The following is a 57,671-nucleotide window of genomic DNA, read 5'->3' on the forward strand; positions in this document are numbered from 1 at the left end:
AGCAAATTAAAGAAAACCGTGGCTCATTTAATGAAGCGGGCACGCCTTCACCATATCGTGATGCCAGCGTCGAAGAAAATCTAGCGCTTTTCAATGATATGAAAGAAGGTAAATACGCTGAAGGTAAGGCTATTTTGCGCGCCAAGATTGATATGGCAAGTCCAAATATGAACTTGCGTGACCCTGTTATTTATCGCGTCATGCATCAATCCCATCATCAAACTGGTGACAAATGGTGTATCTATCCGATGTATGACTTTGCTCATCCGCTCTCTGATGCGCTTGAAGGTATTACTCATTCGTTGTGTACCCTTGAGTTTGAGGATCACCGTCCGTTCTACGACTGGGTCATCGAAAAAGTCGGCTTTGATGTGCCGCCGCACCAGTACGAATTTAGTCGCTTAAACGTTGATCACACATTGACCAGTAAGCGTAAGCTCAAGCAACTTGTTGATGAAGGCATCGTGAGCGGTTGGGACGATCCACGTATGCCGACCGTCGCTGGTATGCGCCGCCGTGGTTATACGCCAGAGGGCTTGCGTGATTTTTGTGAGCGTGTGGGTGTGACCAAAGCGGATAGTGTGGTTGACTTTCGTCTATTAGAGTTTAGCGTTCGTCAGTCATTAGAGACAATGACTGCGCGCGGTATGGCGGTGTTAAAGCCACTAAAAGTGACGATTACTAACTTTAGCGAAGCGGTCAGCAGCTGGGAGACACAAAAAGCCGATAGTGTGAACGCGCGTTTTGATGATGAGGCGCAGACGCTTTGGTTGACTCAGCCCAAACACCCTAACGTCGACATGGGTGAGCGCGAGATCCCATTTACCGAGACGCTATACATTGATCAAGGTGATTACGAGATTGAACCACCAGCAGGTTATAAGCGTCTCTCTCCAGAAAAGCCAGAGATTCGTTTGCGGAACACCTACGTGTTAGCCGTCACTGAGCATATCACTGACGAGAGTGGCAATGTCGTCGAGCTAAAAGCAACGATTGATCCTGCCACTCTTGGCAACAACCCTGAGGGTCGCAAGGTTAAAGGGGTGATTCACTGGGTATCTGCCAGTCAAGGCGTACCAGCAATCGTACGTATGTATGAGCAGCTATTTAGCGTTGAGGATCCAAGTAGCGTCGCTGACGTTCATCAGGCATTGAATGCTAACTCATTAACTGAGCTAAATGCTGTCGTTGAGCCATCTTTAGCCAGTGCTGATGCTGGCACGCGTTTCCAGTTTGAGCGCGAAGGGTATTTTATCTCTGATAGCGAAGATCACAGTACTGATAAGCCAGTATTTAACCAAATCGTTAGCTTACGCGACAGCTATAAGCCCGCTTAATCTGATACTGACTAAATCTATAAAAGGCATTACCACGGAAGCTGATGTGTTGAGATAATACTGAACAATAGTAGTTTGCAAGCAAGCCCATTTCTAGTACGCTAGGGATGGGCTTTTTTTGGACAATTATAAAGTTTTTGACAGTAATATTTGAGGAAATGAGCATGGCAAAATTTTTGAACAGCAGTGGGACGACCTATCATCTAGAAGAACTGATTAAAAACGCTTCTGATCGGTTGATTATTATTAGCCCATATTTGAAGCTTAATGAACGTATCAAAGAATTATTAGAAGACCGCAACCGTCTCAAGATCGACATTCGCATTGTTTATGGCAAGAATGATTTACATCCAGAGGAAATAAATTGGCTAAAAAACTTAACGTTTATTCGTACTAGCTTTTGCAAAAACTTGCATGCCAAATGCTACCTGAATGAAAACGAATGCATTATTACCAGTTTAAATCTTTATGAATTTAGCCAGGTCAATAATAATGAAATGGGCGTGCTGATTTATCGTAATGACGATGCCAAACTTTATGCCGATACTTACGAAGAAGCGCAGCGCATCATTCGTATCAGTGATGAGGTTAGAATGTCTCTTGAAAAGGTAAGTGAAACCCAAAGTCAGCCTGAACCTAATACCAAAACAGCAAGTACAGCATCTCAGACGCCAGTAACGTCGACTGCGCCAACGACAGATGCCACACCTAATTATTCTAAATTGACCACTGCCAAGCTTGCCAAAGAATTGGGCGTTAAGACACAGGAGCTTAATGAAAAATTGCTTGCAGCAGGTTACCTACAATCTCAAGAGGGTGAGCTTGTATTGACTGATGCTGGACGTGCTGCTGGTGGCACTAGTAAAAAGGGCAAGTTTGGTGAGTTTTGCTTGTGGGATGCAGGCATGGTTGTATAAGAAGCTGTGAGAATAGTTACTTGTTTGCTAAGTGGTAAATGGAATAACCGCATTACAATCCGTCACAAGACATTCATAACCAGTTTGTTACTATAAAGTCAGTTTTTAGGGATGTGCTTGGTTTTTACTACTCAGCACATCGAAGATAATAATAGAGCGCGAGACCGACGTGTCGATAACAGCGTTCATCAACATAGCTAAGGAATACAGCATGGCACATTTACGTTTAGGTGATACCGCACCCAATTTTGACGCGGCAACCACAGAGGGTGATATTAATTTTCATGAGTGGGCAGGTGACAACTGGGTCGTTTTTTTCTCGCATCCAGCAGATTTTACGCCAGTATGTACCACTGAGCTTGGGCGTGCAGCCGCATTGAACGGCGAGTTTCAAAAGCGCAATGTGAAGCCGATTTGTATTTCTGTCGATAGTCTAGAAGATCATAAGTCTTGGGCAAGTGATATCGGTGAGACGCAAGGGACAGATATGAACTTCCCAATCATCGCTGACCCTAATAAGGAAGTCGCTGAATTATATGACATGATGCATCCTAATGCAGACAGTACGCACACAGTACGTAGTGTGTTTATCATCGATCCGAACAAGAAGGTGCGCCTAACACTGACATATCCTGCGAGCTGTGGTCGTAACTTTGATGAAATCATCCGCGTTATTGATGCATTGCAATTGTCTGACGAATACAATATCGCCACGCCAGTAGATTGGAAAGAGGGTGATGACGTGATCATTCCACCAAGCGTCAAGAACGAAGATATTGCTGCCAACTATCCAAAAGGTCATAAAGAAATCAAGCCGTACTTGCGTACGACACCTGCACCAAACAAATAATTAGCTTGGTTGCATAGATATGATTAAATAGAGCCTCATGACTCAATGTCGTGGGGCTTTTTATATTTTGACTCATGAGCAATAAGCCTTTGCCATGAGGGTCAGAGTAGGCTATAACTGTGGTATAAAGCATCAATAGATTGGTACTCAGTACTACCACGATCATAATAAAGCGTATTAACGCTAAGCTGTTGTTCAATCATTATTACAAGGAATTTACTATGAAAAAACTATACGTTACTCGTACCGCACCCAATCCGCGCAAAGCACTTATTTTATTGGCTTCAAAAGGCATCGATGTCGATGATATGGATGACATTGATGTGATTGATATTGACTTTGCTGCAAACGAGCAGATGTCAGAAGCCTTTACTCAAATGAACCCAATGCAGACCGTACCCGTCTTAACACTAGATGACGGTACCGTGCTCAATGACTCACAGGCAGTTTGCGAGTATTTAGATCGCGTTTATGGAGAGCGTTCGGTCATGGGTAATGACGTGGTGCAGCGTGCCCAAGTGTGCTCTATGCGCCGTGTTGCTGAGTTCGAGGTGATGTACAATTTGATGCTAGCATTCCAGCACAGTCACCCGTCCAAAGCACAGCGTGTTGAACAGGTGCCAGAGTTCGTCGCGCCATCGATTGCTCGAGCTATCAAGGCAATGGGGTATTTTGAGACAATTTTGGAGGGTCGTGAGTATCTAGTAGGTGAGCAACTGAGCTTTGCAGATATCGTGCTTTATCTAAGCCTAGACTTTGGTAAAGTGCTTAAGATTAATCCTAATGAGCAAGGTGAAAACCTAGCACGCTTTTATCAAAAGATGAATGAGCGTTTTAGTATTAAAAATATAGCCAAAAACAAGTCTGCATGAACCAACGTTAAAATTTAGGTATTCAAAGATCTATTAGCCTGAGAACCAAATTTAACCTGAGAAACAAATGCATTTTAAGTAATATCAAGGATAGCTGATATTTATTGGCTGTCCTTTTTTTCGTAATACTTATGGCATCAAACAACAATAGATTTAAATAATAATAAAAATCAACATTTCATTACATAAGGCAATATCCCTCAGTCTATAGTGGTCAATCTAAATTGATTATAATAATCTCATTCCACATGATCATTTAATAAAAGCCAGTATGAAAACCAGACATAGAAAAAAGTGATACACGCTTACTACGAGGTATGAAATATGGTAGGTAGAGCAAAAAAACCAACAACGATAATATTTTTATTGCCTAGTGTGTTGGCAATAAGTTTGATGCTAAGTGCTTGTCAAAAAGAAACAACAACTAGCGAAGAGAGTGCATCAGATAGCACTGAAGTCAACGACGCATTAGATTCGGTAGCGAGCGAAAACCTGACGTCCAATGTGAGCCCTACATCAGACCCAGTCAGATCAACTATGTCTAATGCTGAAGCGCAGCTGATTGACACCTTATCTCGTCATCGTTGGACACTTGATAGTGTCACTGATGCGAACCATCAATCTGTGACCGAGTTTGCGAATATTAATAGCCAAGTTACCCTAGTGTTCAATGAGCATCAAGGACAGAACACGCTCAGTTATAGTGTTGGTTGCAATACAATTAGCGCCGCCTACCAACTACAAGGACATACGCTGACTATAGATGAAGGTATGAGCACCAAAATGTCTTGTAGCGAACTCGATAGCGCCGAAAATACTTTGAATACACTGATGCTAGGTAACAGTGAGTTAAAGGTGACTCAGAGCGATAGCCCAGTGTTGACACAGTTTACCAGTGATAATGCCACCTTGGTCTGGAGCGGTAGACTCACCCCTCAAGCGAAATACAACAGCAAGGGTGAGGCAGTGTTTTGGGCAGTAAATGCTAAAAAAGTAGACTGTGAAATGAATAATGATAAACAGTGTTTACAAATCAAGCCGGTCACCTACGATAACCAAGGCATAAAAACTCACGAAGGAAAGTGGAGAGTATTTTCTGGAGAGATTGATGGCTACCATCACGATGGCACGCATGAGGAGGTACTACGCTTACAGCGTTATCAGCTAGGTACCAGTGAGCTACTAATGAACGATGAGCCACTAGAGAGTGACACGAATGATGACGCCTATGCTTATGTGTTAGACGCTGTTATCGAAAGCTCAGTTGCAGAATAACTCAATACAATGTAATCCATTAACCCATCTGAACATTTCAAAACAAATAGGCATTTTAAACGTCGACAGCTATGAGATGTCGATAGCTATTAGATATCGAAAGTTAGGATGAAAATAGGCAATAAAAACACGCACCATTGGACGCGTGTTTTTATTGCCTATTTTATGCTTGAGTATCTATTTGTGTCAGTGTTTAATGACTTTAACAGCACTTATCTTAACAGCGCTTATCTGTTCTAACGTAAGTTACCCAAGTCTTCTTCGGTTAGACGCCAGCGCCCTTTTTTCTTAGAGCCGCCACGGCCTCTCATGGAGCTGTTTGATAGTATTTTATTCATAGAGTGACTTGAATGCGCATGACAAATAGCGCAGGCAAGACCGTCAGCAGCATCTTGTTGTGGTACCACCTCTAACTTCAGTATTCGGCAGACCATCTCTTGCACTTGCTCTTTTGCCGCCGCGCCATAGCCACATACCGATTGTTTGATCTGCCGAGCAGTATATTCTGATACTTCTAGATCCAGTGCGACCATCGCTGCAATCGCGGCACCTCGTGCTTGTCCCAGTTTGAGCGCAGAATCTGGGTTTTCTGCCATAAATACCTGTTCGATAGCGGTGTAAATGGGTTCGTCTGCATATTTCAAATGATGCTGTGTGATACGAGTCAATCCATTAAAAATACGTTTGAGACGCTCAGGCATCTCCTTAGTATCTGTGCGAATCGTACCTGCATCGATATAGGTGAGTTTATCACCCGTTTGCTGGACTATCCCATAACCGGTCATACGTGACCCTGGATCAATCCCAATAATAATTGCCATAGTATTCCGTCTTGCTTACATTTTGTTTTATGGCTTAAAAATGAGCCGTAAGTTTGATAGTATAGCAACCAATCCCCATATACATCATATGTTAGCCATTTTAATTTACATGGCACTCAATTTATTGGTTTTTATTTTATAGGACGACACTTTATGGGTCAGATAGTTGGTATAGCCATCGTTTGGTTTATTATCGAGATGCTACTGTGGTATTTGCTTGCTCAATTTATGAGCGGCTGGTGGGTGTTCATGTGGTTTATTGTTGCAGCGGTTATCGGTATTTCTCTTGTGCGTAAAGGTATGGCTTCTCTAAACCCAATGGCCCAGCAAATGAAAGCGGGTGGCATGATGAACCCTGCAATGCGTCCGCCAGAGTCTACGATGATCAAAAGTATTGCTATGGCAGCAGCGGGTATCTTATTGCTGATTCCAGGCGTATTAAGCGATTTGCTTGCGCTACTGGTTGTACTACCACCTGTACAAAAGAAGCTTAAAGACGTGGCTAACAACTATGTCATGAATAATCAGCAAAAAATGATGGAAATGATGGCAAAGCAGATGGGTGGTCAAATGGGCGGCGGACAAAACCCATTTGGCGGCATGGGTGGTCAAAACCCATTCGGTGGAGCAGGTGGTATGAACAATCAAAATCCATTTGGTCAGCAACAGCAAAACCCATTTGGTGATGTGTTCAAACAACATACAACGGTTGATGGCACTGCCAAGAATGTTCCTAAAGATGTGAAAAAAATCACTAAATCTGCTAATGATGAGTAACGGCTATCCAGTCATTCATCCAACATAAAAAAAGCCCCTTTCGCTAATGGCGAAAGGGGCTTTTTAGTGGCAGTAAAAACACCTAATATAATATAAAGGATGCGTTTACAGACCGAATGAAACAACCGAAGTGCCGCTGTAAGATGGTGACCCATGAACCGTGAAGTTCAGGGCGGATGCGTCATCATCTCTGCAGGTTTCCTGATACACCGCAAGCGGTGCAGGCATACACAATGAGACAATAGGTACCACATCCTGGTAAAGCATTATCGGCTCAGGGAATAAACATCTACTAGCCAACACTTCAGAATAGATTCATCTTAACTAATGAAATGAGTGATTGCAAGTGTGAGTTACAGATTGATACTCAGTATCGTTGGTTACATGACTGGTATGGGTTTGCTTACAAATATGATGGTATAAAAACGATACAAAACCATTCATTTATTAGTAAAAAATTGTCAGTTTTTCAGCTATTTTAAGATTTGTGTTAATATAGAGAGCTTTCAATACCTTAACACAGCATGATAGGCGTTCATTCACTCGAGGAGCGGTAATATATGACCAATACCCAGCAAGCATCAGAATCTATTGATGACAATCAGGCGCAGCTTAATAGTAAGCAAGATGGCGCACCGAATAAAAAAACGCCGCATGTTTTAATGATATTAGACGGCTTTGGTCATCGCGAAGACGATAAAGACAATGCCATTGCTGCGGCCAATATGCCAAATCTAGACAAAATATACCAACAGTATCCTCATGGACTCATCTCCGCTTCAGGAGAAGACGTAGGCTTACCAGATGGGCAATTTGGTAACTCAGAGGTTGGCCATATGAATCTGGGTGCTGGTCGTGTGCTTTATCAGGATTCAACACGTATCTCAAATGAACTTGCCAATCGTGAGTTTTACAAAAACGAAGCGCTCGTTAATGCAGTCAAAGCCGCCAACGAGCGCGGTGGCAATGTCCATATTATGGGCCTGCTTTCTGATGGCGGTGTTCACTCTCATCAGGATCATATCGAAGGCATGTGCCATTCGGCACTGGTTCACGGCGCCAAAAATGTCTTTATTCATTGCTTTTTAGATGGCCGTGATACGCCGCCTAAGTCTGCTGACAAGTATATCAATCGCTTGCGTGACTATATCAACAAGCTCAACGCCCACTATGAAGGTGGACATGTACAGATTGCTAGCATTATCGGTCGCTACTACGCAATGGACCGCGACAATCGCTGGGATCGCGTACAAAAAGCCTATGAGCTGATCACAGAAGGTAAAGCTGAGCGCCTATCGACCAGAGCAGATGGTGCTGTCCAAGCCGCCTATAAAGCGCGCGAGACTGATGAGTTCATTAGCCCCACGACGGTGATTGGACGTGACGAAGTGCCTTATACGGTCGAAGACAATGATGCACTAATCTTTATGAATTTCCGTGCTGACCGCGCTCGCGAACTTGCACAAGCGTTTGTTCTGCCAGATCACGAGTTTTCTGGATTTGCTCGTCAAAAACAACCGAAGCTTTCGGCATTTGTGATGCTAACGAAGTACTCAGATATTTTGGCCAATAATACAAAAACTAGTATTGCCTATTATCCAACATCTTTGGCCAATACATTGGGAGAGTACTTACAGGATCAAGAGAAGACGCAGCTACGTATTGCAGAAACTGAGAAGTACGCACACGTCACGTTTTTCTTTAGCGGTGGTCGCGAAGAAGAGTACGACGGTGAGACCCGTATTTTAGTACCGTCTCCCGATGTCGCGACTTATGATCTAAAGCCTGAGATGAGTGCGCCTGAAGTCACTGATAAGCTGGTAGAAGCGATTGAATCTGGCAAATACGATGTGCTAGTCGTGAATTATGCCAATGGTGACATGGTTGGGCACACTGGTATCTTCGATGCTGCGGTAAAAGCAGTAGAGGCATTAGATGTGTGTGTTGGACGTATTGAGTCAGCAGTGCGTGCGGCTGGTGGCGACATGCTTATCACTGCCGATCATGGCAACTGTGAGCAAATGCAAGACTACGAGAGTGGTCAAGTGCATACTCAGCATACGACAGAGCATGTACCACTGATCTACGTAGGCACACAAAAGCTGCAAGTACGCCATGGCGGTAAGCTTAGTGATGTGGCACCGACTATTTTGGCATTGATGAATGTCGATGCACCTGCTGAGATGACTGGTGAGAGTCTATTGGTTTCAGCATCGTAAGTCGGTTGCCTCAAGTTATCCGTACATTGGATAACTTGTAGAAAATAGTTAATTAGATTAATGATATAAACTAGAAAAGGGAAAGGTATTTATTATCTCTCCCTTTTTTTGTGACGTATTTTGTCCCATGATTTGCAAAACTGCTCTAGTCCGAGAGAGGCTTTTGGTGTTAACTTATACGGTAATACATAACAATAATGTCATACATTCTATTATTTAAATGAGTTTCTTATGCCTTCTATTTCTCTTATGCGTTCATCTTTGTCCAAACAATTGGGAAAAAAGGCGCTTAGATCATCAATCGCAAATAGTAATCTCAAGCCTAGTCACCTCAAACATAAATCTCTCAATTCTGTAGATCCTAAACGCTTATTAGTACTGGGTTTGCTAGGGTGGTGTGTTGCCAATACGAGTGCGCAAGCAGCAGACCCAACTGATGCATCCACCCCGAGTCCTACAGCGAGTCTACAACTGATCAGTTTGAATGCAGATACCGTAGCGTCTGAAGATGATATTGATATGTTAGCAGCTGCTGATGAGTCAGATGATTCGATAGACAGCGTCCCAGATGAAAGTGCGTTAATGGATGATACCGATAGCATTGACACAAGCATTCCACCAGAAGTCCAGCAAGTATCGTTAAATGCGATTTCTCCTGAGACGCTAAAAACCTTTGTGGCTGTCGTAGACTTGGTACGTCGTCAGTACATCGATGCGGTCAATGATGAGGAGCTATTCAACAACGCGATGAGCGGTATGTTGACCAAGCTTGATAGCCATGCTGAGTTTTTAGATGCTGAAGCCTACGAAAACTTACGTGCTTTTACAGAGGGTGACGTCGGCGATATTGGTATCAAAGTGACCTACCAAGCAGATGCAGGATACTGGGTTGTGACAGACGTTATCGATGACTCGCCTGCTGACAAAAAAGGAATCGCCGTTGGTGATTACCTGCATCAGATTGATGAGTTCAAGCTTGATGAGAATAGGAAAAGCAACGATATTGATCAGCTGCTAACAGGCATTGCTGGTACACAAGTAGATATCATTACGTCTAAGGCAGGTCGCCGCAAGCACACCACAACGTTACAGCGCAATAATAGCCACCCCCAAGTTATTCAAACAAAACTCGTCGACGGTATGGCAGTTATTAAACTGCCTGCCTTCCAAAACAATAGCCGTGAAAAGCTGTTGGAAGGTTTGATTGATTTGAACGCGCCTATCTCAGGAGTATTGTTGGATATGCGCGACAATCCAGGTGGGGTGCTCACATCAGCGGTGAGCGTTGCCAGTTTATTTATGAGTGATACTGATGTCGTACAAGTACAGGCACGCCAAGACCAATCACGCGTACTACCGACACAAGGGAATGCGTTACTCAAACCTTTGCCTATGGTTGTACTACAAAACCGCTACTCCGCATCCGCAGCTGAGGTATTAGCCAGTAGCTTACAGGCGCAAAAACGGGCGACTATCGTCGGTGAAGTAAGCTATGGTAAAGGGTCTGTACAATCTGTTATACCACTCAACGATGAGCAAGCAGTGAAATTAACGGTAGCTAACTATATGACAGCATCAGGCAGGCAAATAGATGGCATTGGAGTTGAGCCTGACGTTTCCCTATCAGGTAATGAGAGTACTTGGGAGCAGCAGGCACTAAGCTTGTTAAAAGCCCGTGCACTTGATTCTGGCATTCGTTTTGTTCGAAAGGCTACGATACAGTAGCCTTTCGTTGACTAGTAACTAAAAATTTAGCTGTTACCTAACAACATATCGTAATACAACGTGTCATTTTCAATAAAGCAACTTTAATACTTAGATAAACTAATCAGACTGGTCTTCTGCTATTTCTAGTTTTTTCATGCGATACCGCAATGAGCGAAAAGTGGTTCCTAACAGTTCTGCTGCTTGGGTTTTATTCCAACCAGTCTGCTTAAGTGCTGTGATAATCAACTGTCTTTCTTGCTCTTGTAGGTAATGCTCTAAGCCCTGAGGTGGCAACTGCCCATCAAGGGGTTCTTGAGCGCTTGTGTTACTGCTATTGTCTAGCTGGGTAGTATGCGTGAGCGATGCTGTCTTATTAATATCCGTTTGCTCATCCGTATCCGTTTGAGTGGCTGATGGTGCTACTTGGTTAGGTGTTGATTGTATCACCGACGAATAATGCTGAATATTAGTACGATAAGGATGTAGATTCGTTGTTTCTGGCTTGGTCTGTATAGCGGTTACCTCAACGCTAGACTGCGAGGTCCGCTCATGGTTTTCTGCTACTTGGGATATCGATTGAGCAGTTGGTTGCGACTTGCTTTGATCATCTACATGTTGGTAAGCGCTTTGATTGTCGTTCTGGTTGGTGTTTTCGCCGTGAGATTGTGTGTCTTCAAGGTTTTGCTCAAGCTCAGGAAGACCCAAGTGATAGGTGTCAATCTCTGAGGTCTCAGCCAAGGTCACTGCACGCTCAAGTAAGTTGCGAAGCTCACGAACGTTACCAGCAAAATCGTGACGTTGCAGACGCGCGCAAGCATCACGTGTCAGTGATGGCGGGGTATCTAGTTGCCATTCTTCAGAGATTAGTGCCAAAAAATGTTCTGCCAAAACAGGGATATCATCACGGCGAGCATTGAGCGTTGGTAGCTTGAGTTCGATCACATTGATACGATAGTATAAATCTTGTCGAAACGCGCCATCTGTCACCAACTGACTCAAATCTTTGTGAGTGGCGGACAATATACGGATATCAACAGGGACTTCTTTGGTATCACCAATGGCTCTGACCGTTTTCTCTTGAATAGCCCGCAGTAGTTTCACTTGCATGGCCAATGGTAAGTCTGCCACCTCATCTAAGAATAACGTGCCACCATTTGCTTGCTGAAACAGACCTTGTTTATCGGCAACTGCTCCTGTAAAGCTTCCTTTTTTGTGACCAAAAAACTCTGATTCCATTAGCTCAGAAGGAATAGCGCCGCAGTTCACTGGTACAAAGCTACCATCACGTCGTGGGCTTAAGTCATGAATCAGTCTAGCGACAACCTCTTTACCTGTACCTGACGCACCAGACAAAAATACGGGCGCCTGTGACCGTGCCAACTTTAAAATAGTATTTTTGAGAGGATGCATCACAGCAGAGTTGCCAATCAGCCTAGTGTCTAATAGTTTTTGTTCAGGCGAGCACTCAGGTGTGGTTTGTGCTTCATTATCTTGATGAATAACTTTCAGGGCATTTTCGACCAACTGACGTAGACGTGGCAGCTCAAGTGGCTTATTCACAAAATCAAAAGCACCGATTTTCAATGCTTCAATCGCTAGATCCATACTGCCATGAGCGGTAATCACCGCAATGGGAGTGTTGGAGCTATTGCTAACTTCTTTTACCAACTCTAATCCTGAGCCGTCAGGAAGCTTTAAATCAGTCAGACAAAAATCATAATCATTGTCCTGCCAGTAGGATCTTGCTTGCGCCAACGTATAAGCAACATCACTTTTGATGCCCATCTTGGTTAAAGTGATTTGCATTAATCGGCATAGATCCACTTCATCATCAACGACCAGCGCTTTTGTTGTCATACATTATCTCATTGTGTTTAATGGCTACAAAATATTAATAGCTAGGGCCAGATAGGGTAGCGCTTTTTGTAAAAGAGTATGTCAATCATACCTGGCTTCTATAATGATCAATATTGACTACTCAAGAATTACAAATAGACAAGGTTTTGATCTAAAGCGATGCTAATAGAGGTTTTCTTCAACAGCTTGAAAATTATGATCAGAGTCAATAGCGGGTATAATTAAACGAAAGCATGTTTTTTCGTGTTCAGCAATATATAGCAAGCGTGCCTGATTGGCCTCACAAAAAGCTTGTGACAAATACAATCCTAGACCAGTCCCTGTTTTGTCTGTTGTAAAAAATGGGTTAAACAAATGTTTTAGATCTTCATTGCTTACACCATTACCGTCATCTAATACATCGATTATAACATCGTTGTCGGCGTAGTAAATTTCAATTTCCACATAAGCATGAGGGTGGCTATAGCTACTATAACGTAAGCCATTATTGATCAAGTTTATCAATATTTGCTCTAATTGATGAGGATCAAATTGGATAGTAGGTTGGGTTTTTACCCGTAGAAAAATGTCGTGTCCTTTGAAGTAGTTTTCTAAAAATGCGGGCATCCATTCAGCCAATACAATTGATTGCTGAGAAGCGGCTTGTTGGCGCGACAGTTTTAAAATATCTTCGATGATACGGTTCACCCGTTTCGTTTGTGAAAATATCATTTTATAGAGCTCATGATTGCCCGCCATATCCACATTTGGTGCACTGGCCAATAGACTTTCATCTGTCTCAAACTCAGTAAAATCTTCCATTAAGAGCTGGCTGGCTTGTGAGATAGCAGCGAGAGGATTTCTGATCTCATGTGCGATACTGGCTGTCAGCTGACCCAATGATGCCAGTTTCAATTGCTGTGCGCTGGCTTGTTCACGGCGTAAGTCTTCTAAAATAATTAATTTACTGTCATCTTTTAGTGGAATGATTTGTACACGCAGCTTACCAAATATCGAAGCATTGGCTACCTCAGGCACATCATAAGTAAACGTACGCGATTGTCCTGTAGCCACTGATAAGCAGGCTTTGATTAGCTGAGTATGTTGTCTGCTCAGTTGCTGTTCAAAGTTGGACAAAACGGCATGGCTACGGTCATCTCCTGTAGCCATCAAGGTTTTATGTGCTTGTATTGAAGGGCTCTGTGCAATACTGAGCAATTGGTGAGCTGCAAGGTTTGCAAGGACAATATGCTGTCTGTCGATGACGATAACCCCGTTGACCATTTGCGTGATGACTTCTTGATTGATCACATTAAGTCGTTCGACTTCTTTGGCATGGGTTGCAGCTACTTTTTCAAGTTGCACCAAACGCTGAGAGATGGACCAACTCAAACCGCCCACTGCCAAAAAGCTGGCTGACATCAGTAACGCATCACCCAAGTTAGCTAAGCTCATACTATTGGCAATGGCATAGAAAAACTGTTGGTAAATGACAAAAATAATAGCCAGTAGGGTAATGACTAGGGCTTGAGAGCCGTGGAGTAGCATGAAACTGGCGGCAACGACGACCATGTATAGCATGGTCAGCTGTAAATCAGGCTCCCCTGCGGTATAGAGCAATAGACTCAATATAATAACGTCGAGCACCAGACCAAATGCGAGCTGCCGGCGCATCTGTTTGTTCACCACATAAAACAGGCCCAGCAAAATCAAACTCAGCATCACATAAAAACTCAATGCGGTTTGCTGCAAGAAGCTGGGGAGAGAGTCGTTGTTATCAGCTCGAGCAGCGATATATAGCATCAGCATAGAAAATATGCTGACGATAAAACGATAACTGCTATAAATGATGCCCAACCTACGCAATTGCGGCAGAGGAATCGTATCATCTTGATGGATGTAGCGTGTGATGGCAGAGACAAGTCTGGTAGCAGGTTTCATAAATTGACCATTACAAAAAAGAGGTGCTGAGTAGCTTAGGGTTGAATCAAACCATGGCGAATGGCAAGGTGGGTCAATTTCACATCACTATCAACCCCGACTTTCTCGTAGATACGGTAGCGATAAGTGTTGATGGTTTTGACACTGACAAATAATTGATCAGCAATTTGCTGAGGGCTTTGGCAATTGACGACCATCATGGCGACTTGTTTTTCTCTATCACTTAATAACTCAAAAGGTGAAGTAGCATTATCAGACAACAAAACATCGGCCAATTGCTCAGCAACATCTTGACTGAAATAACGACCCCCTTGATAGATTTTTTTGACAGCGCGTATCATCTCGTCAAGCGGAGTGCCTTTTGTGATATAACCATTTACGCCAGCTTTTATCAACATTGAAGGATAAGGCTGGGCTGACATGCTACTCACTGCCAAAATCTTAATACCCATATCGAGCTGAATAAGGCGTTTGGTGGCCTCAAGCCCGCCGATATTTGGCATATTGACATCTAGCAATACCACATCAGGACGTAGCTGCTTGGCCTGTTTTATCGCCATATCTCCGCTGTCTGCTTCACCCACTACTTCGATATCGGGGCTGTCTGATAACATGCGACTAATACCCATCCGCACCAAATCATGATCATCCACCACCAATACTTTAATCATAACCATACTCTTTGTTGTTTGTCAGAATGAATTTTTTATAAGAATGAGATCGTAGGAAAAACGAAACTGTTGTGAGGTATATTTTGTTTCCGAATATAAAAAACATTGATAATGCACCACGTAAATGTCAGTACTTAGTCCGTTTGAAAGTTATCAGTTAATATAGAAAGGTATCAAGAATCATAGCATTCTAAGTTAAGTTATATTTCTATATTGTGAATCAATGTTTCCACAATATAAACTGGTTGTGTCAAAGTTTGAATGGAGTCAAAAAAAACCACTAAATCAGTTTGATAGATTAAACTTAAATGTAAACCATGATACACTAAAAATACAAAAGCTCTATGTGAGTACTTACAAACACATCTACAAACGCTACGTACGTTTTTGGCGTCAGACAGTATGTAACTGGCGTGATAGCGACAGCAGGAGGCATAATGAAGCAACTACCATTAACCAAACAGCAATTGATCGCTGCTATGATTTCATTGAGTTTGGGCAGTGTTGCACAAGCCGCACTTACAATTAATGGTAGCACTGAGACGACCTCTAGTGCCCGTATGAGTTGGGGCGGTGCTGATAGCCTATCTGAAGCACGCAACATTATGTATAAGTCTAACAGCTCAGCCATCAAAAAAGTCGATAATGGTTATGGTACGACCAATATCACGAACACCAATAGCTTTGCGAGCAGTAGCAACACCAATGGCGCTCGTTACAATACAACTTACCGCGGTGCATTTGGTAGCAGCAACATGATCCCAATCAGTACTGACTCGCGCAGTGTTGCGGTAATTGATGCCGAAACTGGCGAATCTATCTACGAAAAAGATGCAGATATTGCGCGCCCTATGGCCAGTATTACAAAAGTAATGACAGCTATGGTAGTGCTAGATGCTGGTCTCGATATGCGCGAAGAGATCACACTTGATCCAGAGGATTTTGTTGGTCCCAAGCGTGCAAGCTCACGTCTAAAATCAGGTGACCGCATGAACCGTGCAGAGCTACTGTTGATGTCTTTGATGAAATCTGAGAACCCAGCGGCAAAAAGCCTAGCGCGTAATTATCCAGGTGGCTACAATTCTTTTATGCGTGCAATGAACCGAAAAGCACAAGATTTGGGTATGAGCACGGCATTTTTTGGGGATCCAACTGGACTTGATAAACGTAATGTTGCTTCCTCAAATGATTTGGTAAAAATGGTACGTGCGGCTGGCAATTACGATGTCATTCGTCGTTTTTCTACCACCAAGAGCTATGACTTCTTTGTCTCGAACTACTCAAGCGGTAACCGTACTTATAGTGCCAACAATACCAGCAGTTTAGTTCGTGCAGGTGATTATCCAATCGGTATTTCAAAAACAGGCTTCATCAATGAAGCTGGGCGCTGCGTTGTAATGGAAACACGTGTTAATAATCGTCCAGCGATTATCGTTATCTTAGGTGCAAACAGCTCAGCGACACGTTGGGGAGATGCCAAGAACATCCTAAATAGCTTAGCAACACGCCGTACGGTATAAAGCGTTTATTTTGAATACATAAAGGGCTGTTATTTTACATAACGGCCTTTTTATTGTGTTGTGTTTAAGAATAATAAATCAAGGATGTTTACTATGAGTCAATCACCATCATCTCAATCTATTATGCCACCGAAGCTCTACTTGCTGACCAATGATGATGAGTTTGGTCTGTTGTACCAAAAGCTAGAGGCAGCGCTATCGACAAATTTGATTGGGCTATTACAGATTCGCCGCAAGCAAATTGTCAGCTTACCAAATGGTGATGCGATGCTCTATGAGGAAGCGAAGCAAATTGTCGAGTTGGCTAACATATATGAGGTCCCAGTCGTCATTAATGATGACATTGAACTGGCAGTAAAGCTTGGCGTCGGTGTGCATCTGGGTCAAACAGATGGAAAGATTAGTGATGCCTTGCAAGTTCTAGCACCATCCCAAATCATTGGACGTACCTGCCACGGTGATATAGAACTCATCAAAAAAGCGAAAAAGAACGGAGCAAGCTATGCGGCAATGGGTGCGGTGTTTGCCTCTACCACTAAACCAAACGCGAACATTGTCTCACGTGAGCAGCTAATTGAAGGATGTCAGCAGGGCATACCGATATGTGTCATAGGTGGATTGACTGCAGAAAACATCTCAGAACTGGCAGATATACCTATTGCTCTTGTGGCAGTAGTGGACGATATCATGGGGTTACCAGTAGATAAGGTTGCCGAGCGTTGTTATGAATGGCAGCAGGCACTTTCTAAATAGAAAATACCTGCTTAGAAGGAAAACACCTACTTGATAAAATGCTTTAAAAAATAGATATAAAGAGCTGAGTAACTATTCGGCATGTTCCATACATAAAGTAGCGTAGGGCAGTGCTTCTAATCGTTGCTCTTCGATTTGCTCTCCGCACACTTCACATTCGCCATAAGTACCGTTTTCGATACGACTCAATGCATTTTCAACGTAAATGAGACTTTGGCGTGCTTCGCCCATTAGATTCTTGCGCATATCGTTCTGACGATATGAGATGGCTTGATCCTCCCAGTGCTCATTGAGATCATCTTGTGGGTTTTGGATATGATCTTCAATTTTGTCGATGCGAGACTCGTATTCATCTTTTAACTTTAATAAGTTTTGTTTTGCATTGTCTAAATCAATACTCATAATGCTCTCCTAAAAGGTTATTGTTATTGTCAACGCTCCTATCATAAAGACCCTGACTGCTGAGTACCACCACGAAATGTTACTGTTTATTGAATCGGCTCAACGCTAGTAGATGCAATCGATTCGTTGAAATAGACGTCTAAAAATAATAGCTCGCTATATCAACATTACGCAGGTTTTTGTAGCGTTGCTTGCGAGCCTATGATAGAAAACTGGTAGAATATATCGCCGCTGATTTCTATCTGCTTATCCAGTCCAATAAAATAAATGGGTAAACAGCCTGAGCGTTTAGCGATAAAGACATAAATAATAAGCATGCAAAGCGATAATCCAAATCGTTGAGTACATATAATGGCTCATAGTTAGAAAGACTATTGGTCTTATTAATAATGATAGCAGTCGTAAATTAACAAATATGTTGATATATAGGAGCAGGCAATGAATTTTTTGCGTATGAGTGAGCTGAACTTAACGGACAAAGTAGTACTGATCCGAGAGGATTTAAACGTCCCTATCAAAGACGGTAAGGTTACAAGTGATGCCCGCTTACAAGCAAGTTTACCCACTATCGAGATGGCGTTAGAGAAGGGCGCTGCTGTGATTGTATGCTCACATCTAGGACGTCCAACAGAAGGCAATCCTGAGACCATCTACTCATTGGCACCAGTTGCTGATTATTTGACAGACAAACTGGGCTCGAAAATATCGACGCCAGTACGCCTTAATAGTGACTACCTAATGCAAGGTACCGCAGCAAAACCTGGCGAAGTTGTACTACTAGAAAACGTACGCTTTAACGATGGTGAAAAGAAAAACGATACGACTTTAGCCAAGAAGTATGCTGATTTGTGCGATGTTTTTGTCATGGATGCCTTTGGTACCGCGCACCGTGCACAGGCATCAACAGAAGGGGTTACCCAAGCGATGCGTCAAGCAGGTAAAAGCGTTTGCGCAGGACCTTTGCTGGCAGCTGAATTAGACGCCTTAAGTCAAGCGCTTGAAACGCCAGCACAACCGATGCTTGCTATTGTTGGTGGATCAAAAGTGTCTACTAAACTAGAAGTACTACATAGCCTAGCTGAAGTGTGTTCGCAAATTATCGTTGGTGGCGGTATTGCCAATACTTTCTTGGCCGCTCAAGGACACAGTGTTGGCGCCTCACTGTACGAGGCAGATTTGCTCGATACTGCGCGTGACATTATGACCAAAACTGAGATCTTGCTACCGGAGCATGTCGTTGTTGCCGATAAAGGCGATATCGATTTTGCTGATTTTACAGGCTCTCTACAGAAAGCTGCAGCAACCATCAAGTCTGTTGATGCAATCGGCGACAATGACATGATATTGGATATCGCACCACAAAGTGCAGAGCAGCTTGCTGATGCCATTATTAATGCAAAGACAATCTTGTGGAATGGTCCGGTAGGTGTTTTTGAAGTCGATGCTTTTGGTCAAGGCACACAAATACTGGCAACTGCCGTAAGAGACAGCGACGGTTTCTCTATAGCTGGTGGCGGTGATACATTGGCGGCTATTGACAAGTACCAAGTTGCTGATGGTGTGAGTTATATGTCGACAGGTGGCGGTGCGTTTTTAGAGTTCGTCGAAGGGAAAGTGCTCCCGGCAGTTGCAGCGCTGCAAACTGATGCCTAAAAAGTTAACGTTACTCAGCAGTTTAGTAACATTAGACGTACAACTAATAGTAGGTATCTAAGGTAGTCTGTGAAAATAATATTTTGACTGTTGTTTTTCTTATTTTTATTTACATAAGTGAGAACGATAGTCATTCATTATCAAGCGGTAATTATTTGTTTATATACTGAAAATTATTATTGCATGTCTCATTCGCACTCTATAAAATAGCGCGACCATGTATCTTGACATGCATTATTTACGAGAGGTTTATTATGTTAAAACGTCATTTGTTACTTGCTAGCGTACTTGCTGGTACTTTCGCAGTTACTGCATGTAGCCAACAAACTGAAGAAAATACTGAAGCTGCTGTTGAGTCAGCTGGTGATGATGCTGCAATGAATGCTGAAGCTGCTGAAGCTGAAACAGACGCTGCTGCTGCCGAAGCCGAAGCTGCTGCACAAAACGCTGGTGATGAAGTTGCTGAAGGCGCTGAAACTGCGGGTGCTGCTGCAACAGACGCTCTAGAAAACACTGGTGATGCTATCGCTGAAGGTACTAACACAGCGGTCGAAAACACTGCTGAAGCTGTTGCTGATGGCGCTAACGCTGTTGCTGACGGTGCTAACGATGTTGCAGTTGATGCAGAACAGCAGTACTAAGCAAAGTAACAAGTACTTTGATGACTGTTTGGATATTATCAGTAACTGATAGATCATCCTTTTAATTAGTCATTGCTTTATAAGCCTCGAAATACTAGAAAAGCCTTGGTGATTGCCAAGGCTTTTTGCGTTGTGCGCTATTAGGATAATGGATAGCGTGACTTAACATATTTGATTTGGTATATGTCACTCAATCTATGCCACCAAGCCTATATGACTCAGAACAAGTATGATAGAAGTGGTTGGCGCAGATGCACTAATCAGACTGACAAATAGTCAGGTAACCGCTACGAAGACAGGACAATTTTTGCTATAATCACCGCGTGATGACCACGCCCAAAATTATTTAGGGTTTTATCATTCTGCATGTCGTCTTATAGGCAGTAGAGTGGTCGTCATTTCTAACATACTATTCAAAATCCAATCAGAGAGCGTCTTATGGCCCTAATATCCTTACGTCAACTTCTAGATCATGCCGCTGAACACAGCTATGGTGTTCCTGCTTTTAACGTTAATAACTTAGAGCAGATGCGTGCAATCATGATGGCTGCGGATGCTTGTGATTCACCTGTCATCGTTCAAGCCAGTGCAGGCGCACGTAACTATGCAGGGTCGGCATTTTTGCGTCATTTGATCATTGCTGCTATCGAAGAGTGGCCACATATCCCGGTGGTAATGCATCAAGACCACGGTATGTCACCAGCTATCTGCCAACGCTCAATTCAGCTTGGCTTCTCATCAGTCATGATGGATGGCTCGCTTGGTGAAGATGGCAAAACGCCAATGGATTACGATTATAATGCTAGCGTTACTCGCGAAGTTGTCAAAATGGCACATGCTTGTGGTGTCTCTGTAGAGGGCGAGATTGGTTGCCTAGGTAGTCTAGAGACTGGTATGGCTGGTGAAGAAGATGGTTCTGGTGCTGAAGGTGTATTAGATCACGAACAGCTATTGACTAGTGCTGACGAAGCTGAGCAGTTTGTAAAAGACACCAATGTCGATGCGTTAGCGATTGCTATCGGTACCAGCCATGGTGCTTACAAATTCACGCGTCCACCGACAGGCGATATTTTGTCTATTGAGCGTGTAAAAGAGATTCATGCGCGTATTCCTAATACTCACCTTGTCATGCATGGTTCTTCATCAGTGCCACAAGAATGGCTAAAAGTCATCAACGAAAACGGCGGTGATATCGGCGAAACTTATGGTGTGCCTGTTGAGCAGATCGTAGAAGCGATCAAACATGGTGTACGTAAAGTCAATATCGATACTGATTTACGTCTGGCATCAACCGGCGCTATCCGTGAGTTCCTTGCGAAAAATCCAAGTGAATTTGATCCACGTAAATATTTCAAAGCGTCTATGGTCGCGATGTCAGACATCTGTACCAATCGTTTTGAAGCGTTTGGTTCAGCAGGTCAAGCGCACAAGATCCGTCCAACTAGCCTTGAAGGTATGGTTGGTTTTTACCAGTAGTAGACTATACTGGTAAAAGGTACGTTTATACAATGAATGGCAGCTGATTTTTATAATCGCTCATACAAGAGGTCGTAAATAATGATTGGATTGATTACTGGACAGGTGCAGTACTTGATGGCGCCGACGGCTTGTATCATGACAACCTCTGGTGTGGGTTATGATATCGAGCTGCCATTGCCGTCGTTTTGTCAACTACAACTCAATGAGCAGGCAAGTATTTGGACGCACTTTCATGTCCGTGAAGATGCGCAACTGCTTTATGGTTTTATTGACCGCAAAGAACGTGATGTTTTTCGTCAACTGATCAAGATCAATGGCGTTGGGGCAAAAATGGCATTGGCAATGCTCTCTGCAATGTCAGCAGCTGAACTTAAAATGCATGTCGAGCAAGAGTCGGAGACGGCCTTGACTCGTATACCAGGTATCGGCAAAAAAACAGCTCAGCGCTTATTAATTGAGCTAAAAGATAAGCTAAAAACTATCGAAGTTGATAATGGTGCGTTTGAGTTGACGCCTCAAGAAACGACGGTTTCTCATGAAGGCAGTATTATCGCTGAGGTAGAGGGTGCGCTGATCAGTCTAGGGTACAAAGAAAAAGAAGCGCAGCTCGCGATAAAAGCAGCCAAGAGTAAAGGGGACGGTTTCTCTGATACTCAAGGTTTGCTAAAAGCCACACTACAGCAACTGTCTGGCTTTTGAGTTATAACAGCTATCAATATAGTATCATTATGCAGTAAATAAATAAGCGACATTGAATGTCGCTTATTTTCGTTTTGGTACCTGTTTAATGATGTTTTGCATGACTTATGCGCAGCGTTTGGTTATGCTATTTATTACCTAATATTTTTAATATAACGATAAATTCTATGATGCAAGATCGCCTAATTAATCCATTAGAAGGTGCCAGTGATGCACCCGATGCCAACATCCGACCAGCACTATTGGCTGAGTATATTGGTCAGCCAGTGGTACGTGAACAGATGGAAGTGTTTATCGGTGCTGCTCGTGGCCGCAATGAAGCGTTGGACCACACCCTTATATTTGGGCCACCAGGATTGGGCAAGACGACCCTCGCCAACATCATTGCCCGTGAGATGGGGGGCAATCTACGCTCTACCTCAGGACCTGTGCTCGAGCGCCCAGGCGATCTGGCAGCCATGCTGACCAATCTAGAGGAAGGCGATGTACTGTTCATCGATGAGATTCATAGATTGAGCTCGGTCATCGAGGAGATACTATATCCAGCAATGGAAGATTTCCAGCTGGATATTATGATTGGTGAGGGGCCTGCGGCGCGTTCTATTAAGCTTGATTTACCGCCATTCACATTGGTGGCAGCAACGACGAGAGCTGGGCTGTTGACCTCACCATTACGTGATCGTTTTGGTATTGTGCAGCGTCTTGAGTTTTATAATATTGCTGATCTTACAACGATTGTCAGTCGAGCAGCGCGCCTCATGCGTGTGCCGATGAGTGAAGATGGGGCGATTGAGATTGCTCGCCGTGCTCGTGGTACGCCGCGGATTGCCAATCGTTTGCTACGCCGAGTGCGTGATTATGCTGAGGTAAAAGGTGATGGCAGCATCAATGGCGCGATTGCAGGTAGTGCGCTAGATATGTTGGCAGTAGATAGACGCGGTCTTGATCATCTAGACAGACGATATATCGAGATTTTGCATGAGCGTTTTGATGGCGGTCCTGCTGGGGTCGAAGCAGTCGCAGCGGCGATGGCTGAAGATCGTGGTACGCTTGAGGACGTGATTGAGCCTTATCTCATTCAACAAGGGTATGTGCTGCGTACCGCTCGTGGACGGGTGCTGACACAGATGGCGATTGATCAAATGTTATAAGCATAGAAATAGAAAAGCGCCTACTTTTGATTGAAAGTAGGCGCTTTTTTCGGCTGTCGCTTTGACTTCAGTATAGGCTATGATTTTTTTAATAATTTTAAAAAATGGGCAGAGCTTCAGGCCATATTTTTCCTGGGTTTAAAATGTTTTTAGGATCGAGCGCTGACTTGATAGCTTGCATCAGCATTAGGCCGCTGCCATGCTCTTGCTGCATGTATTTTTGTTTGCCTTGTCCAATACCATGCTCCCCTGTACAAGTGCCATCCATCTCAATAGCCCGTGTGGCTAGGCGCCCGATAATACCCTCAGCGGTGGCGACTTCATCAGGATTGCCCGCATCGACTAACAACAAGACATGAAAGTTGCCATCACCAACATGACCGACAATAGGTCCAATCATACCAGCGTCTTCAATATCTTTTGCGGTGGCACTCACGCATTCTGCAAGTCGTGAAATAGGCACGCAAGCGTCAGTGGATAACGCACTGGCCTCAGGTCGTAGCGCAGAGCTGGCATGATATGCATTATGTCTTGCTTGCCAGAGACGTTTGCGCTCAGCTTCATTCGTATCCCAAGAAAAATCACGGCCGCCAAATTCTGCGATAATATCACTGAATAGTTGAGCCTGTTCAGCAACGCCTGCTTCTGTGCCATGAAACTCGACAAATAGTGTCGGCGTCTCAGTAAGATTGAGATTGTCATATTGATTACATGCTTTGATTTGCATCGCGTCTAGTAGCTCAATACGCGCGATAGGTAAGCACATCTGGATAGTCAGCATCACTGCCTGACAGGCATCTTCGATGGTTGAGAAGTGACAAATACCGCTACCGATACATTCGCTGATACCAAACAGTTTGAGCGTGATCTCGGTGACAATCCCTAGTGTTCCCTCCGATCCAATCATTAATCGCGTCAGGTCATAGCCTGCAGCAGATTTTTTAGCTCGCGTACCTGTGCGTACGATATCTCCGCTCGCCGTTACTACTTCAAGCGCGAGTACCACATCTTTCATAGTGCCATAACGCACTGCATTGGTACCTGAGGCGCGAGTGGCGACCATACCACCAAGACTGGCATTCGCACCGGGATCTATCGGAAAAAACAGCCCTGTATCACGTAAGTAGTGATTTAACTGCTCACGCGTCACGCCAGGTTGCACCGTCACAGTCAAATCTTCATTATGAACCTGCAAGATAGCATCCATGGCATGCATATCGATGCATAAACCGCCATAGGGTGCATTCAGCTGACCCTCTAACGATGAGCCAATACCAAAAGCGATCACGGGCATCTCATACTGATGACAAATCTCGACCGCTGCTGCGACTTCTTGCTTATCTTGCACCGTTAGTACGGCATCTGGCGGCTGATTGGCCAGCCACGTCATCGTATGGCCATGCTGCTCGCGCACTGTTGAGTTCACACTCAATTGTTTGCCAAAGCGTTCCTGCAGTGCTGCAATAGCCAAGCTATGGTCTGGTTTGAGAGTGTTGTGAGTCTGTGACAATGCTACTGATGACATGATGGATCCTATAAATAATGCGATTATTCAGCCTTAAATTAACATAATCGATATTTATTTGATATCGCTAATAACAGGCATTTGTTCTATTATAATTACATTAGGATACGCCATACAACGACTAAAACAGCTAACAAATAAAACAAGGGTGCAAACCAGCCCACTTGCGTTGCAATACCAATACTGATACCGAATCCAGCCAGTGCCAACCAATCGCGGCGACGGTCATTGAGCATGTCAGCGCGGATCTGCTGAATTTCACGCAATTGACTGTCCTGACGTGATCCTTGTGAGGCAAGGCTTTGTAGACCTTGATCAAGTAGTTTAGGGATATCGGTGGTAGACAGTAGCATTTCAGGCAGCTGCTGACGTAACTGTTGTAGATTACGCATAGGATCTAACTGCTCCTTAATCCAACTGCTCAGGATGGGCTTGGCAAGCGACCAAATATCCAGATCAGGATACAAGTCGCGACCGAGTCCTTCTACATGAACTAAGGTTTTGAGCAATAGCATCAGTTGAGGCGGGATGCTCATATGATGACGACGCGCAATGTCTAAAATCTGCATTAGTACGCCAGCAAAATCGATATCATTGATTGATTTTTGTAGCATAGGGCCCACGGTGCGCTTCATATCACGCATTAGGGCATGCTTGTCAGCATTTGGTGGTATCCAGCCTGCACGGCTAACGATATCGACGACCGCGGTAAAGTTGTTATTCATGACCGCAAGTAGCATTCGTGCCACGATAAGCTGATCGTCTTTTGATAGGGTGCCCATGATGGCGCAATCAAGCCCGATATAGCGTGGTTCATGCCCCAAATCAACTGCTGCCATACCTTCGTGTAGTGTCTGCACAGGCGGTGTCTCAACGAATACATTACCTGGATGCATATCGGCATGAAAAAAGTTATCACGGAACACTTGCGTAAAGAATATCGTTAGACCTTTTTCGGCAAGCGCTGCACGGTCATAACCCAGCTGATCGAATATCTCAACTTGTGAGATGGGCACCCCTTGGATACGCTCCATGACCATCACGTTTTTGGCAGCATCATACACTTCAGGCACATACATCAATGCTGAACCCAAGAAGTTGTTGCGCATTTGCGTGGTATTGTCAGCCTCAAGCGTCAAATCCAGCTCATTGAGCATGACTTGCCGATAGTCTTCGACGATATCAATGATATGTACGGCGCGCGCAGCTTCTATACGGGCAGATGCCCAACTTGCCAGTTCTCGTAGTAATTCAAAATCAGAAACGATCACAGTACGAATATCAGGACGTACGACTTTTACGACGACTTCACGTCCGTCATGCAATGCTGCCGTATGGACTTGTGCAATAGAGGCTGCCGCCAGTGGCTTAATATCAAATCGGGCAAACAAGGTATCGACAGGCTGACCGAGACCATGTTTCGCGTGCTCAATTTGAGCGACAGCAATATCAGCATCAAAAGGCTTAACTTTGTCCTGCAGTTGTACCAATTGAGCGATAATCTCAGGTGGTACCAGATCGCGGCGTGTTGAGAGCAGCTGGCCTAATTTGAGGAATAGTGTACCCATATCTTCAAGCGCGTATTTAATGGCATTTGGCTGGTGCTTCTTGCCCCATGCTGCCGGATGCGTACGAATTAGGCGCATTAACGGTTGTAGCTGCGGCGCTTCCTCGACAGAAAAATGGGTATCGAGGCGATATGTGGCGGCAATACGCCAAAGCTCAAGTAAACGGGCGCGGTGAGATAGTAGCATGGGATAGGGTACTCTGGACAAAAACGAAAATAGGGTAGGCGCTATGTTTTATAGTAAATATGACCAGCAATACTGATTGCTGATCATGGGTTAAATACGCTACTCATAAAACAAACTACTGATGAAATGAGTTGTTGAGGAAACGTGCTTGCTCTTCTTTGATAGCAGCAAGCTTGGCTTGTTCACGTTCGACATCTGCCCGCAGCTTTAAGAGTTGCTGTTTGAGGTCATTGGCTTCAGCGACTTCGACAGGATCAGGTGTGCTATTACCGGCAACGTCGTTGGCCCAATCACTAACATCGTCAAAAGCACGTTTGGCATTGTGACGCCAGGTACCTTTGAGCTGAGAGATGAGAAGATGTAATTGACTGGCCATCGGTTTACCAATCAGTGGCTCAAGCTGACCTGCTACATCGGGATCAAAGCCTGCCACCAGCTGTTTAAGCTGCATTAGTACTTTGTAATCACCAGCGATTGGTAAGTTACCTTCAGCGCCGCGCATCAGATTGAGCAGCTGCGCAGGATTGTCTACAGTGATGGTACAGTCTGGCCGGCTATGACCAAAACGCGCGCGCTCCATACTGGCTCTTTGGCGTTCGCTCATCTGGCCACTTGGCTCAAACACACTTTCAGTCATGACTGGCTCAAAACGCAAGCGTTCATGAGAGAACAGGACATCTAAGTCAATATCAGGCATGCCCATATTGAGACGCAATACTTTACCCGCAAGTGGTGCCAAACCTGCTTTGGTAATCTCGTCACTTGCAATCGCAATATTAATCAGCTTTTCGGCACCAGCCAATAGTAATACAGTTAGCATAAGGCTCTCGCATCGTTAAGTGAGCGCTTGATTAGCGCATAGAATATTAAGTATTGACGTCAGTTCAATAGGGTATTGCCAGTTGTGCTCTACGCCTTAAAGCCGCGGTGCACAGCAACAATACCAGCAGTCAAGTTGTGATAATCACAGTTTTCAAAGCCAGCTTGTTGCATCATTTGCTTTAAGGTCTGCTGATCAGGGTGCATGCGAATTGATTCCGCCAAGTATTGATAGCTCTCAGAATCATTAGCAATCAGCTTGCCCATGACTGGCAGGGCGGTAAACGAATACAAATCATAGGCTTTTGATAATGGCTCAAACACGGGCTTTGAGAATTCCAGAATCAACAAGCGACCGCCTGGTTTTAGCACGCGGTACATGGCTTTTAGCGCTGCGTCTTTGTCTGTGACGTTACGTAGACCAAAGCTAATGGTCACTAGATCAAAGCTTTCATCATCAAATGGTGCCAATGTTTCAGCGTTCGCCAGTACAAAATCAACATTGTTACAGCCAGCATTGATCAGACGTTCACGGCCCACCTCTAACATAGCAGCGTTGATATCTGACAATACAACATGACCGTTTCTACCGACTTCACGGCTAAATACTTTAGCTAAGTCGCCCGTACCGCCAGCGATATCTAATACATGCTGACCCGCACGAACGCCTGATAGACTAATAGCATAGCGCTTCCATAGACGATGAATACCAAATGACATCAAGTCGTTCATGATATCGTATTTTTTGGCGACAGACGTAAAGACATCAGCCACGCGTGCTTGCTTTTCAGCTTTATTGACGGTCTTGTACCCAAAATGCGTTGGCTCGTCGCCATCAGTATCTGGCGTATGCGGATTGTTGATGTCATCGCGTTGGTTAAATAGTGCTTGCTTGATCGTTTGCGCGGTACTGTTGTTAGCGCTACTACTCTTATTGCTGTTTGGCATAGTCGTTTGCTGGCCTTGCGGCGTTCCAGTTGGTAGATCTTGAACTTTGGTAAAGTCATTGTTGCTGTTATGAGCAGCATTGCTGTTATCTGCGTTAGATGCCGCTGTCTGGGCACGCATTATCTGTGCGCTTATCTGCTGGTTATGAGCGATACTGTCCTCTACCAGTTTGTTTTGCAAGTGACTATTGGTAGGTATGGTATGGTCAAGATGGGCACTGTTATTGTTTGAAGTATCGGTCATCGTGTTTCCCTATCGTTTTTATTAGACTACATACAGCCTAATGTATTATAAGAGCTGATTGAACTCTAAATGATGTATTCTATGATACACCAAACCCTACTGGCTTATCGCTATTATGCACCTCATCGACGATCAGTAGTTCACGCTTACAAAACGGCTCAATAAAGTCGCTGACACTCTTAAGAGGTTTCATCGCCTTAAAGCCTGTATCAATAAAGTCATAAAGCGGTTGATAACCGTGACGATATGCTGTGGTCTTTGCTAAGCCAAACGCCTTTTTTAGCATGAATGAGTTTAAGTGTTTGTCCGTGCGATAGCATACCTCTTTTAGATTGGCAATCTGTACTCGGCGCTCTGCCTCTTCGTCCACAGCACGGTAAGCGGCCAGCATGTTGTCTTCGTTCACAGGCAAGTTTTGATCGAGCAGCCACTGTGCTAAGTGCAAGTCTAGCTCAATGGCCAAAATCGCGGCTTGGATGCCCATGCTACCAGCTTCTAACGCAGATTCTTTGGCAAGACGCTCTAGTTTTTTGGCTTTTGGCAATATACGTGCTAGCTGTTCAGCCAACACCTTGAATTCATCACCCCCATACAACTGGGTCAAAAAATAATCTGCCATTAGCTGGTTTTTTGGCTGCTCAAACAGTGCGCGATGAGTATGACGTATGCGTGCTTGCTGCCATGTTTGTACTTCTTTGAGCTTAATGCTCAGTTGCTCATCCTGATGATGAGGTAGTGCCCAAAAACGGTTCAAGTGCTGTTGTAGATCAGCTAAAGCGGCCATGGCAGTAAATCCTATAGAGGTAAATAATATTTTAAAAAGTAGGTATGTTGATTTGATGTAGTGAGTGTTTGAGCATCTATGTTAACAAGCACTAAAAATTGTGTTCACCTTAAAAGAAAATAAATAAGAATACAAATGCCAAACTGTTACATAGCACTATTATTTACTCGATTGGCGTGGTGCTATGATTAAGTGAGATAAAAATAGCCGAAAAGACAATTCAAAGAACGTTTTGCTAGCAATATCCGCTGTGTGCAGAAGCACTTAGCGGAAATCTTCTTAACGCATAGCTTTTTAATTAACAGCTTCTTCATGACAGGCTTCTTGGTCAAAGGTTTTGATATTATCTGACAATAAAATGACCGAGCAATAATAAAGATCAGCAAAAACATCATTTAATAAAGACAAAGTTACTAAGAATATAGCTACCAAAAATACAGTTACTATAAATAAAAGCGAGTCCAATCATGTCCCAAAAAAATGATACTACTGAACCTGCGGCACTACAAGCGGTGAGTGCACAATTTAGTGAGCAAGTCGTCGAGCAGCGCCTAACGCCCAATCCTTTGAGCCAGTTCTCTATGGATGAGGATGCGCTGAGACTGGCGCTAGTGACAGCGCAATATGCACTAAGAGCCACGCGTCAGCAAACCACCAACAAACCAACAGGACTATTGGTGCTTGTCAATGGGATGGAGCAGGCAGGTAAGGGCACATCAGTTAAGCAGCTCAGACAGTGGGTTGATCCAAGACTACTCAAGGTTGAAGCAACCATTGGTCAGGCATCACTAAGCTATCAGCCTATTTGGCAAGCCCATACGAGTGATATGCCGCGCCATGGTGATGTGATGGTGTATTTCGGTAATTGGTATGCTGACTTGCTATACAACATCATGCGATTGGCAGCATCAGATGATAAAAGTGACCAAGATCAGTCTACGAATGCTCAGTTAATGAATAATAGTATCGACACAGACGCACTACCTATTGCTCAGTGGCAAGACTATCTACAGCAACAATTAGAAGTGTTAAAAGCGTTTGAACAAGACCTTGTGGCCAATCATACCAGAGTATTGAAATGCTGGTTTCATGTTGACGCTGACACGCTGCAAAGTCGCTTGGAAGATGATGAAGCGGATCCGCAGTTTTTGTATCAAATAGACTGGAACAGCAAAAAAGTCATCGAAAAATTTAATGAGGTAGCAGCGACGCTACTCGAACAGCAAGGTGATTGGATTATTATCGATGGCGACGACAAGTCTGTAGCCGCTGATAACTTCTGTCATGAAGTCTTGCATGCCATGCAAGCCTCACTGGTAAGTAGTCGCAAAAGTGCACCCAAGGCTGAAAAATCTCAATCTAAGAAGAAAAAGTCTCAGTCAGATGCTGACAAAAAGCCCTTTAAGCCTGTCAAGATACCTAAGAAATTGACTGACATAGACGACTCAAAAATCAGTAAGTCTGACTACCGCGAAGCACTGGCAGAGAAGCAAGCGCGTCTTGCTGAGCTATTACGTGCGCGCAAAGGTCGCCATATCGTCTTTGCTTTTGAGGGCATGGATGCCGCTGGAAAAGGCGGTGCGATTAAGAGACTAGTGGCAGCGCTCGATCCACGTGAGTATCAAGTTTATAATATTGGCGCACCGATGTTATACGAGACCCAGCATCCTTACTTATGGCGGTTCTGGACCAGATTGCCTGCTGAGCAAACCAATCGTATCAGTCGTATCGCTATTTTTGATCGCACTTGGTATGGGCGCGTATTGGTTGAGCGTATTGAAGGGTTTGCAACCAATGACGAATGGCAGCGCGCGTATGATGAAATCAATCGCTTTGAGTCAGATTTGGCAGCTGCAGGAACGTTGGTTATAAAATACTGGTTGGCTATTGGCAAAAAAGAGCAGCTTGAACGTTTTGAGGATCGCCAAGACACACCGCACAAGCAATTTAAGCTGACTGATGATGACTGGCGCAACCGTGATAAGTGGTCTGATTATGTGCAGTCTGCCGCGGATATGCTGGCACGCACAGACACAAAAACAGCGCCATGGTGTGTTATTGCAACCAATGAAAAACGCCAAGCACGTTTGGATGTGTTAGATCATGCGATTGAGCAGCTATCAGCAGTAGCTGAATAAAAATAACTAATTTTTAATGATTAGGTTTCACTATTAGAGTTTTGATGTTTTGGTTTTCAGAACTTGGCTTCAATGCCTGCGCTTTAATGTCTGGACTTTAATAGTTAGGCCTGTGATGGTCATGATTTGAATAGTGATTTTTGACAATGGTTTATACTGACAGCTCGCTGTTGATAGCGCCTACAAGTTGCCTATTAATAGGCTAATGGAACAAAACATACTCAATTCAATCTGTCATCGAGAAAGAGTGACATCAAACGTACACATTCCCAGTTACAAATCTTGCAATATCATTATGCATTATGTGATTATATTTAATATAATAGGGGCAAAATTGCCTCTGTTATGTCATAAAGTCTCCTAGTAAACGAATATTTTATGATTAGGGCAGAGATTCAACCAATATTACTGCCGTACTAGAGATAAATAAAAACAGTACCACTATCAGAGTTGTAAGCCGCGAGATGCTGTAATCGAATGATTGAGCACTATACCTTGCGGCTTTGTGATATATGGAGTGATGTGTTTTGGTAGGGAGTATTTCTTGTTGACCTACTATTATCGACCTAAATCAGACGTGCAAAAGCAACGATAGATTTAGGATTACGGCAGCAATAGCATGTTAAAAGTTCATTATTTTAAGTTCACTGTTTAGAAAACACATTGCGCACATATCAAGCAGTCGAAATGCAGATTAGCATCATCTGCTTAAATGCTACGCAATGTCCTAATCGCATATAATTTCAATCAGCTTACGCAGGACGTATCAACGTATGGGTATTAGCAACAGTTCTACAGAGCCAACTCAACCAGTCGGCTCTATGAAAGTAAATCTATTTTTTGCCATTCTATTAATTGCGATGACCGTCTACTTTTTGTGGTGGGGTTTAGATTACACCATGCGTCAGCAAACGACGCTGTTCATTGTGGCAACCGCGTTTGGTGTCTTTATGGCATTCAACATCGGTGGTAACGATGTTGCCAACTCCTTCGGTACTTCGGTAGGGGCAGGAACGCTAACCATTCCCCAAGCGTTAGGGGTAGCCGCGATATTTGAGGTTTCTGGTGCAGTATTGGCAGGTGGTGAGGTTACCGATACCATTCGTAAAGGTATCGTTGACTTGGACGGTCTGACAGTCACACCCAACCAGTTTATTTATGTCATGCTCTCAGCATTGATCGCCGCTGCATTTTGGCTGCTATTTGCCACACGCAGGGGGCTACCAGTATCGACGACTCATTCTATTATTGGCGGTGTCATTGGTAGTTCTATCGTTCTAGGATTCGATTTGGGTGGTAGCGCTACTGCACTATCTACCGTAGATTGGGGTACGGTTGGTACCATCGCTATTTCTTGGGTTCTATCACCGCTGCTAGGTGGTGTATTAGCATATATCCTATATGGTCTCATTAAGAAAAATATCATTGCGTATAATGATCAAACAGAAGCCCATATCGGTGAGCTAAAAGCCAATAAAAAGGTACTAAAGCAAAATCATAAAGAGTTTTTGGATGGTTTGACAGAGTCAGAACAGCTGGCTTATACCTCAGCGATGCTACGTGATCAAGAAATCTATAAAGATGATGATTGTGTCGTCACAGACTTAGAAACTGATTACTACAAAGAGCTTTATGAAATCGAAAACGAGCGTAGTAATCTTGATACGCTAAAAGCGCTTAAGCAATGGGTACCTATTATTGCTGCATTGGGCGGCGCAGTCATGACTTCCTTGGTCGTGTTTAAAGGTCTTAAAAACGTTAATAGTAATCTGACCACGCTGCAGGGTTTCTTGATCATGGGTATGATCGCAGCCTTAGTTTGGCTAGCGACCTTTATCTACACCAAGAGTATTCGCGGTAAGCACAAAGAAGATCTGACCAAGGCTACTTTTATTATGTTCAGCTGGATGCAGGTATTTACTGCATCAGCCTTTGCCTTTAGTCATGGTTCAAACGATATCGCTAATGCGGTTGGTCCTTTTGCTGCCATCATGGATGTTATCCGTACCAATGAGATTGCCTCACAAGCAGCAGTACCGCCAGCTGTCATGCTGACTTTTGGTGTTGCGTTGATCGTAGGTCTTTGGTTCATCGGTAAAGAAGTGATTCAAACGGTTGGTACCAATCTAGCAAAAATGCATCCTGCGTCAGGATTCTCAGCAGAGCTTGCTGCTGCTGCGGTTGTTATGGGTGCATCAACCTTAGGTCTACCGGTATCTAGTACGCATACTTTGGTAGGTGCTGTACTTGGTATTGGTATCGTCAATAGAGACACTAATTGGGCGCTAATGAAGCCAATTGGTCTTGCATGGGTAATCACCTTGCCAGTTGCCGCTGGACTATCAGCGATCAGCTATGTTGTTTTGAAAAACATTTTTTAGTATGTGTCTCGTTGCGACATTTAGGTTGCGACTATGCTAAGAACAACAAAAAACGCTTATTAGCCTCATGCTAATAAGCGTTTTTTTGATCCACTCGCTAACGGTGTGTTTAGTCGGTACCAAACTGTTGACGCTTCTTTGCAAAAAACCTATCCAGTCTATCCATCGCGTTTTCTAAGTCGTGCAGATTAGGTAAAAAGACCAAGCGGAAATGATCTGGTTTGTCCCAATTAAATCCTGTTCCTTGCACCATCAATACGTTTTCTTCGACCAGTAAGTCCATCATAAAGTTCATGTCGTCGTCGATAGGGTAGACTTCTGGATCCATTTTTGGAAAACAATAAAATGCGCCTTGGGGCATGGTGCAAGAAATGCCTTTAATTGCGTTAAGACGTGAGACTGCCATTTCGCGCTGCTTATATAGGCGACCTTTTTCCGAGGTTAGCTCTTGCATACTTTGGTGACCACCCATAGCGGTTTGAATAGCGTATTGTCCCTGAACATTAGAACAAAGGCGCATAGAGGCTAACATATCCAAGCCTTCAATAAAGTCAGTAGCGTGCTGCTTGCGACCAGATACCATCATCCAGCCTGAGCGAAACCCTGCAATACGGTGTGATTTTGACAAGCCATTGTATGAGAGCACCAGTACTTCGTCAGTTAAGGTGCTCATAGGGGTGTGCACGTGATCATCATAAAGAATACGATCATAAATCTCATCTGCCATGATGATCAAATTGTACTCTTTGGCAACCTCAATAATCTGTTTTAGTAGCTCATCGCTATACAGGGAACCTGTTGGGTTGTTGGGGTTGATAACCACGATGCCTTTTGTCTTGGTGGTAATTTTAGATTTGATATCTTCAATATCAGGGTGCCAGTTGTCTTCTTCGTTACAGCGATAGTGTACAGCGGTGCCACCAGCGAGGTTAGCAGCCGCTGTCCAAAGCGGATAGTCTGGCATCGGAATCAGTACCTCATCGCCATCATTCATCAGTGCCTGCATAGTCATCACAATCAGCTCAGAGACCCCATTACCTAGATAAACGTCACGCACATCTACCGCTGACAGCAGCCCTTTAGACTGGTAGTACTGCAAGATCGCTTTGCGCGCTGAAAAAATGCCTTGCGAGTCTGAGTAGCCAGTAGCTTCAGATAGGTTCATGGCGACATCACGCAAAATTTCATGAGGCGCTTCTAAACCAAACGGTGCTGGATTGCCAACATTAAGCTTCAATATGCGCTTGCCCTCAGCCTCCATTTTATTGGCAGTCTGTAATAGTGGGCCACGAATGTCGTAGCAGACGTTCTGCAGTTTGTCAGATTTTTTGATGGTATTCATAGCGTGACCGTTTGTCGAATGAGTGTATGTGTGTTTGACAGTATTAGAAGACATAGCAGGTTGAATAGTGTCTGTTTTGGTATTTATTTGATTATGTGACGTCGCATTTATGTCAGTAGCTATTTCAGTAGCTATGTCGGCATCTGTATCTTGCGTAATCTGTTTTGTAGGTACAGTTAATTCATTGTTGTCAGTGCCTTCGCCCTTTAGCTCTCCGCGTAGCAGGTAGCCTTCGCTACACCCCAAAATACGGGCGAGTGTGGGCAGCTTTGATGAGACGATGCCATTGGTGCCACGTTCCCAGTTTGAGATAGCGCCGCGACTGACCTTGGCACCAGCAGCTGTCATGGCTTGTGCCAATTGTTCAGCGGTGAATCCTTTGTCATGTCGTAACTGGACCAACCGTTCTGCTTGCGTGCTTTTATTCTTATCATCAGACATTGTTATTGGAACCTTTATTGATTAGTAAACTTATAACCTGAGATACGTGTTTTTACTTAACACTAATGCAAGATATTATTGCATTCAAAAGTGTTTTGCAAATAGTTTTAAACAAATAATCTTATATGCAAGTTATACTTGCATTAGCTATAAACAACTCTTCAATTAGGAATGTTTGTATATCAATAATAGGCGTTAGACGTATCAAAATTACATCTTTACCCATTATTATGTAGAGGTAATTTGCTATATTTTACTTAATCAATCTCATTAGCAATGCTACTTATCCAATAATATTAGCAGCACTCCCTTTGTTTATACCTTGAATAGTGAGGCAATAACCAACAGATAGGGCACATCGTTTTCATAATTATATGGCGATAAAACAGTTATCGAGATTAGACAATAAATACTCGAATAAGGATAAATTATGCAAGATAATCAATTAAGCAAAGAAGAGATCAGCCAATTGACTGAAGCTGACTGGAAAGAGCGTCTAAGTGCTGATGAATACCACGTGATGCGTGAGAAAGGTACGGAGCGTCCATTCACAGGTGTGTACAACGATGCAACTGATGATGGCGTCTATCGCTGTAAGGGCTGCGGTGCTAGCTTGTTTGATTCGAGCAGAAAGTTTGATGCTAGCTGCGGTTGGCCAAGTTTTGATCAAGGTATCGACAACAGCGCGATTGACGAGCACGTTGACAACTCGCTTGGCATGACTCGCACAGAAGTCACCTGTAGCAACTGCGGTGCCCATTTGGGTCACGTATTCCCAGATGGACCTACTGAGACGACAGGTATGCGCTACTGCATCAACTCAGTATCTATTGATTTAGATAAGTCTGAGAAGTAGGGTTTTATTATTAGCAGTGTGAGAGGGAAGTACAGAGTGCTTCCTTTTCAATATTTTCTACTGTTCATATCATTAAGAAGATAAAGCTTTTGAACCAACACCAAAAATAACCAAACCTCGATTTAAGGATGAATAATGAGTACTATTTATGATTTTACCGCTGAGCGTATGGACGGTAGTTCGCAAGCATTCTCTGATTATAAAGACAACGTATTGCTAATCGTCAATACGGCAAGCAAATGTGGTTTTACGCCGCAGTTCGAAGGGTTGGAATCGTTATATCAACAGTACAAAGATCAAGGGCTGGTAGTTGTCGGCTTTCCTTGTAATCAATTTGGTAGCCAAGACCCAGGCAGTAATGACGAGATTGGCGCGTTTTGCCAAAAGAACTATGGTGTCAGTTTTCCTATGATGGCAAAAACCGATGTCAACGGATCAGATGCTCATCCTATCTACGAATGGCTCAAGGATCAGAAAGGTGGTGTGCTGACCGACGGTATCAAATGGAACTTCACGAAGTTTTTGGTCGATAGTAAAGGACAGGTTATTGACCGCTATGCTCCAACAACTAAGCCAGAAGCAATCAAAAGTGATATTGAGCAGGCACTAGCGAATAAATAAATGGCATCTACCAAAAACTTTGATTTTTTGGAAAAATATAAAATCAACAAAAACATATGCTTGCTAAATATTTGGATAAAAACGTCAAAAATATCTCAAAAAGTAGAAAATAGCGTTTGACAGCCATGTGTAAATCTATATAATACACACCCACAGCAGCAGAGCTTAGTGACAAACTTAGGGCTCAGTTGATGTTGAATAAATTGCATCGCAATTGTTCGAAGGGTGATTAGCTCAGTTGGTAGAGCGTCTGCCTTACACGCAGAATGTCGGCGGTTCGAATCCGTCATCACCCACCACTTCTTAGCAAGTGGGCTCCTTAAATAAGAGCAAGAAGCTAAGACGACCTAAGCAGCGGTAGTTCAGTTGGTTAGAATACCGGCCTGTCACGCCGGGGGTCGCGGGTTCGAGTCCCGTCCGCTGCGCCATATTTAAAACGAATTTAGACTTTCGAGTTTAAGCAAGTTTCGCCTCAAACATTAGGTTGTTTGGGGTTTTTTTGTGCCTGTGTTTTTATCTATGTTTTATGAGTTATAAGTCAGATAAGAAAATATAGTAAGAGTTATAATCTAGAATTATAATTTATATGTAGTTAAGTCATATCAATTAAAGGTCAGCTAGAGCGTGAACCCTTCTTTTACATCAGTCTTGTATTGAATAAAAGAAGGGTCATCATATTTATTTTAGATACAGCGTTTTAAAGGAGCTTTGCTTAAAGTGTATTATCTATAATTTATGACACGTTTGGCTCATTATAGGCTCTAGCTACAGATAGAGGGTTAGTCACGCGTTGCTTGCCATGCGCCCATTGATCCTAGATAGATATCAATATGCTCAAAACCTCGACTAGCAAGCCATCCTGCTGCTATCGTTGCTCGAGCTCCGCTGGCACACATCAAGGTATAGTGGCGACTCTGGTCGAGCTCACGCCAACGCTTGTTCAGATGACCAACATAGATATGCTGTGAGCCTTCAATCGCACTATCGTTTCTCTCGTCGATATCACGTACATCTAGCAAAGTCCAGTTCTGAGCATTGTCCAGACGATTTTTTACTTCAGAGGTGTCAATCATAGGGGTTCGCTGCATCCGCGCGCCTTGGGCAGCAGCAGGAACGACACCCACATAGCCCCCGACAATATTATCAAAAGCAATGCGTACCAGATGCTCCATTGCAGTCGCTAGTTGCTCTTCATCAGAAGCAATCAGTGCCAAGCTTTGTCCTTCCTCAATAAACCACCCAGCAAATGCAGGTAGCATATTGACAGGTAAGCTCATCGATTCAGGCAGGTGTCCGGATGCATAGGCCATTGGCTCACGAATATCGATGAGATGATCGGCACCGCAGTCATGCAGCTGCTTGAGCGAGAGGCTACGAGGACGCATAACAGTAGGAGGTGCTTCACCGCCCTCCATGTTGAGACGCTCCATCAACCTAAAGTAGGGCGGTTGATAATGGTTTTCGTTAGTCTTAAAGTCAATAAATGCCTCACGATCAGTAATCTGCAAACGCGGGTTATTCATTCGTTCATGACCAACAGTAGAAAACTCACGCTCCGCCATACCTGAGCCACATACTGAACCAGCACCGTGAGCGGGATATATAATGGCCTGATCTCCAAGTGCTAGAATGTCTTGTAACGAGTCATAAAGTAGACCTGCCACTTCCCTGCGACGATCAGGATAGAAATCGGTACGGCCCACATCACCGACGAATAGTGCATCGCCTGTAAAGACGCCGACGGCTTTGTCTGGATATGCGGTATCAAACAGTGCATAAGCCAGATGATCATCGGTATGGCCAGGAGTCTCCAGAGCATGGATTTCAAGTTGACCGATGATGAAGCAATCACCATTACGTGCTGTCTGAGCGTAGACAATAGGTTGTTCTGGGTTTGGTCCGTGCAAGACGATAGCCCCTGTCAAGGCTGCTAAAATAGGGGCGCCAGAGACCAAATCCTCATTACGATGCGTCTCAAAAATATGTGTGATTTCAAGCCCTGCTGCACGCGCTTTTTCTACATATATCGCGCAGTCACGACGCGGATCAATCACCGCTGCCTTACCACCAGAGCCTACCAAATAGGATAGGTGAGACAGTCCAGGTGTTTTAATTTTTTCTAATAGCATGGTCTTTTCCTTATTATAATTATGTCAAATGAGATTTTTGCCAGTAGCATCTTACTAGTTACATTGATTTGTCTGATTGAATTCTTACTCACTGAGATTTTCTTAATATCTATCAATATACAATAACATATATTAACTTTATATTTATATAGGTATTCATCCAATAAACAGCGATTTTTTGGATCGATATTTAGCGTCTCATGTATGCTGTTTTCAGGTTTAAAAATTCTATAAATGTAATAAAGTTATTGAACGTTAGTTAGTGAAGTTAAAAACAGACGTCTTATTTAGTAGGTTTTTTACAGTAGCTTGTTGACAGAGATGCTGGCCAATTGATATATCTATGACTCAAATACATGCAAGTAAAGGATAAATTTTGAGTGACCACAAGGCATTAGATGTTGATGTTGGGCAAGAGCATATTGTCATACAGCGACGATATGACGCTTTGGGTGCAGTGAATGATTTACTCATTGCTGTTTGGTTTTTGATTGGTAGCTTTTTCTTTTTGAAAGAATCGTTGACGACGGACGGTACATGGCTATTCATCCTTGGCAGCGCACAACTACTTATCAAACCGCTAATTAAGCTAATTAGCTTGATTCATGTTGGTAGGGTATTTAAACGCGCAAAAAAATAATAAGTTGCCAAGGTAGGTAATACTATATCAAGCCGTAGCATCAAATTATTTCCTATCCAGTCTTACTTCTGAAACTGATAATTGCTAATGCTTGTGGTGCATTACTAAGGTGCGTTGGTTTGATTTATCATGCCATGATGAATAATGCCTGATACCTCTAAGAAATGAAAACCTCGTTCAAAAAACATTGAACTATTTTTAATATGTCTGTATTATTGGACATATGGAAATAACTAATGCTATTGCAAGCTTTGCTGCGCTCTCTCAAGATACTCGATTAAAGGCTTTTAAGCTGCTGGTCAGCCACGAGCCTGAAGGTCTCCCTGCGGGCGAAATAGCCCGTCAGCTTGGTGTGCCGCACAATACGATGTCAGCTCATCTAGCGGTGCTAGCACGAGCAGGCTGGGTAGTCTCTCAACGACACAGTCGGCAAATCATTTATCGAGCATCACTCTCCCATATGGACAGCGTCATTCAATTCTTACTCCAAGACTGCTGTGCAGGGCATCCAGAGCTGTGCGCCTCACTTATGGATAGTTTGAGTGGCTGCCGAATGGATGCGTCTGCCGAACAAAGCCATCATTAAACCTATTATCCATTCAATAACGGCACTCACTTAAACGCCTTTCACTTAAAAGACACACACTTAATAGGTAATATCACTATGAAGCCATTGATTTTTCATAACCCTAATTGCGGTACCTCTCGTAATACCCTCGCTATTATTAAGGCATCAGGCGAAACGCCAGAAGTAGTGGAGTATCTAAAAAATACACCGACGCGCGATCGTTTGGTTGAGCTATTAGCGCAAATGCAAATCTCTCCGAGAGAACTATTAAGAAGCAAAGAAGCTATCAATGATGAGCTAGGGCTAGATAATCCTGAACTCTCTGACGATCACATTATCGATGCGATGATCGCGCATCCTATCTTAATCAACCGTCCTATCGTAGTAACCGAAAAGGGCGCAGCTTTATGTCGTCCTTCAGAGCGAGTTTTTGAGCTGTTAGATAACCCAATAAGCAGCTTTACCAAAGAAGATGGCGAGGTTGTCTCTCATGGTAAACGCTAAGGCTACGCAGCCATCTATGACGACCTCTAATATTGATGACTTGCCCAATATTGATATCGATAATCTACAGCCTATCGATATTAAGTCTCTTATTGCACCAAATGATTCACGTCACCCACCCAAAATACTGGTGTTGTACGGCTCTGTCCGCGCGCGCTCATTCTCTAGATTAGCTGCTGAAGAGTCGAGCCGGTTGCTACGTTGGTATGGTTGTGAAGTGCAGATGTTTGACCCATCTGGTTTGCCGTTGCCTGACGATGTAGATTCGGACCACCCAAAAGTGCAAGAATTGCGGGAGCTGGCACAGTGGTCTGAAGGCATGCTGTGGGTGAGTCCAGAGCGCCATGGCAGTATCACTAGTATCATGAAAGCACAAATCGACTGGATACCATTGTCACTAGGTGGCGTGCGACCCACTCAGGGTAAAACACTAGCGCTGATGCAAGTCAGTGGTGGTAGTCAGAGCTTTAATACGGTCAATCAAATGCGTATTCTCGGACGCTGGATGCGGATGATTACTATCCCTAATCAATCTTCGATCCCTAAAGCGTTCTTAGAGTTCAACGATGACAATCGTATGGATATGTCGCCTTTATACCTGCGTCTGGTTGACGTCTGTGAAGAGCTGGTGAAATTTACTTGGCTCACACGCGGACGCTCAGCATACCTTACCGATCGCTATTCAGAACGCGTTGAAAGTGCTGAGCAAGTATCAAATCGCGTTAATCAAAAATCGATCTAGTCTTTTATAAAAAATCGGCTGAACAAAGTCAGCTTAAGTAAGGTTGCATCATGCTTGCATTTGCTATTTTTGTGGTTACTTTAGTATTGGTTATATGGCAGCCTAAAGGATTGGGTATCGGCTGGAGCGCTATGGGTGGCGCGCTTGTCGCGTTGGTGTTCGGTGTGGTGCAGCTATCAGATGTCGGTATTGTTTGGGATATTGTTTGGGATGCAACCTTTACTTTTGTGGCGCTGATTATCATCTCGCTTATCCTAGATCGGGCAGGGTTTTTTGGCTGGGCGGCACTACATGTGGCAAGGCTAGGTAATGGTCAAGGGCGCTTGCTATTTCCGATGATTGTCGTGCTTGGCGCCTTTATTTCTGCATTTTTTGCCAATGACGGGGCAGCGCTATTACTAACACCCATTGTGATTGCTATCTTGCTGCGTTTGAATTTTTCGCCGCCGTCAGCTTTGGCATTTATCATCGCAACAGGCTTTATCGCTGATACGGCAAGTCTGCCCTTGGTTACGTCAAACTTGGTTAATATCGTCAGTGCCAATTATTTCGATATTGGGTTTGGTCGTTATGCGGCGGTCATGGTACCCGTCAATATCGTGTCTGTATTGGCGACACTACTGGTACTATGGGTTGTTTACGCGCGTCATATCCCTAAGCGCTATCCAGTTGATAACTTAAGTGCTCCAGAGTCTGCTATTACAGATCCATTGGTGTTTCGGGCTGCATTTCCGTTATTGAGCTTGCTGCTTCTTGCCTATTTTGCGACTGAACCGTTAGGGCTGCCGATTTCACTTGTCACTGGTGCGGCCGCCCTTGTTTTGATGGCCATTGCTGGTCGCTTGTGGCAAGGCGGGCGCAGTGCAGTCGTTTCTGTGAGTGAGGTGTTACGTAATGCACCTTGGCAAATCGTGTTATTCTCCATTGGTATGTATTTGGTGGTTTATGGTTTAGGTAATGCAGGTCTCACTGCATATGGCGCACAAATCCTTAATTGGTTGGGAGAGCAGGGCGCAGTCATTGCCACAGTAGGAACTGGGTTTTTATCTGCTATTATCGCGTCTATCATGAATAATATGCCAGCGACTTTGGTCGGCGCGCTAGCGATTGATCAGGCTCAAGTGCCCGCAGCGACGCGAGAGCTGATGATTTATGCCAATGTGATCGGCAATGATTTGGGCCCCAAGTTTACACCGATTGGTAGTCTTGCCACTTTATTATGGTTGCATGTACTGGCAGAAAAAGACTATAAAATCAGCTGGGGACAGTATATAAAAATAGGCTTGTTGATTACGCCTCCTGTGCTACTCGTAACATTGTTAGCTTTGGTTGTTTGGTTGCCTATGCTGTCAAGCTAATCAAAGCATTAGCAAGCCCGCTTTACTAGAACGCCAATTTGATAAATGTATCGATGATCAGCTTTGTTTGGGCATGATAAGGTCTCCATGCAATCCGTGTTTTACCTAAAATGAGGGTATAAAATGACAATGCTTACTGTGAACACCATCCTCAAACCTCGTCAGTATTTGCTAATGCCAATCCGCGGGGCAGCTGTATTGGTTACTGCGCTTCTATTGTCGGCATGCGCACAGTCTGATAATACTGATGAGGTAAGTGTCAATACCAGTAAAGATGCAAACGTTGAAGCGGTAGTAGAGTCTACAGCAGCGACACAAGCAAGCCAGACTGGTATTTTGAAGAATGTATCTGCAACCGTCTACAAAGATGCCAACTGTGGTTGCTGTAAAGAGTGGATAGATCATGCACAGACGCACGGGCTAGTCTCGACAGCCCAGCACCCAGCTGATTTGTCATTGATTAAAGACCGCTATAGCGTTCCTAATGAGATGCGTTCTTGTCACACGGCAGTGACGACCGATGGCTACATCTTTGAAGGTCATGTCCCGGCGAAGTATGTGGCAGAGTTTTTACAGAACCCACCAGAGCAAGCTATTGGGCTCGCTGTACCTGGTATGCCAGTCGGTAGCCCAGGTATGGAGTATCAAGACCAGTTCTCGCCTTATCAAATTATGCAAATGAATAAGGACGGTATAAATCAAGTATATGCAGATATTGAGTCCATCGCTCAGCAGCTATAATTTGCCGATGATATTATTGAGACACAAAAATGTGAGCTAAAAGAAATGCAGACGCTTATCGAAACGTTGGAATAAGTGTAGCGCTAAATTATTCTAAATAATAAGCATAAAAAAACCCCCATCAAACTGATGGGGGTTTTGGCAAATGCCATAATTGAATCTATAGTGACTCAAAAGGTTTACTACTAAAATGTGGCTCTCCAACCTGGGCTCGAACCAGGGACACACGGATTAACAGTCCGTTGCTCTACCAACTGAGCTATTGGAGAATAGGTTGTAAGTATTTGAACGCTTACAACGAGCCTTAGAAGCCTCTAACGAGTTCTTGCTAAGTGGGGCGTATTCTAGCAAAGATAAAAAATACGTCAAGCGTTTTTTTGCATAATTAGTAAAAATTATCATTTTAATAGCTTGAGAGAAGGTTTTTGGCAAAAACTAACCAAAGACTACCTAAAAAAGACGCCACATAGAGAATATGTGGCGTCTTTATTTATCAAGATACGAGATCTACTAGAATACTGGCAACACTAATTGGCGTTGATTTAGTTACTCGGCAACGTCTAAATCAGCAACGGCTTTTTCGATACGTGACAAGGCATCTTTTAAAGTAGCCTCGTCAGTCGCGTAAGAGATACGCATATAGCCACCAAGACCGAAAGCATCACCAGGTACGACTGCCACACCAACTTTATCTAATAACCAAGCTGAAAACTCAGTACAAGAAGACAAACCAGCCGCTTTGATGAGCGGCACAATGTTTGGATACACATAAAATGCGCCATCAGGACGCAGGCAAGTAATACCTTTGATAGCATTTAGACCATCTACAACCAAGTCACAACGCTTCTCAAACGCCTCAATCATTGGCTTAAGCACACTTTGATCACCGTTGATCGCTGCGGTTGCAGCAACCTGGCTGATAGACGTTGGGCATGAAGTAGACTGTGACTGTACTTTTTTCATCGCACCGATGAGTTTGGCAGGGCCGCCAGCATAACCAATACGCCAGCCGGTCATGGCATAGGCCTTAGACACACCATTCAAGATAATGGCACGGTCTTTTAGCTCAGGCGCTGCATTTAAAATATTGTAGAACTTATCACCTGTCCAGCGGATGTGCTCATACATATCATCAGACGCCACATAGACGTGTGGGTACTTTTTCAATACTTCAGCAATGGCTTTTAGCTCATCTAGCGTATAGATCATACCCGTTGGGTTAGAAGGGCTGTTCAGTACCAGCATTTTGGTTTTGTCAGTGATGGCACCTTCTAGCTGTTCAGGGGTGATTTTAAAGTCTTGCTCAGCTGGGCACTTAACGATGACTGGTACGCCTTCTGCGATGATAACCATGTCAGGATAGCTGACCCAGTATGGTGCTGGGATGATGACTTCGTCGCCAGGGTTGATAAAGGCTTGGGCAAGGTTGAAGAATGACTGCTTACCACCGACCGATACTAGGATCTCGTTTGGCTCGTAGCTGATATCGTTGTCACGCTTGAATTTTTCTATGATAGCGGTTTTTAGCTCTGGCGTACCATCGACAGCAGTATACTTGGTGAAGCCGTCATTGATTGCATCGATTGCTGCTTTTTTGATGTGATCAGGGGTATCAAAATCAGGTTCGCCAGCGCCCAAACCGATAATATCTTTACCAGCTGCTTTTAGTTCTTTGGCTTTGTTAGTAATCGCTAGCGTAGGAGAAGGTTTGATGCTATTGACGCGGTCAGACAGTTGCAACTCGCTCATGAGAGATCCTTTTTTATATGGGAGTGGGATTGGAGAAAATCTGATATGAATGATTTAATGTTTTTATAGCTGTCATGACAAGATGTTAAGTGGCTTGAACAATAATAACGCCAGTCTCATTTTGTCATGAAGATAGCCTTTATTTGCCCATCAACGAACCGGTTCACTAATGTACGTATGGCTATCTTGATATTGTAGCATGCCCGTATAGAGCTGTCTTATCGCCTCTATGACAAAACGATAGTAAACGGTTGCGATATCGCGAACCGTACCATCTGTTAATATTGTTGCCTGTCTGAATGGCTAAAGCTTTGCGAAGATATTGCGCTTTTATATCAGCAATTGCGAAGTCACAACAATAAACCTATCGCCATACACTATAATTATTTAGGTTTGTTAAATAAGATGGCTTATAGCTTAATCAAAATCAATCAATACGGTGCCCGAGTCAATACAGCATGTTAGAAATAAGACAGTCAGTCAAAGGCAAGCAAGACAAATAATCTTCATTGAAGAGTCTCGTGTGGTTTTCCGAGATAAGTCTCCTTAGATTCTGGCTGAAAGGCACACTTCACAACATATATTTCATACTATAAGAATATTAAAAAGGACATTTACCATGACAAATTCTATTGAAAAGCTACATATTCTCATCACAGGTGCGACATCTGGTATCGGCAATCAGTTAACAAAAGATTACCTGCTAGAAGGACACACTGTCTACGCCGTTGGCCGCGATGACGAGGCATTAGACGAACTTAAGTCATTGGGTGCAGAAACGATTGATTTGGATCTGATGGATCGAGATAAAGTCGTTGAAGCTTTTGCAAAAATCGAAACGGTTGATCTCGCGATTTGCGGTGCTGGCATGTGTGAATATCTGGACATGCCAAATTTCGATAGCAGCGCCTTTATGAAAGTCATGTCAGTCAATATGGGTACGTTGTCTCATGCTATCGAAGGAGTATTACCACATCTGATTGCTTCAAAAGGTCGCCTTGTCGGTATCGGCTCTGCATCTGCTTATGTGCCTTTTGCGCGTGCTGAAGCTTATGGTAGCTCAAAAGCAGCGATACATTACCTGATGAAAACGCTACAAATTAGCTTGGCGCCACATGAGGTGTCGGTCAGCCTTGTCGTACCTGGTTTTGTCGAGACGCCAATGACCAAGCAAAATGACTTTCCTATGCCGTTTATCCAGACGCCAAAGCAAGCAAGTCAAGCCATCCGTGATGGTATCGATAGCGGTCATGAGGTTATCGAGTTTCCCAAAAAACTTACTATGCCACTAAAAGCATTGGGTACGCTGCCTGATCTGGTCTGGCAGCAAGTCAGTGAAAAGCTGAATAAAAAATAATTTATCACAGAATATATGACTCACTAACATAGTAAAAATATAACAGGGAATGCCTTTATGCCGTTTATTCGCGCCAAGCGTGCAACCAGCCAAAAAACCGATAACAGCAACATAAAAAATTCAGGCGGTCAGCCCGTGCAAAAACGTATTGCCATCATTGGCTCAGGGGTATCAGGATTGACTTGTGCGCATTACTTGGGTATGCAGCATGAAGTGACCGTTTTTGAAGCCAACGATTATATCGGCGGGCATGTAAATACTATTGATGTGGCACTACAGGATGGCAAAAAGGCAAAGAGCGCTAATGAAGAGAGTAGTGCAATAGACACCGGTTTCATTGTTTTTAATGAGCGTACCTATCCGAATTTCTTTCGTTTACTTCACGAGCTACAAGTACCGTTTCAATCGACGGACATGAGCTTTTCGGTAAAAAACACGGCGCGTCGATTTGAATACAACGGTCATACGTTAAATACCTTATTATCACAGCGCAAAAACGTCCTTAATCCAAAGTTTTGGCAATTTATAAAAGATATATTACAGTTCAATAACCATATCAAGCAGTTGCGTCAAGACTATGATAATGCACGCGTACAAGGAGAGGATGTTAGCGGTTTTACCACGCAAACCCTTGGCGGCTACCTAGCGCAAGAAAGCTACGGTAAGCTGTTCACTGATAACTATCTGCTGCCGATGGTCTCTGCTATTTGGTCGACCAGCTTGGATGAAGTGCAAGATTTCCCGCTGGTGTTTTTTGCGCAGTTCTTTGACAATCATGGTCTACTCGATGTGGTCAATCGTCCACAGTGGTTTACGATCAAGGGTGGCTCAAAACAATACGTCAATAAGTTGATTCCACGTTTTATCAAGTCGGGCGGTAAAGTGAGAGTAAATAGCCCAGTCCAGTCTGTGGCGCGTGATGGTGAGCAAGTGTTATTGACTGTCCAGAACAAAGGTGATGATAGCGATACCGAACACCTTGTATTTGACGAAGTTATCTTTGCCTGTCATGCAGATACGGCATTGAGTATCTTGAAAGATGCCAGCACCAATGAATCTGAGGTGCTGAGTCATTTCCGCTTCACCAAAAACACCGCTGTACTACATACCGATACCAGTATTTTACCCAAGAAGCCATTGGCATGGGCAAGTTGGAATTACCTGATAGATGAGAGTATTTCAGGTGCTAAAACAGGTGATAAACAAAATGACGTAAATACGAAAACACCTGCAAAGCCCGTGCTGACCTACCATATGAATATCTTGCAACGTCTAACCAAAAAGCATAATTATTTGGTTACGCTTAACCATGATATAGATGACAAACAAATCATTAAAAGCATTGATTATAGTCACCCAGTATTTGATCTCACAATGGTTGATGCACAAACCAAGTGGTCAAATATATCTGGTGCCGGCTTGCACACTCATTTTTGCGGTGCCTATTGGTTCAATGGGTTCCACGAAGATGGCGTACGCAGTGGTCTACGTGTCTGTCAGGCACTCGGTTATGATATCGATATCAAAGATGAGGTTGATCCAGCACACTTGCCTGACGCTACGAGTACACATACGCCGTTTCGCTATAAAGACCTGCCAGTAAAGGCTGACACAAAACAGCGCAAGCTAGATAAACGTCAGGTGATTATTGCGACCACCAATCAAGAGCTGGTTGAATACGCTGCGCGTCTACAGAGTGAGACGGGGGGTAGCAGCCAACCTAAAAAACGTGGTTTATTTGGTCGCCGTAAAGCCAAGTAATATCACGATATTTTAAAGAATGTATGTTATAAAAATATGACGTTAAAAATGAGACTGTCTATGGCCACACCCATTCAATCTGCTAATGCTATGCCCGCGCATGATCTAACTCGTAAGCGTCCTATAGTGCCGCATCAGTTATTTGAGGGTACGACATGGCACAGTCGCTTGCTACCCAGTATCAATAAGTTTGTTTATCCGTATCGCTATTGGGGGGTCAATATTAGCGCACTGGCAGCAGGTCACGCGCTGCCTGAAATCAGTACAGCAGCCTTCAGCGATCATAAGACTATCAGAACATCACCTTTGAGTACGATATTGCCAAAGCAATTACTGGCAAAAGCATTGCCTTTGTTTTCTGCAAAATCAAAGGCGCTACAACGGTTCTGCCCTGAAGACTATTTGCAACATTCTAATAGCCTAAGTGACGATAAAAAGGTAGATAACAATATTCAGCCTGATCAAGCATTAGAGCAGCGTTTGAGCCAAGCATTCTTGGAGCATGCAGGCAGTACACCTACAGGGGATATGTTGGGATTACTCGTTTGCCGCAATGCAGGTATGTATTTTAGCCCAGTCAATTTCTACTTAGGGTTTGACGAGCAGCAGACACCGACGCATTTGCTGGCTGAAGTTTCCAATACGCCCTGGGATAAGCGTCACTACTATGGGTTTTTGTTAGAAGGGGAGGACACCGAGTTCTGTCATGATAAAAACTTCCACGTGTCACCTTTCAACCCTATTGATCAGTTATATCGCTGGCAGGTCACAGTTAAGCGTAGCAGTACAGATATGGCAGATGAGCAATCAACTACTGGATTACAGGTTCGTATCGCTATCAATATCAGTGATGAGCGCGGCGAAGTCCTAAAAACGGGTATAAAAATATCGGGCGTACCGATGACAGATCGCTCTGTGCGTAATAGCTTGCGCAAAAATCCATTGATGAATACCACGTCTTTAGTACGTATCTATTGGCATGCTTTTAAGCTATACGCGATCAAAAAAGTACCTTACGTCAATTATGACGAAAAACTAGCTGACAGCCAGCAGAAAAGTACGCATCATAAAAAAGCCTGAACGATTAGAGGATTAGCGCTCCATAACCTCAAAAGTCAAAATCTTAAGATGCATCAACTTAAAACGTAGCCATACCCTTTATATACTCAATTCCAAAATACAAAGCACTTAGACAAGGACAACCATACGATGTCAGCACGACCGACCGACAGAGCACCAGTCACAACACTAGAGAAATTAAGCGCTCGCATGAGCAAAGTCGTCAATGAAAGCGCTGTGCTACAGCCAGTAAGCGATGGCGTAAACAATGTCGCTCGAAAACTTATATTTCGTGCACTGCAGCATATTCAGTTTGGCAGTCTTACTTTAATTGAAACATTTGCTGAGCCAGAATCAAAGACGAGCAGTTTTGGCAAGGTCGAGTCCAATGCAGCAAGCAGCTCGGCAGTGGGTCGCCATCCGCTACATGTCACCTTAAAAATTCATGATAGCGCCGTATATCGCCAGCTATTGTTAGGCGGCTCAATCGCGCTTGCGGACAGCTATATCAATGGCGAATGGGATACGGATGATTTGACAGGTTTGATTCGCTTGGCGGCTCGCAACTTAGCCGTGCTAAACAAGCTTGAAAATCGTTTTGCAGGTATTAGTAAGGCGTTCGAAAAAGCCAAGCATCAGCTACGTAGTAACGACAAATCGGGTTCTAAGTCTAATATTTTAGCGCATTATGATTTGGGTAATGACATGTATCAGCGGTTTTTGGATGATACGATGATGTACTCATCGGCGGTATATCCCACGCCTGACATGACACTCAGTGATGCCCAGCAGCATAAGCTGTCGCTCATATGCCAGCGCCTACAGCTCAGCGCTGATGACAATGTGATTGAAATTGGCACAGGTTGGGGTGGGTTTGCTATCTATGCAGCCAAACATTATGGCTGTCATGTGACGACCACGACTATATCTGATGCTCAGTACGATGAGGCACAGCGGCGCGTCGAGGCAGCAGGTCTGTCAGATAAGATCACGCTACTCAAGCAAGACTACCGCGAGCTGACGGGACAATACGACAAGCTGGTCAGTATTGAGATGATTGAAGCGGTAGGGCATGAGTACTTGCCAACGTTTTTTGCTAAGTGTGACAGCCTACTTAAACCAACGGGTCTTATGGTACTTCAAGCGATCACTTTCAATGATCAAAACTACCAAGATTATATCGGTTCGGTCGATTTTATCCAGACGCATATCTTCCCAGGTGGCTGCCTGCTCTCTAACCAAGAGCTGACCACTCAGTTCACTGAGCAGACGGACATGGTCATCAAGCAACTACACGACTATGGCTTTGACTACGCTTATACATTACGTGATTGGCGTGCTGCGTTTTTGGCACAGCGTACAGAGATCCAAGCGCTTGGCTATGATGATGCCTTTATACGCTTGTGGGAGTTTTACTTCTGCTACTGCGAAGGTGGGTTTTTGGAGCGCACCATTGGTGTGGTGCAGGTCACTGCAGTAAAACCAAACAATATCGATACCTTGCATTTTTCTGATTTGCCAGCTGCTGTTTTGAACAACAGGACGGTCTCAGATAATGAAGGAACATTTAACGATGCAGGTGTGACAGATACAGTCTCGGTATAAGTATATAAGATTTGGCCGCCAAGCTTGTGCGGTCTCATACTACCAGTAGAGTATGAGACCGATGTGCTGACAGACTTAGGAAGCTAGTGCAGACCGTCTATCAAGGGCGCCCGAATAGCGTGTCACTGCCAATGCCATCAAAGAGATAACAGCACCGATCCAAGCGGTATCTTGCAAGCTCAAGTTTTCGACCACGCTGCCGCCGATAATAGAGCCGAGTGCGATACCGATATTGAATGCAGCAATGTTCAACCCAGAGGCGACATCGACAGCATTTGGTGTGTATTTTTCGGCTTGTTTGACGACGTAGATCTGTAGACCAGGCACGTTTCCAAAGGCAAAAGCACCCCATACTAAGATAGTCAGCACCGCTGCAACTTTTGATTGCATCGTAAAGGTAAACAGCAATAAGACAATGCTAAGTGCGCTAAATATTATACTAAGCGCACTAATAGGACCACGTTTGTCGGCAAGTTTGCCGCCCCAAATATTGCCGATGGCAACGGATACACCGTATACCAGCATGATGAGGGCAACAGCAGAAGGTGCAAATTTGGTCTGTTGTTCCAAAATAGGGGCAAGGTAAGTAAACGCTGTAAACGTACCACCATAGCCAAGAATAGTCATCAGGTATACCAGCAGCAATTGTGGTTTTACGATGACTTGCAGTTGTTCTTTAAATGTTGCAGGAATGGATTGTTTGAGGTTTTTGGGTACCAGTAAAGCGCTGCCAATCAAAGCGATGACGCCCAGTACCGAGACGACCAAAAACGTGGCACGCCAGCCAAAATGCTGACCGATCCATGTGCCGAGCGGTACACCAGTGACTAGCGCAACAGTGAGTCCGGTAAACATAATGGCAATCGCACTGGCCTCTTTTTCTTTACTCACTAAACTGGTGGCGATCATAGAGCCAATGGAGAAAAACACGCCGTGAGCCAGACCGGTCAATATACGTGCAAGTATCAGCGTCTCGTAACTGGGCGCTTGCCAAGCGAGCAAGTTGCCGATGACAAATAAACCCATGAGGCTCATGAGCACTATTTTGCGATTCCAGCGACCAGTGAGTGCAGTGAGTATGGGCGCGCCAATAGCGACGCCCACCGCGTATAAGCTGACCAGTAGCCCTGCAGAAGGCAAGCTGACGCCTAGATCAGCTGCGATAGTTGGTACTAACCCAACAATGACAAATTCGGTTGTCCCGATTGCAAATGCGCTCAGCGTGAGCGCCCATAAAGCGAGTGGCATAACGACATCCTAAGCATTAAATGATGTGCGTAGTTTGACGTACTTATAGTTTGCAAAAAACAGCACAAATGACAAAATACTTTTGTCAGTTTTGTAAAGGTAGCAGTAATGACAGGACATGCTAGAACAGAAGATATAGAGATATTTTTGACGGTAGTGGATACGGGCAGTTTTACTGGCGCTGCTAACTTGTTAAATCAGCAGGTCGCTAAAGTATCTCGTGCTGTGTCCAGACTCGAAGGTACGCTGCAATGCACACTGCTAAATAGAACGACGCGACGTTTAGAGTTGACAGAGGAAGGGCTTGTCTTTATCCGATATGCACGTGAGAGTTTAAATACTCTGCATACTGGTGAAGAGGCGATTAAGTTGTTAAAGCAAGCGCCAAGTGGACACTTACGAATTGATGCAGCCAGTCCGTTTGTTTTGCATCAACTCACGCCATTGGTAGGTGAGTTTGTGCAGCAGTATCCGCATATTACGCTTGATTTGACATCGCATGACAATATTATCGATTTACTTGAGTACAAAACTGACCTTGCGATTAGAATCGGTGACTTAAAAGACTCAAACTTGCACGCGCGTATGCTAGGCAGAAGTAAACTGCGTCTGGTAGCCAGTCCTGAATATTTATATCGCCATAACCAAGTCACTGATGTCGCAGACTTGATCCATCACAAATTGATCAGTTTTAATGACGCATCAAAGCTTGCGAGTTGGCCATTGACGTCGTCCGTGGATCTTAGTTTTCATATGACCGCGAGTAGTGGCGAGACCCTGCGGCAGCTATGCTTGGCGCATCAAGGCATCGCGCTGTTGTCTCATTTTATGATTGGCAAAGACATAGAGTCTGGGCGACTGATTGAGGTACTGCCTGAGGCGGTAGACAGACCGAACAATCGCGAATCGATACAGGCGGTTTATTATAGAAACAGTGCTGTATCGTCGCGTATTTTAGCATTTCTAGATTTCATTCAGCCGCGGCTGACATTATAGTTTTTATTCATTTGATAAGGGATATCATTATGGGCTACGTTTTTATCTATCTTGCCGCTGTGGTTATTTTCTTGGGTGTTGACGCTGTTTGGTTGACGACCATGAAAGGCGCTTTTTATGAGTCGCGCATTGGTCATCTTTTGGCTGATGAGCCAAATATGATGGCTGCTGGTGTGTTCTATATGTTCTATATACTGGCACTTTGTATATTGGTTTTATATCCACAAATTAAAGCAGGCGCATCAGTTGGTCATATCTTTTTACTTGGCGGTTTGATTGGTTTGATGGCTTATGGTACCTATGACTTTACCAACTTGGCACTTTATAAAGGATTTACATTAGATACGGCGCTGGTTGATTTTGTGTGGGGCGGTGTTTTGACAGGTTCCGTCAGTGCGATTGTTGCTTGGCTTGCTTATCGTTTTCATTGGTTGAGCTAAGGTTAAGGTATATCGTCTTGCTCTCTATGATGTCGTATATATATATAGTACTGACATATCGCTCTACTTGTAGAGCGGTGATTTACATAACCTAGACTGTTTACTGACAGAGGGCTGTTTGTGCTATAGGCTGACCTACTGTATAAATGGTAGGCATAATAAATGTCAAACCCATTAAGGAATATTATGCCACAATACAATACCAGCTCAACTGCCAAAAAAGCCCCACTAAACCACGAGTTGTATATGTCGATATTGATGACGCCTGATATGGCAAATTTCATCGGTAATGTACACGGTGGTGACTTGCTCAAGATGCTTGATCAGGTTGCTTACGCCTGTGCCAGTCGCTATAGCGGGAACTATGTAGTGACACTGTCTGTCGATCAAGTGATGTTCCGTGAGCCTATTTATGTGGGTGAGTTGGTTACTTTTGCAGCGAGTGTCAACTATGTAGGTAACACTTCGATGGAAGTAGGTATTCGCGTTGAGGCAGAAGACGTACGTGCTCGTACAGTGCGCCATACCAACAGTTGTTACTTTACGATGGTAGCTATCGATGATAATGGTAAACCAACCCCTGCGCCGCCACTCGATATAAAAAACGAAATGCAGCAGTGCCGAGCTGACGCAGCAAAAGAGCGCAAACAGCAACGTATGGAAAGCTCACATCGCCCAAGCTGCGACTTTGAGAGCATAAGCCAAAAATTCGATAAGCATGATAATGAGGCTAAATAAAACAAGAAACTAAACAGAACGAATAGCTTTTCAATTCTGAATATTTAGCCATCATTACCCTGTGTAACGACTCACTAAAAAGACACTGATATTGTAGCGCGCTTACTTTAAGCTGATGTGTATTCCAATTTATTCATCTATAGTAAATACGTTCAGTATCAACCTGTTCTTTAGTGAGTCCAGCATGAGCCTAAAACCATCTATCGCTAATCCCCAGCGTCATCTATCATCCTCTCCTAAAGCACAGCCCTCTCGTGCTCGCGGTGCCAGTCATCCAAAAGTATCAGATGATACCAGCCTAAACTCTAATACCAACAACTATTCTGAAATCAATGATGAGCATTCAGGTTCACTCGTTACGGTATTGATTGCGGTTGGTGCCAATCTTATTATCGCAATTGCAAAATCAGTTGCTGCTTTTATGACAGGCTCTGCCTCGATGATTGCAGAAGCCGCTCATTCGTGGGCAGATGCCGGTAACGGCACATTACTCATTGTGGCAGAAAAAAAGTCTATAAAACCTGCAGATAAGAGCCATCCATTAGGCTATGGCAAAGAATCCTATGTTTGGTCGATGATTGCTGCGTTTGGTGTATTTACCGCAGGTTCAATTGTCTCTATCTATACTGGTATCAAAGAGTGGAATGCTACGGAGTCTGAGACCAATTATACGGTCGCTTTTATTGTTCTAGCAGTAGCATTTGTGCTTGAAGGGTTCTCACTGATTCAGGCCTATAGACAAAGTAAGAAACATGGCGAAGCGTTAGATGTTAGCGCGATTGGCTATGTAGTAGATACCTCTAACCCAACGCTGCGCGGAGTGTTTTTTGAAGATTTGGCAGCTGTTGTTGGCTTGGTGATTGCGGCTGCCGCGATGGGTATGCATGCTTATACAGGAGAGCCATATTGGGATGCGCTAGGCTCTATCATTGTAGGTTTGCTACTGGGAGCGGTCGCTATCTTTTTGATCAGTCGTAACCGAGACTTTTTGGTAGGACATCGAGTTGCTGAACGCATGCATGAGTACGTCTTGGGCGAACTACTTAATCATCCAGATATCGATAGTGTGTCATATCTACACCTAGAGTGGGTCGGTCCCAAAAAAATGTTTATGGTTGCGGCTGTAGATATCAAAGGTAACCAAAAAGAAGAGCAGATTGCACAGAAATTCGAAGAGGTTGAGAACCTATTTCGAGCCAATCCTATATTTCAGGAAGCTATTTTGACACTATCGGTGCCAAATGCTGATCTTTTGACTTTATCAGATATTTCATTATAAACTTAATCCACAACAATCAAGTGATAATCATATGAAAGCTTTTTCAAGAAATACCGTATTTTCTATGTCATTGAGTGCCGTAGGACTGATACTCATACCTATGCTATCCACACAAGCCGCTGTGCCAACGGACAGTTCTTTAGTACGATTGGCAGAAGTGACTAAGGTTGTAGAGCGAGCGAACGATATTTCTAATAGCAGTGGTATGGCAGAACAGGTCACGCAGTCAATACTATCTTCGATATCTAGTGATAACATAAGCCAAGAAAAACGCCAACGTTTCGATGAGATTGTTAGTAAGTATAGTAAAGAAATGACAAATAGTAGCCAAATAGGAGATATGAATAAGCAGATTATCAACGTCTATATGCAGACAGCGAAACAACACTTTGACCAAAGAGAAGTTGACGCTCAGATAGCCTTCTATAGTAGTGAAATAGGTCAAAGCATCATCGACAAACAACCTGCTATGCTCAACGATTATATGGAAAAAGTGATGCCTATTGCTATGGAGTCCACTATGAAAAAAGTAAAAAGTACTGTACCGAAAATGGTAGCAGAGATTAAGGCTCTTCAGCTTGAAAAGTAGTTCGAGTCACTATGAGATTAAAAGATTGTACATATAATAAATTAGTCGTTGAAAAATACCAAAAGCACAAAAAAGGCCACCAATATTGGTGGCCTTTCTAAATCTAAAATATCTATCTAAAATCATCAAAAAAAGATGAAATTGTTATTTCTTTGGCGCGTTGGCACCGATGAACCATGCATCTTTGTCAACAATACGACTTGCTTCGGTAAACAAATCAGCAGTATCTTCATCACCTGCATCACCAGCAGTAGCGATTGCTTCTCTCAAGGTCTCTGCTACTTTTTTATAACGACCAGTTAGCTCACGAACATGTTGATCTACTTCAGTAATATCGGTTGGATAATCATCCAAAATAGATTCTTTTGCGACGCGACTAGCTAGACCATTCGGCTGACCACCCAAGATAACAATGCGCTCAGCGATCGTGTCTGACACTTCAAGAATACGATCTGATGTTTCATCTAATAACTGATGCACACCGATAAACCCAGTACCTTGTAGGTTCCAATGGCACTGTTTGCCATCTAGAGTTAAATCAATAACGTTTGCTAGGTTTGCGTTTAGCAAATCAATCATTTTCTTTGCAGTCTCGTCCGAAATTCCACTTGCGTAACGTTCTCTCATATTGTACTCCGTTATTTGTTTAAAATTATTATACTGAATTAAATATCCAATGTATTTTTATTAGTTCTTATTTGATGACAATCGATTGATAGCAAAAGATAGACTTACGACTTAAAACTTGTTATCTGTAAGATTTAGCATTCAACTAACTTTGTTGTTTAATCAAGT

General features: G+C 43.7%; 50 protein-coding genes, 3 tRNA genes and 1 other RNA gene (1 of these 54 only partly in view). 36 read left to right on the plus strand and 18 right to left on the minus strand.

The window, feature by feature from the left end:
- The 5 genes from ACTXGL_RS08055 to ACTXGL_RS08075 form a co-directional block, all read left to right on the plus strand.
- Positions 1-1,337 carry the 3' portion of a glutamine--tRNA ligase/YqeY domain fusion protein gene (locus ACTXGL_RS08055; RefSeq protein ID WP_443526105.1) on the plus strand. 403 nt of this gene lie to the left of the window's left edge, so only the last 1,337 of its 1,740 coding nucleotides appear in the window; the start codon falls outside the window, past its left edge; the stop codon is at positions 1,335-1,337.
- A gap of 164 nt (positions 1,338-1,501) precedes the next feature.
- Positions 1,502-2,254, plus strand: coding sequence for a phospholipase D family protein (locus tag ACTXGL_RS08060; protein ID WP_443526106.1), 753 nt, complete (start codon positions 1,502-1,504; stop codon positions 2,252-2,254).
- Between the two features lie 211 nt (positions 2,255-2,465).
- Positions 2,466-3,104 (plus strand): peroxiredoxin, encoded by a 639-nt coding sequence (locus tag ACTXGL_RS08065; protein WP_443526107.1) that lies wholly within the window; start codon positions 2,466-2,468, stop codon positions 3,102-3,104.
- Positions 3,105-3,325: 221 nt separating this feature from the next.
- Positions 3,326-3,976 carry a glutathione S-transferase family protein gene (locus ACTXGL_RS08070; RefSeq protein WP_319050634.1) on the plus strand — a complete coding sequence of 217 codons (651 nt, stop codon included), beginning with the start codon at positions 3,326-3,328 and terminating at the stop codon, positions 3,974-3,976.
- A 324-nt stretch (positions 3,977-4,300) separates the two neighbouring features.
- Positions 4,301-5,251 carry an META domain-containing protein gene (locus tag ACTXGL_RS08075; RefSeq protein ID WP_443526109.1) on the plus strand — a complete coding sequence of 317 codons (951 nt, stop codon included), beginning with the start codon at positions 4,301-4,303 and terminating at the stop codon, positions 5,249-5,251.
- A 236-nt stretch (positions 5,252-5,487) separates the two neighbouring features.
- On the opposite strand, the gene ruvC is transcribed toward ACTXGL_RS08075, so the two are convergent.
- Positions 5,488-6,072: a crossover junction endodeoxyribonuclease RuvC gene (gene ruvC / locus ACTXGL_RS08080; protein ID WP_443526110.1), complete on the minus strand. Its 585-nt coding sequence runs from the start codon at positions 6,070-6,072 to the stop codon at positions 5,488-5,490.
- Positions 6,073-6,225: 153 nt separating this feature from the next.
- On the opposite strand from ruvC, the gene ACTXGL_RS08085 reads away from it, so the two are divergent.
- Entirely contained in the window at positions 6,226-6,849 is a 624-nt protein-coding gene (locus tag ACTXGL_RS08085) for an FxsA family protein (protein ID WP_443526112.1), read from the plus strand.
- 118 nt (positions 6,850-6,967) lie between these two features.
- Here the strand turns inward: ACTXGL_RS08085 and ssrS are convergent.
- Positions 6,968-7,163, minus strand: a non-coding RNA gene (gene ssrS, locus ACTXGL_RS08090) — 6S RNA.
- A gap of 246 nt (positions 7,164-7,409) precedes the next feature.
- Between ssrS and gpmI the strand changes: the two genes are divergently transcribed.
- Both gpmI and ACTXGL_RS08100 read left to right on the plus strand, forming a co-directional pair.
- Entirely contained in the window at positions 7,410-9,068 is a 1,659-nt protein-coding gene (gene gpmI, locus ACTXGL_RS08095) for a 2,3-bisphosphoglycerate-independent phosphoglycerate mutase (RefSeq protein ID WP_443526113.1), read from the plus strand.
- Between the two features lie 231 nt (positions 9,069-9,299).
- Positions 9,300-10,793 carry a S41 family peptidase gene (locus ACTXGL_RS08100; RefSeq protein WP_443526114.1) on the plus strand — a complete coding sequence of 498 codons (1,494 nt, stop codon included), beginning with the start codon at positions 9,300-9,302 and terminating at the stop codon, positions 10,791-10,793.
- A gap of 99 nt (positions 10,794-10,892) precedes the next feature.
- Here the strand turns inward: ACTXGL_RS08100 and ACTXGL_RS08105 are convergent, their stop codons facing one another.
- The 3 genes from ACTXGL_RS08105 to ACTXGL_RS08115 all read right to left on the minus strand — a co-directional run bounded on the left by ACTXGL_RS08105 (position 10,893) and on the right by ACTXGL_RS08115 (position 15,223).
- Entirely contained in the window at positions 10,893-12,632 is a 1,740-nt protein-coding gene (locus ACTXGL_RS08105; RefSeq protein WP_443526116.1) for a sigma 54-interacting transcriptional regulator, read from the minus strand.
- Positions 12,633-12,794: 162 nt separating this feature from the next.
- Positions 12,795-14,552, minus strand: a complete 1,758-nt coding sequence (locus ACTXGL_RS08110) for a sensor histidine kinase (protein WP_443526117.1) — start codon at positions 14,550-14,552, stop codon at positions 12,795-12,797.
- Positions 14,553-14,587: 35 nt separating this feature from the next.
- Positions 14,588-15,223 carry a response regulator gene (locus tag ACTXGL_RS08115; RefSeq protein ID WP_319050626.1) on the minus strand — a complete coding sequence of 212 codons (636 nt, stop codon included), beginning with the start codon at positions 15,221-15,223 and terminating at the stop codon, positions 14,588-14,590.
- A gap of 437 nt (positions 15,224-15,660) precedes the next feature.
- Here ACTXGL_RS08115 and ACTXGL_RS08120 point away from each other — a divergent pair, with 437 nt between their 5' ends.
- Entirely contained in the window at positions 15,661-16,743 is a 1,083-nt protein-coding gene (locus ACTXGL_RS08120) for a serine hydrolase (protein WP_319050625.1), read from the plus strand.
- Positions 16,744-16,836: 93 nt separating this feature from the next.
- The gene (locus tag ACTXGL_RS08125) at positions 16,837-17,496 is read left to right on the plus strand and encodes a thiamine phosphate synthase (RefSeq protein ID WP_443526119.1); all 660 of its coding nucleotides are present in this window, start codon (positions 16,837-16,839) and stop codon (positions 17,494-17,496) included.
- Between the two features lie 72 nt (positions 17,497-17,568).
- Here the strand turns inward: ACTXGL_RS08125 and ACTXGL_RS08130 are convergent, their stop codons facing one another.
- Together ACTXGL_RS08130 and ACTXGL_RS08135 are read right to left on the minus strand one after the other, a co-directional pair.
- Entirely contained in the window at positions 17,569-17,898 is a 330-nt protein-coding gene (locus tag ACTXGL_RS08130; protein ID WP_443526121.1) for a TraR/DksA family transcriptional regulator, read from the minus strand.
- Between the two features lie 167 nt (positions 17,899-18,065).
- Positions 18,066-18,215 (minus strand): hypothetical protein, encoded by a 150-nt coding sequence (locus tag ACTXGL_RS08135; RefSeq protein ID WP_443526123.1) that lies wholly within the window; start codon positions 18,213-18,215, stop codon positions 18,066-18,068.
- A gap of 121 nt (positions 18,216-18,336) precedes the next feature.
- On the opposite strand from ACTXGL_RS08135, the gene ACTXGL_RS08140 reads away from it, so the two are divergent.
- The 5 genes from ACTXGL_RS08140 (at position 18,337) to ruvB (ending at position 23,521) form a co-directional block, all read left to right on the plus strand.
- Positions 18,337-19,551, plus strand: a complete 1,215-nt coding sequence (locus ACTXGL_RS08140) for a phosphoglycerate kinase (protein ID WP_443526125.1) — start codon at positions 18,337-18,339, stop codon at positions 19,549-19,551.
- Between the two features lie 254 nt (positions 19,552-19,805).
- Entirely contained in the window at positions 19,806-20,192 is a 387-nt protein-coding gene (locus ACTXGL_RS08145) for a hypothetical protein (RefSeq protein ID WP_443526127.1), read from the plus strand.
- Between the two features lie 438 nt (positions 20,193-20,630).
- Positions 20,631-21,668: a class II fructose-bisphosphate aldolase gene (gene fba / locus ACTXGL_RS08150; RefSeq protein ID WP_443526129.1), complete on the plus strand. Its 1,038-nt coding sequence runs from the start codon at positions 20,631-20,633 to the stop codon at positions 21,666-21,668.
- A gap of 81 nt (positions 21,669-21,749) precedes the next feature.
- Positions 21,750-22,370, plus strand: coding sequence for a Holliday junction branch migration protein RuvA (gene ruvA, locus ACTXGL_RS08155; protein WP_319050617.1), 621 nt, complete (start codon positions 21,750-21,752; stop codon positions 22,368-22,370).
- Positions 22,371-22,540: 170 nt separating this feature from the next.
- On the plus strand, positions 22,541-23,521 hold the full coding sequence (gene ruvB / locus ACTXGL_RS08160) for a Holliday junction branch migration DNA helicase RuvB (protein ID WP_319050670.1): 981 nt from the start codon (positions 22,541-22,543) through the stop codon (positions 23,519-23,521).
- A 97-nt stretch (positions 23,522-23,618) separates the two neighbouring features.
- On the opposite strand, the gene ACTXGL_RS08165 is transcribed toward ruvB, so the two are convergent.
- From ACTXGL_RS08165 to ACTXGL_RS08185, 5 genes are all read right to left on the minus strand, one after another.
- The gene (locus ACTXGL_RS08165) at positions 23,619-25,046 is read right to left on the minus strand and encodes an FAD-binding oxidoreductase (RefSeq protein ID WP_443526130.1); all 1,428 of its coding nucleotides are present in this window, start codon (positions 25,044-25,046) and stop codon (positions 23,619-23,621) included.
- Positions 25,047-25,141: 95 nt separating this feature from the next.
- Positions 25,142-26,800, minus strand: a complete 1,659-nt coding sequence (locus tag ACTXGL_RS08170; protein WP_443526132.1) for an ABC1 kinase family protein — start codon at positions 26,798-26,800, stop codon at positions 25,142-25,144.
- Between the two features lie 115 nt (positions 26,801-26,915).
- Positions 26,916-27,620, minus strand: a complete 705-nt coding sequence (locus ACTXGL_RS08175) for a ubiquinone biosynthesis accessory factor UbiJ (RefSeq protein WP_443526134.1) — start codon at positions 27,618-27,620, stop codon at positions 26,916-26,918.
- An 89-nt stretch (positions 27,621-27,709) separates the two neighbouring features.
- Positions 27,710-28,687, minus strand: coding sequence for a bifunctional demethylmenaquinone methyltransferase/2-methoxy-6-polyprenyl-1,4-benzoquinol methylase UbiE (gene ubiE / locus ACTXGL_RS08180; protein WP_443526401.1), 978 nt, complete (start codon positions 28,685-28,687; stop codon positions 27,710-27,712).
- A gap of 202 nt (positions 28,688-28,889) precedes the next feature.
- Entirely contained in the window at positions 28,890-29,594 is a 705-nt protein-coding gene (locus ACTXGL_RS08185) for an FFLEELY motif protein (protein WP_443526136.1), read from the minus strand.
- Positions 29,595-30,061: 467 nt separating this feature from the next.
- Here ACTXGL_RS08185 and ACTXGL_RS08190 point away from each other — a divergent pair, with 467 nt between their 5' ends.
- Together ACTXGL_RS08190 and ACTXGL_RS08195 are read left to right on the plus strand one after the other, a co-directional pair.
- Positions 30,062-31,732 (plus strand): ATPase, encoded by a 1,671-nt coding sequence (locus ACTXGL_RS08190; protein WP_443526138.1) that lies wholly within the window; start codon positions 30,062-30,064, stop codon positions 31,730-31,732.
- Positions 31,733-32,505: 773 nt separating this feature from the next.
- Complete coding sequence (locus ACTXGL_RS08195) at positions 32,506-34,113, plus strand: inorganic phosphate transporter (protein WP_443526140.1); 1,608 nt, start codon at positions 32,506-32,508, stop codon at positions 34,111-34,113.
- 109 nt (positions 34,114-34,222) lie between these two features.
- Here the strand turns inward: ACTXGL_RS08195 and ACTXGL_RS08200 are convergent, their stop codons facing one another.
- Entirely contained in the window at positions 34,223-35,509 is a 1,287-nt protein-coding gene (locus ACTXGL_RS08200) for an aminotransferase class I/II-fold pyridoxal phosphate-dependent enzyme (RefSeq protein ID WP_443526402.1), read from the minus strand.
- Between the two features lie 817 nt (positions 35,510-36,326).
- Here ACTXGL_RS08200 and msrB point away from each other — a divergent pair.
- From msrB to ACTXGL_RS08220, 4 genes are all read left to right on the plus strand, one after another.
- Positions 36,327-36,752 (plus strand): peptide-methionine (R)-S-oxide reductase MsrB, encoded by a 426-nt coding sequence (gene msrB, locus ACTXGL_RS08205; protein ID WP_443526141.1) that lies wholly within the window; start codon positions 36,327-36,329, stop codon positions 36,750-36,752.
- 135 nt (positions 36,753-36,887) lie between these two features.
- On the plus strand, positions 36,888-37,373 hold the full coding sequence (locus ACTXGL_RS08210; RefSeq protein ID WP_443526142.1) for a glutathione peroxidase: 486 nt from the start codon (positions 36,888-36,890) through the stop codon (positions 37,371-37,373).
- A gap of 223 nt (positions 37,374-37,596) precedes the next feature.
- Positions 37,597-37,672: transfer RNA gene (locus ACTXGL_RS08215), tRNA-Val, on the plus strand.
- A 52-nt stretch (positions 37,673-37,724) separates the two neighbouring features.
- Positions 37,725-37,801, plus strand: a tRNA-Asp gene (locus tag ACTXGL_RS08220).
- A gap of 351 nt (positions 37,802-38,152) precedes the next feature.
- Here ACTXGL_RS08220 and ACTXGL_RS08225 read toward each other — a convergent pair.
- Positions 38,153-39,502: an MBL fold metallo-hydrolase gene (locus ACTXGL_RS08225; RefSeq protein WP_319050606.1), complete on the minus strand. Its 1,350-nt coding sequence runs from the start codon at positions 39,500-39,502 to the stop codon at positions 38,153-38,155.
- Positions 39,503-39,878: 376 nt separating this feature from the next.
- Between ACTXGL_RS08225 and ACTXGL_RS08230 the strand changes: the two genes are divergently transcribed.
- The 6 genes from ACTXGL_RS08230 (at position 39,879) to ACTXGL_RS08255 (ending at position 44,055) form a co-directional block, all read left to right on the plus strand.
- The gene (locus ACTXGL_RS08230; RefSeq protein WP_319050605.1) at positions 39,879-40,142 is read left to right on the plus strand and encodes a YrhK family protein; all 264 of its coding nucleotides are present in this window, start codon (positions 39,879-39,881) and stop codon (positions 40,140-40,142) included.
- A gap of 223 nt (positions 40,143-40,365) precedes the next feature.
- Entirely contained in the window at positions 40,366-40,728 is a 363-nt protein-coding gene (locus ACTXGL_RS08235) for an ArsR/SmtB family transcription factor (RefSeq protein WP_319050604.1), read from the plus strand.
- Between the two features lie 78 nt (positions 40,729-40,806).
- Positions 40,807-41,214, plus strand: coding sequence for an arsenate reductase (glutaredoxin) (arsC, locus tag ACTXGL_RS08240; RefSeq protein ID WP_319050603.1), 408 nt, complete (start codon positions 40,807-40,809; stop codon positions 41,212-41,214).
- The gene (gene arsH / locus ACTXGL_RS08245) at positions 41,201-41,956 is read left to right on the plus strand and encodes an arsenical resistance protein ArsH (RefSeq protein WP_443526143.1); all 756 of its coding nucleotides are present in this window, start codon (positions 41,201-41,203) and stop codon (positions 41,954-41,956) included. The genes arsC and arsH overlap by 14 nt, the downstream gene beginning before the upstream one ends.
- A gap of 50 nt (positions 41,957-42,006) precedes the next feature.
- The gene (locus tag ACTXGL_RS08250) at positions 42,007-43,314 is read left to right on the plus strand and encodes an arsenic transporter (protein WP_442967644.1); all 1,308 of its coding nucleotides are present in this window, start codon (positions 42,007-42,009) and stop codon (positions 43,312-43,314) included.
- A gap of 174 nt (positions 43,315-43,488) precedes the next feature.
- Positions 43,489-44,055, plus strand: a complete 567-nt coding sequence (locus tag ACTXGL_RS08255) for a DUF411 domain-containing protein (RefSeq protein WP_319050668.1) — start codon at positions 43,489-43,491, stop codon at positions 44,053-44,055.
- 193 nt (positions 44,056-44,248) lie between these two features.
- On the opposite strand, the gene ACTXGL_RS08260 is transcribed toward ACTXGL_RS08255, so the two are convergent.
- Positions 44,249-44,324: transfer RNA gene (locus ACTXGL_RS08260), tRNA-Asn, on the minus strand.
- A 277-nt stretch (positions 44,325-44,601) separates the two neighbouring features.
- The gene (locus ACTXGL_RS08265) at positions 44,602-45,804 is read right to left on the minus strand and encodes a pyridoxal phosphate-dependent aminotransferase (RefSeq protein ID WP_443526145.1); all 1,203 of its coding nucleotides are present in this window, start codon (positions 45,802-45,804) and stop codon (positions 44,602-44,604) included.
- Positions 45,805-46,423: 619 nt separating this feature from the next.
- Here ACTXGL_RS08265 and ACTXGL_RS08270 point away from each other — a divergent pair.
- The 4 genes from ACTXGL_RS08270 to ACTXGL_RS08285 all read left to right on the plus strand — a co-directional run bounded on the left by ACTXGL_RS08270 (position 46,424) and on the right by ACTXGL_RS08285 (position 51,586).
- Complete coding sequence (locus tag ACTXGL_RS08270; protein ID WP_443526146.1) at positions 46,424-47,161, plus strand: SDR family NAD(P)-dependent oxidoreductase; 738 nt, start codon at positions 46,424-46,426, stop codon at positions 47,159-47,161.
- Positions 47,162-47,218: 57 nt separating this feature from the next.
- On the plus strand, positions 47,219-48,922 hold the full coding sequence (locus tag ACTXGL_RS08275) for an NAD(P)/FAD-dependent oxidoreductase (protein WP_443526147.1): 1,704 nt from the start codon (positions 47,219-47,221) through the stop codon (positions 48,920-48,922).
- Between the two features lie 60 nt (positions 48,923-48,982).
- Positions 48,983-50,002 carry a DUF1365 domain-containing protein gene (locus ACTXGL_RS08280; RefSeq protein WP_443526149.1) on the plus strand — a complete coding sequence of 340 codons (1,020 nt, stop codon included), beginning with the start codon at positions 48,983-48,985 and terminating at the stop codon, positions 50,000-50,002.
- 129 nt (positions 50,003-50,131) lie between these two features.
- The gene (locus ACTXGL_RS08285; protein ID WP_443526151.1) at positions 50,132-51,586 is read left to right on the plus strand and encodes a class I SAM-dependent methyltransferase; all 1,455 of its coding nucleotides are present in this window, start codon (positions 50,132-50,134) and stop codon (positions 51,584-51,586) included.
- A 75-nt stretch (positions 51,587-51,661) separates the two neighbouring features.
- On the opposite strand, the gene ACTXGL_RS08290 is transcribed toward ACTXGL_RS08285, so the two are convergent.
- Positions 51,662-52,834 (minus strand): MFS transporter, encoded by a 1,173-nt coding sequence (locus ACTXGL_RS08290; RefSeq protein WP_443526153.1) that lies wholly within the window; start codon positions 52,832-52,834, stop codon positions 51,662-51,664.
- Positions 52,835-52,942: 108 nt separating this feature from the next.
- Here ACTXGL_RS08290 and ACTXGL_RS08295 point away from each other — a divergent pair, with 108 nt between their 5' ends.
- The 5 genes from ACTXGL_RS08295 (at position 52,943) to ACTXGL_RS08315 (ending at position 56,876) form a co-directional block, all read left to right on the plus strand.
- Entirely contained in the window at positions 52,943-53,830 is an 888-nt protein-coding gene (locus tag ACTXGL_RS08295; protein WP_443526155.1) for a LysR family transcriptional regulator, read from the plus strand.
- Between the two features lie 29 nt (positions 53,831-53,859).
- Positions 53,860-54,270 carry a DUF2177 family protein gene (locus tag ACTXGL_RS08300; protein WP_319050595.1) on the plus strand — a complete coding sequence of 137 codons (411 nt, stop codon included), beginning with the start codon at positions 53,860-53,862 and terminating at the stop codon, positions 54,268-54,270.
- 186 nt (positions 54,271-54,456) lie between these two features.
- On the plus strand, positions 54,457-55,008 hold the full coding sequence (locus tag ACTXGL_RS08305; protein WP_443526156.1) for an acyl-CoA thioesterase: 552 nt from the start codon (positions 54,457-54,459) through the stop codon (positions 55,006-55,008).
- A 184-nt stretch (positions 55,009-55,192) separates the two neighbouring features.
- Positions 55,193-56,287 carry a cation diffusion facilitator family transporter gene (locus tag ACTXGL_RS08310; RefSeq protein WP_443526158.1) on the plus strand — a complete coding sequence of 365 codons (1,095 nt, stop codon included), beginning with the start codon at positions 55,193-55,195 and terminating at the stop codon, positions 56,285-56,287.
- 31 nt (positions 56,288-56,318) lie between these two features.
- Positions 56,319-56,876, plus strand: coding sequence for a DUF2059 domain-containing protein (locus tag ACTXGL_RS08315; RefSeq protein WP_443526160.1), 558 nt, complete (start codon positions 56,319-56,321; stop codon positions 56,874-56,876).
- Positions 56,877-57,020: 144 nt separating this feature from the next.
- On the opposite strand, the gene dps is transcribed toward ACTXGL_RS08315, so the two are convergent.
- The gene (gene dps, locus ACTXGL_RS08320; protein ID WP_319050592.1) at positions 57,021-57,503 is read right to left on the minus strand and encodes a DNA starvation/stationary phase protection protein Dps; all 483 of its coding nucleotides are present in this window, start codon (positions 57,501-57,503) and stop codon (positions 57,021-57,023) included.
- Positions 57,504-57,671: the final 168 nt, after the last annotated feature.

It is taken from the genome of Psychrobacter sp. T6-6 (assembly GCF_052258185.1).
Lineage (GTDB): Bacteria > Pseudomonadota > Gammaproteobacteria > Pseudomonadales > Moraxellaceae > Psychrobacter.

Excerpts from the sequence above, each read along its gene's own strand:
- ACTXGL_RS08060 (WP_443526106.1), top strand. The coding sequence starts at position 1,502 with ATGGCAAAATTTTTGAACAGCAGTGGGACGACCTATCATCTAGAAGAA.
- ACTXGL_RS08065 (WP_443526107.1), top strand. The coding sequence starts at position 2,466 with ATGGCACATTTACGTTTAGGTGATACCGCACCCAATTTTGACGCGGCA.
- ACTXGL_RS08070 (WP_319050634.1), top strand. The coding sequence starts at position 3,326 with ATGAAAAAACTATACGTTACTCGTACCGCACCCAATCCGCGCAAAGCA.
- ACTXGL_RS08075 (WP_443526109.1), top strand. The coding sequence starts at position 4,301 with ATGGTAGGTAGAGCAAAAAAACCAACAACGATAATATTTTTATTGCCT.
- ruvC (WP_443526110.1), bottom strand. The coding sequence starts at position 6,072 with ATGGCAATTATTATTGGGATTGATCCAGGGTCACGTATGACCGGTTAT.
- ACTXGL_RS08085 (WP_443526112.1), top strand. The coding sequence starts at position 6,226 with ATGGGTCAGATAGTTGGTATAGCCATCGTTTGGTTTATTATCGAGATG.
- gpmI (WP_443526113.1), top strand. The coding sequence starts at position 7,410 with ATGACCAATACCCAGCAAGCATCAGAATCTATTGATGACAATCAGGCG.
- ACTXGL_RS08100 (WP_443526114.1), top strand. The coding sequence starts at position 9,300 with ATGCCTTCTATTTCTCTTATGCGTTCATCTTTGTCCAAACAATTGGGA.
- ACTXGL_RS08105 (WP_443526116.1), bottom strand. The coding sequence starts at position 12,632 with ATGACAACAAAAGCGCTGGTCGTTGATGATGAAGTGGATCTATGCCGA.
- ACTXGL_RS08110 (WP_443526117.1), bottom strand. The coding sequence starts at position 14,552 with ATGAAACCTGCTACCAGACTTGTCTCTGCCATCACACGCTACATCCAT.
- ACTXGL_RS08115 (WP_319050626.1), bottom strand. The coding sequence starts at position 15,223 with ATGATTAAAGTATTGGTGGTGGATGATCATGATTTGGTGCGGATGGGT.
- ACTXGL_RS08120 (WP_319050625.1), top strand. The coding sequence starts at position 15,661 with ATGAAGCAACTACCATTAACCAAACAGCAATTGATCGCTGCTATGATT.
- ACTXGL_RS08125 (WP_443526119.1), top strand. The coding sequence starts at position 16,837 with ATGAGTCAATCACCATCATCTCAATCTATTATGCCACCGAAGCTCTAC.
- ACTXGL_RS08130 (WP_443526121.1), bottom strand. The coding sequence starts at position 17,898 with ATGAGTATTGATTTAGACAATGCAAAACAAAACTTATTAAAGTTAAAA.
- ACTXGL_RS08135 (WP_443526123.1), bottom strand. The coding sequence starts at position 18,215 with ATGCTTATTATTTATGTCTTTATCGCTAAACGCTCAGGCTGTTTACCC.
- ACTXGL_RS08140 (WP_443526125.1), top strand. The coding sequence starts at position 18,337 with ATGAATTTTTTGCGTATGAGTGAGCTGAACTTAACGGACAAAGTAGTA.
- ACTXGL_RS08145 (WP_443526127.1), top strand. The coding sequence starts at position 19,806 with ATGTTAAAACGTCATTTGTTACTTGCTAGCGTACTTGCTGGTACTTTC.
- fba (WP_443526129.1), top strand. The coding sequence starts at position 20,631 with ATGGCCCTAATATCCTTACGTCAACTTCTAGATCATGCCGCTGAACAC.
- ruvA (WP_319050617.1), top strand. The coding sequence starts at position 21,750 with ATGATTGGATTGATTACTGGACAGGTGCAGTACTTGATGGCGCCGACG.
- ruvB (WP_319050670.1), top strand. The coding sequence starts at position 22,541 with ATGCAAGATCGCCTAATTAATCCATTAGAAGGTGCCAGTGATGCACCC.
- ACTXGL_RS08165 (WP_443526130.1), bottom strand. The coding sequence starts at position 25,046 with ATGTCATCAGTAGCATTGTCACAGACTCACAACACTCTCAAACCAGAC.
- ACTXGL_RS08170 (WP_443526132.1), bottom strand. The coding sequence starts at position 26,800 with ATGCTACTATCTCACCGCGCCCGTTTACTTGAGCTTTGGCGTATTGCC.
- ACTXGL_RS08175 (WP_443526134.1), bottom strand. The coding sequence starts at position 27,620 with ATGCTAACTGTATTACTATTGGCTGGTGCCGAAAAGCTGATTAATATT.
- ubiE (WP_443526401.1), bottom strand. The coding sequence starts at position 28,687 with ATGCGTGCCCAGACAGCGGCATCTAACGCAGATAACAGCAATGCTGCT.
- ACTXGL_RS08185 (WP_443526136.1), bottom strand. The coding sequence starts at position 29,594 with ATGGCCGCTTTAGCTGATCTACAACAGCACTTGAACCGTTTTTGGGCA.
- ACTXGL_RS08190 (WP_443526138.1), top strand. The coding sequence starts at position 30,062 with ATGTCCCAAAAAAATGATACTACTGAACCTGCGGCACTACAAGCGGTG.
- ACTXGL_RS08195 (WP_443526140.1), top strand. The coding sequence starts at position 32,506 with ATGGGTATTAGCAACAGTTCTACAGAGCCAACTCAACCAGTCGGCTCT.
- ACTXGL_RS08200 (WP_443526402.1), bottom strand. The coding sequence starts at position 35,509 with ATGTCTTCTAATACTGTCAAACACACATACACTCATTCGACAAACGGT.
- msrB (WP_443526141.1), top strand. The coding sequence starts at position 36,327 with ATGCAAGATAATCAATTAAGCAAAGAAGAGATCAGCCAATTGACTGAA.
- ACTXGL_RS08210 (WP_443526142.1), top strand. The coding sequence starts at position 36,888 with ATGAGTACTATTTATGATTTTACCGCTGAGCGTATGGACGGTAGTTCG.
- ACTXGL_RS08225 (WP_319050606.1), bottom strand. The coding sequence starts at position 39,502 with ATGCTATTAGAAAAAATTAAAACACCTGGACTGTCTCACCTATCCTAT.
- ACTXGL_RS08235 (WP_319050604.1), top strand. The coding sequence starts at position 40,366 with ATGGAAATAACTAATGCTATTGCAAGCTTTGCTGCGCTCTCTCAAGAT.
- arsC (WP_319050603.1), top strand. The coding sequence starts at position 40,807 with ATGAAGCCATTGATTTTTCATAACCCTAATTGCGGTACCTCTCGTAAT.
- arsH (WP_443526143.1), top strand. The coding sequence starts at position 41,201 with ATGGTAAACGCTAAGGCTACGCAGCCATCTATGACGACCTCTAATATT.
- ACTXGL_RS08250 (WP_442967644.1), top strand. The coding sequence starts at position 42,007 with ATGCTTGCATTTGCTATTTTTGTGGTTACTTTAGTATTGGTTATATGG.
- ACTXGL_RS08255 (WP_319050668.1), top strand. The coding sequence starts at position 43,489 with ATGCCAATCCGCGGGGCAGCTGTATTGGTTACTGCGCTTCTATTGTCG.
- ACTXGL_RS08265 (WP_443526145.1), bottom strand. The coding sequence starts at position 45,804 with ATGAGCGAGTTGCAACTGTCTGACCGCGTCAATAGCATCAAACCTTCT.
- ACTXGL_RS08270 (WP_443526146.1), top strand. The coding sequence starts at position 46,424 with ATGACAAATTCTATTGAAAAGCTACATATTCTCATCACAGGTGCGACA.
- ACTXGL_RS08275 (WP_443526147.1), top strand. The coding sequence starts at position 47,219 with ATGCCGTTTATTCGCGCCAAGCGTGCAACCAGCCAAAAAACCGATAAC.
- ACTXGL_RS08280 (WP_443526149.1), top strand. The coding sequence starts at position 48,983 with ATGGCCACACCCATTCAATCTGCTAATGCTATGCCCGCGCATGATCTA.
- ACTXGL_RS08285 (WP_443526151.1), top strand. The coding sequence starts at position 50,132 with ATGTCAGCACGACCGACCGACAGAGCACCAGTCACAACACTAGAGAAA.
- ACTXGL_RS08290 (WP_443526153.1), bottom strand. The coding sequence starts at position 52,834 with ATGCCACTCGCTTTATGGGCGCTCACGCTGAGCGCATTTGCAATCGGG.
- ACTXGL_RS08295 (WP_443526155.1), top strand. The coding sequence starts at position 52,943 with ATGACAGGACATGCTAGAACAGAAGATATAGAGATATTTTTGACGGTA.
- ACTXGL_RS08300 (WP_319050595.1), top strand. The coding sequence starts at position 53,860 with ATGGGCTACGTTTTTATCTATCTTGCCGCTGTGGTTATTTTCTTGGGT.
- ACTXGL_RS08305 (WP_443526156.1), top strand. The coding sequence starts at position 54,457 with ATGCCACAATACAATACCAGCTCAACTGCCAAAAAAGCCCCACTAAAC.
- ACTXGL_RS08310 (WP_443526158.1), top strand. The coding sequence starts at position 55,193 with ATGAGCCTAAAACCATCTATCGCTAATCCCCAGCGTCATCTATCATCC.
- ACTXGL_RS08315 (WP_443526160.1), top strand. The coding sequence starts at position 56,319 with ATGAAAGCTTTTTCAAGAAATACCGTATTTTCTATGTCATTGAGTGCC.
- dps (WP_319050592.1), bottom strand. The coding sequence starts at position 57,503 with ATGAGAGAACGTTACGCAAGTGGAATTTCGGACGAGACTGCAAAGAAA.